Here is a 56606-nt window from a genome sequence, read left to right as displayed (position 1 = left end):
GAGTTTGTCGTTGGCTGACCACCGTTCCCGAGGAAGACGCACGAACATGACTAACGCAGTGAACCCCGATTCACCCATGCCGGACATCCGCCCCCGCACCCTGGCCGAGAAGGTCTGGGACAAACACCTGGTTGCCAAGGGCGAGAACGGCACCCCTGACCTCATTTACATCGACCTGCACCTCGTGCACGAGGTCACCAGCCCGCAGGCCTTCGACGGCCTGCGCCTGGCCGGGCGCCCGGTTCGCCGGCCCGATCTGACGATCGCGACCGAGGACCACAACACGCCGACCCTGGCGATCGACCGGCCCATCGCCGATCTCACCAGCCGCACCCAGATCGAGACCCTGCGCAAGAACTGCGCCGAGTTCGGCATCCGCCTGCACTCGCTGGGCGACATCGAACAGGGCATCGTGCACGTCGTCGGCCCGCAGCTGGGCCTGACCCAGCCGGGCATCACCGTCGTCTGCGGCGACTCGCACACCTCCACGCACGGGGCCTTCGGCGCCATGGCGCTGGGCATCGGCACCAGCGAGGTGGAGCACGTCATGGCCACCCAGACGCTGCCGCTCAAGCCGTTCAAGACCATGGCCATCACCGTCGACGGCACCCTGCGCCCCGGCGTCACCGCCAAGGACATCATCCTCGCCGTGATCGCCAGGATCGGCACCGGCGGCGGCCAGGGCTACGTGCTCGAATACCGTGGCAGCGCCATCCGTGCTCTCTCCATGGAGGGACGCATGACGATCTGCAACATGTCGATCGAGGCCGGCGCCCGTGCCGGCATGGTCGCGCCGGACGCCACGACCTACGCCTACCTCAAGGGCCGCGCCCACGCGCCAGACGGCGCCGACTGGGACGACGCCGTTGCGTACTGGGACACCCTGGCCACCGACGAGGGCGCCACCTTCGATGCCGAGGTCATCCTCGACGCCGACACCCTCGAACCGTTCGTGACCTGGGGCACCAACCCCGGCCAGGGCGTCTCGCTCAGCGACACCGTGCCCAACCCCGCCGAGATCGACGACGCCAACGAGCGCAGCGCCGCCGAACGCGCCCTCGAGTACATGGACCTGGCCGCCGGCACCGCCATGAAAGACATCCGCGTCGACACCGTGTTCCTCGGCTCCTGCACCAACAGCCGGGTCGAAGACCTGCGGGCCGCCGCCGAGATCATCAAGGGCAAGTCCATCGCCGACGGCGTGCGGATGCTCGTGGTGCCCGGGTCCGCCCGCGTGCGGATCGAAGCCGAGGCCGAGGGCCTGGACCAGATCTTCCTCGCCTTCGGCGCCGAATGGCGTTTCGCCGGCTGCTCGATGTGCCTGGGCATGAACCCGGACCAGCTGGCCCCGGGGGAGCGTTGCGCCTCCACCAGCAACCGCAACTTCGAGGGACGGCAGGGCAAGGGCGGACGCACCCACCTGGTCTCCCCGCTGGTGGCCGCGGCCACCGCCATCCGCGGCACCCTCTCGAGCCCATGGGACCTCGTCCAGGACGGCACGCTCGGCCATGACGCCGTTCCCGCCGTTTTCGTCCCCGCCAGCCTCTAGGAGCAGTCGTCATGCAGAAATTCACCACCGTCACCGGTGTCGCCGTTCCCATGCGCCGCTCGAACGTCGACACCGACCAGATCATCCCTGCCGTGTTCCTCAAGCGGGTCACCAAGACCGGATTCGAGGACGCCCTCTTCTACGGCTGGCGCCAGGATCCTGAGTTCATTCTCAACCAGGAACCGTACAAGAACCCCAAGGTCCTGGTCGTCGGCGCCGATTTCGGCACCGGATCATCCCGGGAACACGCCGTCTGGGCCCTCCGCGATTTCGGATTCGATGTCGTGCTGAGTCCCCGGTTCGGCGACATCTTCCGGGGCAACTCGGGCAAGCAAGGCCTGCTCGCAGGCCAGATCAGCGAGGAGGACGCCGAGACCCTCTGGCGCGTTCTCGAGGCCGAGCCCGGAATAGAACTGACAGTGGATCTGGTTGCATACACTGCCAGTGTCGGCGACCTCACAGTCTCATTCGAGGTCGACGAATACACTAGATGGCGACTGCTGGAAGGCCTTGACGACATCGGCCTGACCCTGCGCGACGAAGCGCGAATCGCAGAATTCGAATCCCACAGGGAGCCCTGGCGCCCCCGCACTCTCCCCGCAAGGCAGGTAAATTTGTGATCATCGTCGGCGACAACGCGCAGGTTCGCGAAAACATTCAGGACACAGCAGAGCGCGGAAACGCGCAGAGTCACGGAGCCAATGTGGGCCTGGTCGGCGACAAGATCACCATCCGCGGTGGCCGTCCCCTGGTCGGCCGCATCGAGGTCAAGGGTGCCAAGAACCTGGTCACCAAGGCCATGGTCGCCGCGCTGCTCGGCGAAACCCCGAGCATCCTGCGTGACGTGCCGAACATCAGCGACGTGCGCATCGTCCGCGGCCTTCTCGAGGCCCACGGTGTCAAGGTGACCGAGGGCGACGAACCCGGCAGCCTGATGCTCGACCCGGTGGACGTGGAGAGCGCGCACTACGCCGACATCGACGCCCACGCCGGTTCCTCCCGCATCCCGATCCTGTTCTGCGGCCCGCTGCTGCACCGCCTCGGTGAAGCCTTCATTCCCGACCTCGGCGGCTGCCGCATCGGCGACCGCCCCATCGACTACCACCTGGAGGTGCTGCGCAAGTTCGGCGCGGTCGTCGAGAAGCAGGAGAGCGGCATCCGCATGTCGGCGCCGAACGGCCTCAAGGGCACCAAGGTGGAGCTGCCGTACCCGAGCGTGGGCGCCACCGAGCAGGTGCTGCTGACCGCCGTGCGTGCCGAGGGCATCACCGAGCTCAAGAACGCGGCCATCGAGCCCGAGATCATGGATCTCATCAACATCCTGCAGAAGATGGGTGCCATCATCACGGTCGACACCGACCGGGTCATCCGCATCGAGGGTGTCGACAGCCTGCAGGGCTACCAGCACCGTGCCCTGTTCGACCGCAACGAGGCCGCCAGCTGGGCCGCCGCAGCGCTGGCCACCGATGGCGATATCTTCGTCGGCGGAGCCAAGCAGGCCGAGATGCTCACCTTCCTCAACGTCTTCCGCAAGGTCGGCGGCGCGTTCGACATCCACGACGACGGTATTCGCTTCTACCACCCGGGCGGCGACCTCAAGCCCGTCATCATCGAGACGGATGTCCACCCCGGCTTCATGACGGACTGGCAGCAGCCGCTCGTGATCGCGCTCACCCACGCCCACGGCGTGTCGATCGTGCACGAAACCGTCTACGAGCAGCGCTTCGGCTTCGTCGACGCCCTGGTCGAGATGGGCGCCACCATCCAGATCCACCGTGAATGCCTCGGCGGGCACCCGTGCCGCTTCGGTCAGCGCAACTTCAACCACTCCGCCGTCATCGCCGGCCCCACCAAGCTGGTCGGCGCCGACATCGAGGTTCCCGACCTGCGCGGTGGCTTCAGCCACCTCATCGCGGCCCTCACGGCCGAGGGAACCTCCACCGTGAGCAACGTTGGAATCATCAGCCGTGGGTACGAGAACTTCATCACCAAGCTGCGTCTGTTGGGGGCTGACTTCGATCTCGAAGGATAATGGCACTGTGCCAGATACAGACGTGCCAGATTCCACCGCGCCAGATTCCCCTTCTCCGTCGTCACCGGTGACGAGAACCGGCAGGGTGCGCTCCGAGAAGAGCAAGCCCTCGATCTTCTGGCTGCTTGCGGTGCTTGTCGTACCCGCGATGAACCTGGCCGCCCGCTACAAGATCACCGACGGCCACAAGTTCCCCCGTGAGGGCGCGTTCGTTTTCTCGCCCAACCACTACAGCGAGATCGACCCGATCGTGATGGGCATGGTCAGCTGGAAGCTCGGCCGGCTGCCGCGGTTCCTGGCCAAGGCGTCGCTGTTCAAGCTGCCCGTGGCCGGCTGGCTGTTGAAGAAGTCCGGCCAGATTCCGGTGCAGCGCGGCGGCTCGGTGCGCGGCAGCGAGCCCGTCAAGGCTGCCCGTTTGCTCGTCGAGCGCGGCCAGATGGTGGTCGTGTACCCGGAAGGGTCCCTCACCCGTGACCCGGGTATGTGGCCCATGCGGGGCAAGAGTGGCGCCGTGCGGATTGCCCTGGAGCAGGGCATCCCGATCGTGCCAGCGGCGCACTGGGGCACCCAGCAGCTCATGGAGCGGTACTCCAAGAAGCTGCACCTGTTCCCGCGCAAGACCATCCTGGTCAAGATCGGCGACCCGATCGATCTGGCCGAGTTCCGCGACCGCCCTCTCAACTCGGCGACGCTGAACGAGGCGACTGCCGTGGTGATGGACGCCATCACCGCCCTGCTCGAGGACCTTCGCAACGAGACCGCACCGGCCACGCGCTGGAACCCCTCTGAGCACGATCAGAAAGAGACCGGCCGTTTTGAAGCCTAGAGTTCAGCCAGGCACCCGCGTCGCCGTTCTCGGCGCCGGGAGCTGGGGCACCACGTTCGCGAAAATCCTCACCGACGGCGGAGCGGATGTGATGCTCTGGGCCCGCCGCCCCGAACTGGCGAGGGAGATCACCGAGGGCCGGCGCAACAGCGACTACCTGCCCGGCATCAACCTGCCCGTCGGCCTCCGAGCCACGTCCAGGCTCGATCTGGCCCTCGCCGGCGCCGAGCAGGTCTTCGTCTCGGTGCCCAGCCAGTCCCTGCGTGAGAACCTCATCCAGGCCGAGCCGTTCCTGGCGCCCAACGCCATCATCGTGTCGCTGATGAAGGGCGTCGAACGCTCTTCCGGGCTGCGGATGAGCGAGATCATCGAGCAGGTCCTGCCGATCGACCCGGCCCGCATCGCCGCGATCTCCGGGCCCAACCTGGCCCTGGAGATCGCCAAGGAGCAGCCCACCGCCGCCGTGGTCTCCTCGTCGAGCCTGGAGACCGCGCATGCCGTGGCCCTGCTGGCCACCACGAAGTACTTCAGGTCGTACGTGAACACCGATGTCATCGGCACCGAGTTCGGCGGCGTGCTGAAGAACCTCATCGCCGTGGCGATCGGCATCGTCGACGGTGTCGGCTACGGCGAGAACACCAAGGCGTCGATCATCACTCGCGGCCTCGTGGAGATGACCGACTTCGCCGTGGCCTACGGCGCCCAGCCGGAGACCCTCGCGGGCCTCGCGGGCCTCGGCGACCTCATCGCGACCTGCCAGTCGCCGCTCTCCCGCAACAACACCGCCGGCCGGCTGCTCGGCCAGGGCTACAGCTACAACGACGTCATCGCGCAGATGCAGCAGACTACCGAGGGGCTCGCATCCGTGAGCCCCATCCTCGAGTTGGCGCGTGCCAAGGGTGTCGACATGCCCATCGTCGAACAGGTACGCCAGGTGCTGGCGGGTACGCTGAAGCCGCGGGATATTGCGCCGCACCTCACGACTGACTCCGGCGCACCGCAGGGTGAAAGGACCATTGATGACGGACAAGCTCACGGTAGCGCTGCTGTTTGGGGGGCGTTCAAGCGAACATTCGATCAGCTGCGCCACAGCGGGCGGGGTACTGGCCGCAATTGACCGGGACCGCTACACCGTTATCCCGGTTGGCATCACCCGCGACGGCACCTTCGTTCTCGAAGATGACGACCCGACCAAGTTCGCGCTGACCGCAGCCGCCCTGCCCGAGGTCACCGACAACGGAACCCGGGTGCTCTGGCCCGACAGCGCGCGAAGCAGCGAACTCATCGTCGTCGACGACTCCGGCCGCCGGAGCCTCGGCTCGATCGACCTGGTGTTCCCGATCCTGCACGGACCATACGGCGAAGACGGCACCGTGCAGGGGATGCTCGAACTCGTGGACCTGCCGTTCGTCGGCTCGGGCGTGCTCGCGTCCGCGCTGGGAATGGACAAGCACTTCACCAAGACCGTCCTGCAGCAGGCCTCGCTGGCCGTGGCCCCCTGGCGCACCATCACCGCAGACGACTGGGCCGACGCGCCGGGGATGGCGTACGCCGCCCTGGAAGAACTGGGCCTGCCCGCCTTCGTCAAGCCGGCCAGGGCCGGCTCCAGCGTCGGTGTGAGCCGGGTCGCGAGCTCCGACCAGCTGGCCGAGGCGATGGCCGTGGCGCTGGCCGAAGACGACAAGGTGCTCATCGAGGCGGGCCTGGTGGGCCGCGAACTCGAGGTCGCCGTGCTGCAGGGGCGCCCCGGCGAACCGGCGCACGCCTCGGTTGCCGGGGAGGTCGTGGTCACCGGTCGCGACTTCTACGACTTCGCGGCCAAATATCTCGACGCCGCGGGCATCGAACTGCTCTGCCCCGCGGACCTCGCTCCGGCGGACCTGGCCGAGATGCAGCGCATCGCGGTGCGCGCGTTCGAGGCCATCGACGCCGGCGGCCTGGCCCGGGTGGACTTCTTCCTCACCGCCGACGGCTGGGTGATCAACGAGATCAACACCATGCCCGGCTTCACCCCTATCTCGATGTTCCCCAGCTGCTGGCTGGCCAGCGGGTACACCTACCCGCAGCTGATCGACGAGCTCATCGAGGTGGCCCTGGCCCGCGCTGCGCACCGACGCCGCCGCACCTCCGCCGTCGTCACCGAGTAGCGCAGGCGCCGGCATCACGTGCCGTGCAATGCCCCTTCAGGTGCTCTGAAGGGGCATTTGCCGTAAGTCGATGGATGCGTCCTCCGCGACGTGCCGCAAAGTGCCCCCTGGGTCGCTCTGAAGGGGGCGTTTGCCGTAAGTCGACGGGTGCGCCCTCCGCGACTTGCCGCAGGATTCCGCTTTCGCGGTGGCGAAGGGGGATTTTGCGGCAACTCGGTGAGGAGGGGGCGTCAGCTCTCAGGGCGCGGGGGTCTCGGCGGGGAGGGTCACGTCGTCGGCGCCGAGGCACTGCTTGGAGGCGGGAACGTTCGCGACGGCCGCGGCGAGGTCGACCAGCGTGGTCGATCCGCTGACCAGTCCGGAGTCGAGGTAGACCTCTGTGGCCGGCTCACGCCCGTAGGTGGTGTACCGGTACATGGGCGCCTCGCTGTCGTCCTCGATCCAGTCGATGCCGTTGATGCTCACGCAGGGCATTGTGGTGGGGCCGGGCACCTCGACGCCGCAGGTGAGCAACACCGCGCTGGGGTCGCCCCAGGCGCCGGTGCCCTGAGCGTTCGTCTCGCGTTCGGGCTGATCGGCCACGGTGGTCGGCAGGCGCACGATGATGTCGGCGCAGGCCGGGTTCTCCGCATCCGCTGCCGGCTGCATCGGAACCGCGGCGGCGCAGCCGGTGAGCACCACGGCGGCGGCCGCGAGCAGAAGCGCTGTCGCGGCGCGGCGGCCGGTGCTGTGGGGGAGCCGGCGCGGGAGGGTGAACTGGAGAGTCATCACATTCAGGTTACCGTTTGAAGCATGACGAATGCTTCCGACCAGACCCTGGCCGACCTCAGCGAGGGTGAAGTGCTCGCCCGCATCTTCCCGCGCCTGCCGCACGCCGACACCGAGCTGCTCGGACCGGGTGACGACGCCGCCGTGCTCGCCGCGGCCGACGGCCGGTTCGTCGTCACCTGCGACATGATGATCCAGGGCCCGGACTTTCGGCTGGCCTGGTCGACGCCGCACGACCTGGGCTGGAAGGCCGCCGCCACGAACCTGTCCGATGTCGCAGCGATGGGCGCCAGGCCCACTGCCCTCGTGGTGGCCATCGCCGCTCCGCCGTCAACGCCGATCTCGGTCATCCTCGGCATCGCCGACGGGTTGCGCGACGGCTGTGAGGCGCTGGCGCCGGGCTGCGGGGTCGTGGGCGGGGACCTGTCCGCGTCCGATGCCCTCACCCTCTCGATCACGGCCTTCGGCGATCTCGAGGGTCGCTCGCCCGTGCTGCGTTCGGGTGCCAGGCCGGGGGATGTCGTTGCCCACGCGGGACGTCTGGGCGAGGCCGGCATCGGCCTCGGGCTGCTGTTCCGTTTCGGTGTGGACGCCGACGGGGTGCCCAGTCGCGCGGCCGCCGACGCCCTCAAGCTGCGCGAGCCCCGGTTCGTCGAAGCGCAGCTCGCGCCGGTTCCGCCGATCCGGCTGGGCACTGTCGCGGCGGCCGCCGGAGCGACGGCCATGCTCGACGTGTCCGACGGCCTGGCCATCGATGCGGGCCGGCTCGCCAGGGCCAGCGGCGTCGGCGTCGATTTCGATTCAGCGGAGCTCGGTGATCAGCGGGAGCTGGCCCTGGGCGGGGGAGAGGACCACGGCCTGTTGGCCACCTTCCCGCCCGACGTGACGCTCCCCGCCGGATTCCGGCGCCTCGGCACCGTCACCGGCGAGTCGGGGATCGTGCTCGTTGACGGCGAGCCGCACACCCAGGGTGGCTGGGACCCGTACCGGGGCTGGGACGGCGCCACAACCTAGGTCGCCGCCCGAAGCGTCGGCCGCCTCAGGCGGGCTTGACCAGGGTGCGGGCGATCTCTCGGGCCCAGGCCTCGATTTCCGGCCAGTCCCGGAAGTCGCCTGCCGGGATCTTCTCTGCCGCGCCGGGGAATTTGCGGATCACCCGGTGACCCAGGCTCAGGGCCTCCGGATCGATGGCGCCGGAGAACACCCTGTGGCCGACCGGGCGCACGGTGTTGGTGAAGTCGGCGATCTCCGCCGGCTCGTCACGACCGTTCACGTCGCTTCCGTCGCTTCCGTCGGCAGCCCCGGTCGCCGGTCCGAGCGGGCCGCTGCTGAACAGCCAGACCCGGTGTTCGAGGAGGGTGGGCTGGTGGCGGCGCACGAAGGTCGTCGCATCCTTGAGCCAGCGGCCCATGTACACGGCGCTGCCCACCACGAAGGCGTCGAAACCCGCCACTTCCGCTGCGTGCGGGGGCTGCGCGGCGTCGTAGACGCGTGCGTCCAGGCCGGCGAGGCCGAGCTCGGCGCCGATTCGTTCGGCGATGCCCAGCGTGGCGCCGTACTGGCTGGCACAAACAACCGCTACACGCACGGGGTCGACCTTTCGGATGCGGTGGACGACGTTGCCCACGCACCTAACGTTAGGCGCAAAAACCCGTTCTGACCAGCCCTCTTCAGAGGTCCGGGCCGGCTACCCCGGCGTACCAGAGGGTGGTGTCGCCGTAGTTCTTGCGGCGTTCCAGCACAAGGCCCGGCCCCCAGGTGGGTTCCGGCGACCGGGACGAGCGTTCCACCACCACGAGGGCGTCGGGGTCGAGGAGCGGCGTCAGGGCGGCGAGGTTCGCCGCCAGTTCGGCGTCGGCGAGATCGTACGGCGGGTCGAGGAAGACCAGGTCGAAGCCGTCGGGGGTGCCGGCCAGGAAGGACTGCACGGCCTGGCTGGACACGGAGATCGAGAGGTTCGCGCCCTTCGGGGCGGCCTTCTGCACGGCGGCGGCGTTCCTGCGGCAGGTCTGACTGGCCGCGAAGCCGTTCTCGACGAGGGTGACCACCCGGGCGCCGCGGCTGGCGGCCTCGAGGCCGAGCGCGCCCGACCCGGCGTACAGGTCGAGCACCCTGTAGTCACGGATGGCGTCACGTGCGTCGAGTGCCGAGAACAGCGCTTCACGCACTTGGTCGCTGGTGGGCCTGGTGCCCTTGGCCGGCACGGTGAGGGTGAGGGAGCCGGCGAACCCGGCGACAATTCGCGTCATTTGCCTTCGAGCCTAGCCGCCACGCGCCATCCACAGTCTGCGTCGTCGACGCCCGGCGTCGGTGGGGACGTTTAGCATCGGAGTATGACCGGTTCGGATGCCGACGCCACCCCGCGCGACCCCTTCGACGACCCCGCCCCACTGGGGCTGGACTCCCCGCTGCGCCTCGTGCTGGCCGCGGGCCCGGCCACCGTGCTGGCCAAGGCCTTCGGCATGGCCACGGTGGGCGACCTGCTCAGTCACTACCCGCGGCGCTACGCCCGGCGCGGCGAGCTCACGACGCTGGCCGAACTGCCCCTCGACGAAGCCGTCACGGTGCTGGCCGAGGTGATCTCGGTGACTGTTCAGGATTACGGCCGCGCGCAGCCGGGCAAGAAGGCTTTGCACCGCACCAAGGTGGTGATCTCCGACGGCCACGGGATGCTCCCGCTCACCTTCTTCAACAAGCCGTGGCTGATCAAGACCCTGCGACCGGGTATGCGCGGGATGTTCTCCGGCAAGGTCACGGTCTTCAACAAGGCCCGCCAGCTCGCTCAGCCCGATTACCAGATCGTGCCCGGCAGTGACGAACCCATGGATGCCACGATCTCGCCGGCTGATGCGGCGGAGGCCCGGCTCTGGGGGCAGCGGCCCATCCCCATCTATCCGGCCACCGCGGCCATGACCAGCTGGCAGATCGCGAAGATCATCGTCGACGTGCTGGGGCAGCTCGGCCCCGTCGACGACCCGATCCCGGAACAGATGCGCCTGGAGCGGTCCCTGCTCAGGCACCGCGACGCGCTCACCCTCATCCACCGCCCCGTCACCGACGAGGAGTGGAACGCGGCCAGGACCACGCTGCGCTTCACCGAGGCCTTCGTGCTGCAGTGCGTGCTGGTGCAGCAGCACACCGAGCACCGGGCCCTGCGCACCCGGTCGCGGCAGCCGGTCCCCGGCGGCTACCTGGAACGGTTCGACGCGACGCTGCCCTTCGCCCTCACCGTCGACCAGGAGATCACCGGCGCCGAGATTCTGCGGGACATCGCCCTGACCGCCCCGATGAACCGGCTCGTGCAGGGCGAGGTCGGCTCCGGCAAAACCGTGGTCGCCCTGCGCGCCATGCTCGCGGTGGCCGATTCCGGCGGCCAGGCGGCGCTGTTGGCCCCCACCGAGGTGTTGGCCGGGCAACACCTGCGCTCGATCGCCCGCATCCTGGGCCCGGACCTCACCGCCGAAATGATGCCCACCCTGCTCACCGGCCAGCTCCCCGTCGCCGAGCGGCGCAAGGCCCTGCTGCGCACGGTGTCCGGCCAGGCGCGCATCGTGATCGGCACCCACGCCCTGCTCAGCGACACCGTCGGATTCTTCGACCTCGGCCTGGTCGTCATCGACGAGCAGCACCGCTTCGGCGTCGACCAGCGCGAGGCCCTGCGCCAGAAGGCGGAGCTGCCCCCGCACGTTCTGGTGCTCACGGCCACGCCCATTCCGCGCACCATCGCGATGACGGTGTTCGGCGACCTCGACGTGAGCACCATCGCCATGCTCCCGTCGGGGCGCCCGGGCATCGAGAGTTTTGTGGTGCCCCTCGACGAAAAACCGGCCTGGGTGGTGCGGGTCTGGCAGCGGGTGTCCGAGGAACTCGCGCTCGGCCGCCAGTGCTTCGTGGTGTGCCCGGCGATCGCACCGAAGAAGCTTGAGCAGGGCGACGAGATCGACTTCGACGCCACCCCGATGACCACCGTCGAGGAGCTCACCGCCGAACTCCACCGGCATCCGCTGCTGCGCAGCGCCCGGATCGAACCGCTGCACGGCGCCATGAGCGCCGACGAGAAAGACGCCACCATGCAGGCCTTCGCGGCCGGTGACATCCAGGTGCTCGTGGCCACCACCGTCATCGAGGTCGGCGTCGACGTGCCCAACGCCTCTGTGATGGTCGTGATGGATGCCCACCGCTTCGGCGTGTCCCAGCTGCACCAGTTGCGTGGCCGGGTGGGCCGCGGCGGCGTGCCCGGGCTGTGCCTGCTGGTGACGGCGGCGCCGGCGGGGTCTCCGGCGCGGGACCGCATCGAGGCCGTCGCGAACACCCTCGACGGTTTCGTCCTGGCGCAGGTCGACCTCGAGCAACGGCAGGAGGGCGATGTGCTCGGTCGATTCCAGTCCGGCGGCCAGTCGTCGCTGCGCCTGCTCCGCGTGGCGACCGACGGCGACATCATCGCGGACGCCAGGACCGCGGCCCGCGAACTCATCGGGGGCGACCCGGAGATCCGCACCATGCCGGCGTTGCGGGCGGCCGTGCGCCGACGTCTCGACGACTCGGAACGCGCCGCGCTCTCGAAAGGCTGAACGTGTCATCGCCGGTGTCTTAACGTCTGGGAAATCCGTCCGGACCGGGCAGCGGGCACTGCAAGCTGGCGCTAGGGTGAACCGTATGCGCAGGATCGCCGTCGTACCTGGTTCATTCGACCCCGTCACACTGGGGCATCTCGATGTGATCCACCGAGCGGCGGGACTGTACGACGAGCTGCACGTTCTCGTGGTGCACAACCCGGGCAAATCGGCGCTGCTGCCCATCACCCAGCGGGTGTCCCTCATCGAGCGGGCGATCATCGAGGCCGAACTGCCGGGCAACATCATCGTCAGCTCCTGGAGCATGGGCCTGCTCGTCGACTACTGCGTCGACGTGGGCGCCAGCGTGCTGGTCAAGGGCATCCGCTCTCAGATCGACGTGGCCTACGAGACCCCGATGGCCATCGTGAACCGCAACCTCGCGGGAGTGGAAACCATCTTCATGCTGCCGGACCCCGCGCACGCCCACGTGTCCAGCTCCCTGGTGCGTCAGGTCGCCGCCCTCGGCGGTGACATCGCCCCGTACGTGCCGCCCGCCGTCGCGGCCTTCCTGAATCGACCGCTCGCATGAACGCGTTTCCGGGACGCTGGGTCTCGGAGTCGGCCGTGGCCGGCACGTCGACGGTCGGCATGGCCTCCCGCAGCGCCATCGATGTGGACGGAGAAACCGACGTGGCTCTAGCCGACGTGCAGGGAGCCGCCCTCGCGATCATGCGCAACGTCGAGTCCGTCATCGACGGCAAGCACTCCGCGGTGCAGATCGCGCTCACGGTTTTGCTCGCCGAAGGGCATCTCCTCATCGAGGACGTGCCAGGGGTGGGCAAGACCATGCTCGCCAAGGCGCTGGCCAAGTCCGTGGACTGCAGCGTCAGCCGCATCCAGTTCACGCCCGACCTGCTGCCCTCGGATGTGACCGGGGTCTCGATCTACAACCAGGCCGAGCGGCGGTTCGAGTTCAAGCCCGGCGCCATCTTCGCGAACATCGTGATCGGTGACGAGATCAACCGGGCGAGTCCCAAGACCCAATCGGCGCTGCTCGAGTGCATGGAGGAACGCCAGGTCACCGTCGACGGCCACAGCTATCCGCTGGCCCGCCCGTTCGCCGTCGTCGCCACCCAGAACCCGATCGAGATGGAGGGCACCTACGCCCTCCCCGAGGCCCAGCGCGACAGGTTCATGGCGCGCATCTCGATGGGATACCCCGACCCGGCGTCCGAGCTGTCGATGCTCGATTCCCGGGACCTGACCAGCCCGCTGGCCCGGATCGACGCCGTGGTCACCGGCGCTCAACTGCGCGGCATGATGTCGGCCGCACGCAGCGTGTTCGCCTCGGGGGCGGTCAAGGAATACGCGGTCGCCGTGGTGCGGGCTACCCGTGACGACCGCGACCTGCGTTTGGGCGCGAGCCCACGGGCGACGCTGCAACTCATCAGGGCGGCGAAGGCGCAGGCGGCGCTGCACGGCAGGGAGTATGTGCTTCCCGACGACATCGACTCGCTCGCCGTCGCCGTGCTCGGCCACCGTTTGGTGCCCACCACCCGGGCACTGGGCCATCGATCCCAGGACAGCGCCCTGCTCATCGAGGAGACGGTCAGGCGAATCCTTGCGGCCACGCCCGTGCCGACGGGGTCGCAGGGCCGCCTGTAGCGGGCGGCACACATCGTAGTCATCATGGGATGCAAGCGCAGTTGGACGTGACGCAGATGAGCATGACCCGGATCGACCTGTCCAGGGCACGCGGCCGGGCCCGCCGTCGGGTGCGCCCCACCGTGCGCGGGGCCGTCTTCCTGGGCGCCGGGGCGGTGCTCTTCGCGCTCGCCTGGGCCTACGAAGAACGGGACCTCCTGTTCGTGGCCGGAGTGCTGCTCCTGGTTCCGACCCTGGCCCTCGGCTTCGTCCTGGTGCATCCGCTGCGCGTGTCCGTCACCCGCACGTTCAGACCCGGCACGGTGTCAGCGGGGTCCAGTGCCGCCGTGACGATCCAGATCCGCAATCTCGTCCCCACCCCCCTTCTCGGCCTGCGCTGGCGCGACACGGCTGTCAGGGGCGTCACCGTGCCACCGAGCCAGCCGCTGCGGGCCCTCGCTCCGGCACGCTCCGGGCGCTCAGGAGCCGCAGACACCGTGGTGGTGAGCTATCAGCTGCGACCCTCCCGGCGGGGTGTGTACCCGGTCGGCCCGCTGATGCTCGGCCGGACGGACCCCTTCGGACTCGCCTACAGCGAATGGCCCGTGGGCGCGCCGCACGATCTGACCGTGACGCCCAGGGTCACGTCGCTGCCGGGCAACGGTGTGTCGATCACCACGGGTGAGGGCTCCCGCCACGAACGCGTCCGGCACCTGAACAACGACTCCGATGAGTTGATCGCCCGGGAGTACCGGCCGGGAGACCCGATGCGCAGGGTCAACTGGCCGGCGACCGCCCGGCATGGCGAGATCATGGTGCGGCAGGAGGAGCAACGCAGCCATCCCGAAGCGCGCATCATCCTCGACACCACCCGCGGCGGGCGGGGCGCCGACCGCGGGCACGACGCCGAGTTCGAGCTGGCCATGGAGTTGGCCGCGTCGGTGGCCGTGCATCTGCTCGAGGGCGGGTTCAGGCTTGATGTGGTGGAGCTCGGCCCGTGCCAACTCATCCCCGTGCGGCCCCTGGCGGGGGACCCCCGGGTTCCGCACGATCCGGACGACGGGCGGCGAGGTGGCCTGCGCGGGGACGACCCGGCCTCGTTCACGGGGCCGGAAGGGGTGCTCGGACTGGTCGACGCACTGGCGATCGTGGTCCAACGCGATCGGGTTGCCCGCACCGCGAACGATGATGATGCGCTCCACCCCGGCCGCCGGCCGGCTGCGGCTCTGGGCCGCCAGGTTCCGTCCTTCGCGGTTCTCGTCGATGTCGGCCCCGCCGACACGAGAGACCTGGTGGCCATGCGCGGCCTCTGCCAGCCCGCCGTCGCGTTCGTGTTCGACACGATGAGCGCCGACTCGATCGAACGCCTGATCGAGGCCGGCTGGCAGTGCGTGCCGGTGGACGCCGCGACACCGGTCGCGGCGGCGTGGGCTCAGGCCGGCCAGGACAAGGCGGCAACACGATGACCAGGACTGACGTCGTGCGCTGGCCGCTCACCCTGGCGCTGCTGGTGCTGCTGATGACCGGATGCGCAGCCCTGGGCGTGGTGCTGGCGGGGTCGTCGTGGTGGTTGGTGCTGTTGATCGTGGCGAGCGTCGTGCTCGTCGGTTCGGCGGGGTTGCGTCGGGCGGGGGTGCACCGTGCGGTCGTGCCCCTGCTGTCAATGGGTGGGCTCATCGTGCTGCTCACGCTGTTCTTCGGCGGCGGCACCGGACTGCTCTGGCTGGTTCCCACCGGGGAAACAGTCACGCGATTCACCGACCTGGCCACCAGTGGTGTGCGCTCCATTCAGACGCAGGGCACTCCGGCCCAGGTGCTGGACGGCATCCTGTTCCTGCTGGCCGTGGGGGTGGGCCTGTTGGCCATCCTGATGGACGTTCTCGCGATCGGCCTGGGCCGGCCCGCGCTGGCCGGGATCCCGGCCCTGGTGCCCGTTGCGGTACCCGGTTTTGTGGTGTCCGCCGGTGCGGACTGGGTCGCCCTCGTTGCGACAGCCGCCGCCTATCTGCTCCTCCTGCGCATCGATGTGCACCTGCGGGGAATGCGGGTCAACCGGCAGGCGGGCGGGCGGGGAACGGGGATCACGGGTGCGACGGGGGCCGTGCGCGGCGCCATCGTCATCGGTGCCATCGGCATTGTCGGTTCCCTGGTCTTCAGCCTGTCGGCACCGGTGATCTCCGGCGGAGCCTTCGGCTCGGGGTCCAGCAGCGCGCTGTTCGGCTCCGGGGTCAGCCAGCTGATCGAGCTCGGCCAGGACCTGCGCAGACCCACGGCCGGTCCCGCGCTGCACTACCGCACGACGGCCATCGAGCAGCCGTACCTCGCGCTGCGCACCTACGATGACATCAAGGGCACCAGCTGGCTGCCCAGACCCATCGAGGTCGACGAAGACCTGACCGTCGACGCGATCGCGAGCCCGCCGGGGCTCTCCGAACGGGTGGCCAGGACCGAGGTCAGCACGCTCATCGAGATCGACGGGGTCCGCACCGACATGTTGCCGGTCCCGGTACCGGCCACGAGCGTGGACGGGCTCACCGGGGACTGGTACTGGTCCGAAGACACCCGGGACATCTCGAGCACCGACAGCACGACCAGCGGGCAGGACTACGTGGTGACATCCCTCGAACTGCAGCCCACCAGGGAACAGCTCCGAGAGTCCGGCGGCCGGTACCCCGTGGCGATCGAGCCGAGCCTGTTCCTGCCGATGGGAACGCCGGAGATCATCGGCGAAACCGCGCGAATCGTCAGCCAGGGCACCCCGTCGAACTACGACGCCGCCGTGGCCATCCAGGATTACCTGCGCGGAAGCGAGTTCAGGTACGACACCGAGGCGCCGGTCGAGGAGGGCTACGACGGCGGGGGAGCGGATGTCATCGCCACGTTCCTCGAGGTCAAGAGCGGATATTGTGTGCACTTCGCCTCGGCGATGGCCCTGATGTCCCGCAGCCTGGGCATCCCGGCCCGGCTCGCACTGGGGTATCTCCCCGGCACCCGCACGAATACAGTCGTCGACGGCCTGAACCAGTACAACGTGGACTCGCACGATCTGCACACCTGGCCCGAGCTCTACTTCGTCGGGGTCGGTTGGGTGCCGTTCGAACCGACACCGGGTCGGGGTTCGGTCCCTGACTACGCCGCGCCCGAGAGCTCCACGGCGTCCGGTGCGCCGGAAGCGGGCGAGGCTCCGTCGGTTGTGCCGCAGCCCAACGACAACCCTGGACTCCAGAGCGGTCCCGCGGACAGCCTGGCGGCCGAAGAGGATGAACTGCCAGGAACCCTCGCCAGGATCGGGCTGGTGGCGTTGGGCGTTCTGCTTCTCCTGCTCGCCCCCGGCGCTTTTCGCCTGGCCCGGCGGCGGCGGCGGCGGCGGCTCCTGGCGGCGAATCGGGCCGGCGCGGTGCTCGCCTGGCGCGAGCTGACCGACACCGCGGTGGATCACGGGCTGGAGGTCTATGACACCCTTACCGCGCGGGAGCTGGCCGACAGCATCCGGGACAGGCCCGGTGTCGGCGACACTCCCCGGGTGCGGGAGGCGCTCGAGCGGCTGCTGGTTGCCACGGAACAGACCCACTACGCACGCCGGGAGGGTGCGGTGGTGGACCGGGGCGCCGGGCTCCTGAACGATCTCGATGTCGTCATGCACGCCCTGCGGCACGGTTCCCGGGCCGTTCAACGGGCCAGGGCGCTGGTCTTCCCGGCATCGCTGACCTCGACGGCGCTGCGCCGGATGGGCCTGGCCGCCGGCACTCCCGGGGGCGCGTAGAATTTTCTCTTGTGATCAAGTTCAAGAAGACCCCGTACAAGGTTGACGTCCGCGACGTCATCAACCGCCCGGGAACGATGTACGAGCGCAACATCGACATCGTCGTACCCGACGACCTCGGTGAAGCGCTCGTTGCCGTGAAAGCCGGCTCCACCCTCGAGGCCGATCTGCGTCTGGAATGCATCCACGAGGGCATCCTGGTGACCGCCGATGTCACCGGAAAAGCCGCCGGAGAGTGCGGAAGATGCCTGATTGACATCGAATTGCCTGTCCGAGTTCATTTTGTGGAGCTTTTCGCGTACGATCTAGACGAAGCTTATGAGTGTGCGGTTCAAGATGACCACGTGGATCTTGAACCACTAATCAGGGATGCAGTGGTGTTGTCACTGCCGTTCCAGCCGGTTTGCCGGCGGGATTGCCCGGGTCTCGACCCAGAGACCGGGGAACGGCGTGCCACTTCCCCTGAACTCGAACCGAGTGACGTGCAGGATCCCCGCTGGTCCGCACTATTGGAATTCCAAGCTTCCGAAAGCATCAGCATGGATGACGACATCCAGGCTGTACCGGATAGAGAAGAGAAGTAGTCATGGCAGTCCCGAAGCGCAAGCAATCACGCTCCAACACCCGCTCACGCCGTTCCTGCTGGAAGGCCGAAGCCCCCACCCTGGTGAAGACCATGGAAAACGGCAAGGTCGTCTACAGCCTCCCGCACCGCGCGAAGGTCGTCACGGACGCCGCCGGCACCGCACTCTTCATGGAGTACAAGGGCCGTAAGGTCGCTGACGTTTAGTCAGAGCTTCAACCAAGGGGTGGTGCGCAACCGTGTCAGGTTCTGACGCAAATCCCGGAACAGATACTCCTGCAGCGGTCTCTGCTGCAGGAGTTTCTGCTGCCCGGGCACAGGCGGGGTCGCCGGAGAATCCGATGGTGGCCCTGCAGGAGATCCTCGGCGTGCAGGTCGACGCCGGTCTTCTCGAACTCGCGTTGACGCACCGCTCGTTCGCGTACGAGAACGGTGGCCTGCCCACGAACGAACGCCTGGAATTTCTGGGCGACTCGATTCTGGGCCAGGCGGTGACCGTGATGCTGTACCGCGACTACCCGCTGCTGCCTGAGGGTGACCTCGCCAAGCGCCGGGCCAGCCTGGTGTCCACGGCCGCCCTGTCCGAAGTCGCCCGCGGTATCGGGCTGGGCCGTTTTGTGCGCCTCGGACGTGGGGAGACCCTCACCGGTGGCCGCGACAAGTCGTCGATCCTGGCGGACACCGTCGAGGCCCTCATCGGCGCCGTCTACCTCGACACCGGCGTGGACGCCGCGACGCGTTTCGTGATGCGGCTGTTGCAGCCCATGCTGGCGGACCCGGGCCACTTCGGTATCTCGATGGACCCCAAGACCAGCCTGCAGGAGGCCGCCGCCCGGCTGGGAGCCGGAGTCCCGGTGTACACCGTCGCCGAGAGCGGACCGGACCACTCGAAGGTCTTCATCGCCACGGTGAACGTCGGCACCGCTGTGACGGCCACTGGCGAGGGAACCAGCAAGAAGCACGCCGAGATGGCCGCGGCCCTCGAGGCGTGGACCCGCCTGCGGGCCCTGCGCCGCTGAACCGTGCCTGAGCTTCCCGAGGTCGAGGTCGTTCGGGCGGGTCTGGAACCCGCGGTGTCCGGAGCCCTCGTGACGGGCGTCGAGATCTTCGACGAACGGTCCCTGCGTCGCCACGACAGGTCGCTCGGTGACTTCGAGGCGCTCGTGACCGGCACCCGGATCGAGGCCGCCGTGCGACGGGGCAAGTTCCTCTGGTTCCCCCTGGCGGTAGCACCGGGGGAGGCACCCGGTTCGGGCGCGCGCCGGGCCATCGTCGCTCACCTCGGGATGAGCGGACAGGTGCTGTTGCGCACCCCGGGCGAGACCCCGGAAAAGCTGCTGCGCATCCGCCTGACCCTGCAGCACCCCGAGCACGGCGAACTGGCCCTGCACTTCGTGGACCAGCGCATCTTCGGCAGCATGGCCGTCGACAGGATGCAGGCCACCGACGACGGCCGGTCGGCCGGGTACGCCGGGCCCGGCATGGCCCCAGGCCGGCCGGCTGCGGGCACGGCGGATGCGCTCCCGGACTGGTCTGGCCTCATCCCCAGCCAGGTGGCGCACATCGGCCGGGACCCGCTCGACCCGGCGTTCTCCGCCCCGGCCTTCTACACCGCGCTGGCCCGCACCAGGTCGGGCATCAAACGGGTGCTGCTCGACCAGCAGGTGGTCAGCGGGATCGGCAACATCTATGCCGACGAGGCCCTCTTCGACGCCCGGGTGCACTTCGACCAGCCGGCGGCGTCGCTGTCCGCGGCGAGCGCCCGTCGCCTCCTCACCGCCGTTCGTGCGATTCTGTTGCGGGCGCTGGCCGAGGGCGGCACCAGCTTCGACGCCCAGTACGTGAACGTCAACGGCCAGTCCGGCTACTTCGCGCACAGCCTCAATGCCTACGGTCAACACGGGAAGCCCTGCCCCCGCTGCGGCACCGACCTCGTGCGCGTCAAATTCATGAACCGCTCGTCGCACTACTGTCCGCGCTGTCAGCGGCTGCGCTGACCTTCCGCCAGGCACCCTCGTAGCCCATCGGCACGAAGCCGAGGGCCTCGTTCACGTCGAGCATGTAGCGGTTCTCCTCGGCGTTGAAGGTGGTCACCGCCGGGTGCCGGGGATACTCGCTGGCCAGGCTCTGCAGATTGGCCAGCTTCATGAGCATGCCGAGCCGGTGTCCGCGGTGCTCCCGAAGCACCAGCGTGTCCTCCTGCGTCACGGCGCGGCTGGGGTCGCTGGGCACCGACAGCTCCGTGAAACCGGCCAGGCGACCGCTGGGCAGGTGCAGGGCAGCGGTCACCAGCGCCCGGCCCGGGCCTGACTCGTACGCGTCCTGTTCGCTGCGCAGCCGTTCCACGCTCCAGATGTCCTCGGGCTCCTCCAGACCCGCCGTCGGGGCATCCGTCGACATACGGGTGTACAGCAGGGCGATGTCCTCGAGCCAGCGGTCCGGGGTGCGCCCGGTCCAGGACAACACAGTGTAATCCTCGCCGGCCCGGGCCGCCGCGGTGGCGAGCTGCCGGGTGAGAGAGGCCGGATCCACCGGCAGCTGCAGTCGGCTACCGCGTTCCACCTGCTCGAGCCGGTACCCCCTGTGCAGCAGAAAACGCACCTCGGGGTTGGCCAGGGGCACCGAGCCGAAACCCGTGGGCGCGGCGAGGCGTTCGCCGGGGCTGGGCGGTGAGACGGCATAGACCACCCTGCTGCTGCGGTGCTCGGTGGCGGCCAGGGTCTCCAGGACATCCGATAGCGCGGTGCCGATGCCCCGGCCCCGCCATTCGGGCAGGACCTCGACCGTGAACCAGGCGAACTCCGACGACGGGTCCGCTTGCGTTTCGTAGGCGGCGCGGCCCACGATCGCCCCAGCGACGCGCGCCACGAACATCCGCCGAGGGGAATGCTCGGGGGTGAGGTAGCCCGGGAGCAGCTCCTCGGCCGACTGGGCCAGCTCACCGGTGCCGTACGCGTGCGCCTCCACCCGGTTGCGCACGTCGACGGCGGCGACGAACTCCGGCCAGCCCGGCCCGCCGGGCGCCGCCGGAATGCTCAATTCATCGATGCCGAACGACCGACTCTCCATGTCCGCTGAGCCTAGACCCGGCGCCGCGGAAGCGACAGACGCCCGGAGGATCTCGGGGCGGGCCGATCCCAGTAAACGAGCGGTGGTCCGGTACCGTGGACTGAGCCAAGACACTGATGCGGGAAGGACGGCCGGGTTGTACCTGAAGAGCCTCACCCTCAAGGGTTTCAAGTCGTTCGCGCAGTCGACGACGTTCGCGTTCGAACCCGGGGTCACCTGCGTCGTGGGTCCCAACGGCTCCGGTAAGTCCAACGTTGTCGACGCCCTCGCCTGGGTAATGGGCGAGCAGGGCGTGAAGACGCTCCGCGGCGGCAAGATGGAGGACGTCATCTTCGCCGGCACCTCCACCAGGGGGCCGCTCGGCCGCGCCGAGGTGATCCTGTCGATCGACAACAGCGACGGGGCGTTGCCCATCGAGTACGCCGAGGTGACCATCGCGCGCACCCTGTTCCGCAACGGAGGCAGTGAGTACGCCATCAACGGCCGCACCTGCCGGCTGCTCGACGTGCAGGAACTGCTCAGCGACTCCGGTCTCGGCCGGGAGATGCACGTCATCGTCGGTCAGGGCCAGCTGGATGCCGTGCTGCGCGCCAGCCCGGAGGAACGCCGCGGGTTCATCGAGGAGGCCGCGGGAATCCTCAAACACCGTCGCCGCAAGGAAAAGACCGTGCGCAAGCTCGAGGCGATGCAGACCAACCTCACCAGGCTCAGCGACCTCGCCGCGGAGGTCCGCCGGCAACTCAAGCCGCTCGGCCAGCAGGCCCAGGTGGCCAGGCAGGCCCAGCAGATCGCCGCCACCGTGCGGGACGCGCGGGCGCGGCTGCTCGCGGACGACGTGATCGTGCTGCGCACCGCCCTGGACGCCCACGGCCGCACCGAAAGCGAACGGCACTCCGAACGCCTGGTGATCCAGGAGCAGCTCGACCACAACCAGGTGCGGGTTCGCCGGCTGGAGGACGCACAGGTCGGCGACGCCGTCGACACCGCCCGGCGCACCGCGTTCGCTCTCGAATCCGCCCAGGAACGACTGCGCGGGCTGTACACCCTCGCCAACCAACGGCTCGCCCTGCTGGGCGCTCAGGCCGAACCCGCCGAACGGGCGTCGAGCGTGACCCCGCAGCGCGTCGAGGATGCCGCGGCGGAGGTGGACCGCCTACGGGCGGGCATCACCACGGCCGAGGACGCCTGGGCCAGGGCGCGCACCACTGCGGCCTCGGTGCGGCGTGACCTGGACGCCGTCGACGAGGAGATCGCTGCGCAGTCCGCCCTCGTCTCGCGCCATGACCTCCAGGTGTCCCAGCTCGCCGGCGAGTTCGACACCGCGGCGTCCCGACTGGCCGCCGTGCGCGGGGAGGTGCTGCGCCAGCAGGGCGCCCTCGACTCCGCCCGCGACCGACTCGCCGCATCCCGGCAGCAGCTGGCCGACCTCGACGAGGACGCCGACGACGCAGCGACTGATGTCGACCTCGACGAGGTCGTGGAACTCGCCCAGGCCGAGGTGTCGCAGGCCGAGACCGAGATCGAACGGCTCCGCGAGCTCCTGCACGGCCAGGAACGGGAGCGGGATGCGCTGGCGGCCCGCACGGGCGCCCTCACCCTGGCGCTCGGCCAGAAGGACGGCTCCTCGGCCCTTCTCGAGGCGAACCTGGCCGGCATCCGCGGTCTGGTCGCCGAGGCCATGAGCGTGCAGCCCGGCTTCGAGCGCGCCATCGCGGCGGCGCTCGGCTCCCTCGCCGATGCCGTGGCCGCCGACGACCGGGATGCCGCCGTCGCCGCGGTCGGGCACGCGGACGCGCTGCACCTGGGCCGGGTGGAACTGGTGCTCGCCGGGGCCGAGGACGGCGGACCCGACGGGCCGGTTGCGGCGGTGGACCTCTCCGGCCTGCCCGGCGTCGTCGCCGCGCACACCGTCGTCGACGCGCCGCCCGGGGTGCTCGGGCTTCTCGAGCGCACCCTGATCGTGGACGATCTGACCGCCGCCGTCGCCGCATCCGATGCCCTGGCCGCATCCGGGCCGGACTCGGAAGTCACCATCATCACCCGCGCCGGGGATGTGCTCACCGCCCACGCGCTGCGCGGCGGGTCCGGCGCCGCCCCCAGCAAGCTGGAACTCGTCACCGAACGTGACGCGGCCGAACACCGACTGGCCGAGGTGACGAGCCTGATCACGACCGTCTCCGGTGACCTCGGCGAACAGCGCACCCTCCTGGCCGGCGCGAGGGACCAGGCGAGGTCGGCCCAGGCCAGGCTCAGCGAGCACAGCACCCGGGAGGCCGCCCGCGCCGACCGGCGCAACCGCCTCACCGTGCAGGTCGACGCCGCGACCGCGGATTTCGACAGGCTGTCGGCCGCGGCCGATCTCGCCTCCGCCGGTGTCGCCGATGCCGAGAGCGCCGCCACCAGGGCCGCCGCGGCCCTGGACACCAAACGTTCCGCGCCGCGGCCCATCCTCGACGTCACCGCCCGCGACACGCTGTACGCCGAGCTCGAGCGTGCCAGGGAAACCGAGATCGAGTCGCGTCTGCAGGTGGACACCGCCAGGGAGCGCCTGCGCGGCGGCCAGGCCCGGGTTCTCTCCCTGACCCGGCAACTCGAATCAGACCGGGCCGAGGCCGATGCCGCCGCCCGCCGGGCCGTTCTCCGCCGCCGCCAGGTGGATGCCGCCTCCGCCGTCGCCGACGCGCTGCCCCCGGTGCTCGCCTCGGTGGACGGCGCCGTGGTCCAGGCGCGTCAGCGGCTGGCCGTCGCGGAGGCGGAACGGACCAGCCAGAACGACGAGCTCAGCACACTGCGCCGCACCGAGAGCGAGCTGCGCAGCCGGTTGCAGGCCATCACGGAAAACGTGCACGGGCTCGAACTGGCCATCTACGAGAAGAAACTGCAGCTGTCGGCGCTGCTCGAGCGCGCAGCCAGCGAACTGGGCCTGGTGGAAGACGTCCTCGTCGACGAATACGGCCCGGACCAGCCGGTGCCCGCCGACGGCGACGGCGACGCCTCATCGGCCACGCCGTACGACCGGGAGGAACAGCGGGCGCGCCTGGCGGCCGCCGAGCGCAAGTATGCCCGACTGGGGCGGATCAACCCCCTCGCGCTCGAGGAATTCGCGGCCCTGGAACAACGCCACCTGTTCCTCACCGAGCAGCTCACCGACCTCACCACCACCCGGGCCGATCTGATGACCATCATCGAGGACATCGACGTGAAGATGGGGACCATATTCGCCAGCGCCTTCGAGGACACCCAGGCGGCCTTCGCCGAGGTGTTCCCGGTGCTGTTCCCCGGCGGAAGCGGCAGCATCCAGCTCACCGACCCCGCGGACATGCTCACCACCGGGATCGAGGTGTCGGTGAAGCCCGCCGGTAAGAAGATCGAGCGGCTCTCGCTGCTCTCCGGCGGCGAACGGTCGCTGGCGGCTGTGGCCCTGCTCATCGCGATCTTCAAGGCCCGGCCCAGCCCGTTCTACATCATGGACGAGGTCGAGGCCGCGCTGGACGACGCGAACCTGGGTCGGCTGCTGACCATCTTCGAGGATCTGCGGGCCACCAGCCAGCTCATCGTCATCACCCACCAGAAGCGCACCATGGAGATCGCGGATGCGCTCTACGGCGTCTCGATGCGGCAGGACGGGGTGTCGGCGGTGGTCGGCCAGCGCATCGTGCGCGAGGCGGAACAGGCCTCCTGAGCGACCGCCGGCACGGTGCTGCGCGGCCCAGCTCGGCTCGGTACGGCTAGGCCGGCAGCGGCCGGTTGCTGCGGAAAAGGTTTTCCGGATCGACCCGTGCCTTGATCCCGGCCAGGCGGTGCAGGTCCTCCGGCGTGAACGCCAGGCCCAGATCCTGGCCGGCCGCGAGCATCGTCGGCACGATGCGGGGAACACCCACGGCATGCACGGTGTCCTCCAGCGGTTGGAACACCAGATGGCGGTCGGCGGCGTCCGGACCGGGTGCGCCCGGCGGCAGGATCGCCGCCGCGAAGAGCATGAAGCCGGCGTCGAGGTGGCCGACGACACCGTCGGCGCCGACCATCGGGTCGCCGATCAACCCGCCCAGCGGCCGCAGCTGCAGCAGGGACAGGCCGGCGTAGCTCGCGGTGTGGAAGGCCTCGACGAGGCTCGCGATGGTGGCGGTGTCAAGGTCACCGACGGTCCTGGACCAGTCCAGCGTCGCCGAGGGCTCCTGCGGTTCGCCCGACACCTCGCCCAGTTGGCCGATCGAGAACGGCCGGCACAGGTTGGCGATGACAGGGGCGATCGACAGCAACGGTGCGAGCAGGGCGCTGCCGGCCTCTGGCGACCCCACGAAAACCGCATCGACCTGGGTGAAACTACGGCCGCGGAGGAGTTCGGGCACCTGCTCCACGTCGGGCAGGTTGATCAGGCCCAGGAACAGGCTCAGCTCCGGCGGAGCGTCCAGCAGGATGTCCGCCGCGGCTCCGAAGACCACCTCGGCCGATTCGGCGGGAAACAGGATCTTGCCACCGAAGAGGTCGGGCGCCGGGTACAGGTCGATCTCCAGGGCGGTCACCACGCCGAAGAGTCCGCCGGCGCCCCGCAGGCCCCAGAGCAGATCGGGGTCGCTGTCCTTGGTGACGCGGCGCAGCACCCCGGTGGCGTCGATCAGCTCGACGGCGCGAATCGAGTGCGCGGCCAGGCCCTTCCACCGGCTGAACCAGGAATGCCCGCCGGAGAGCAGGTACCCCGTGACACTGACGTCGGGGTTGGTGCCGGCCAGGGCAATCAGGCCGGTGCCGTCGAGATGGTTGAGCAGAGTTCCCCACGGCACGCCGGCGCCGACGCGCGCGAACCGGGCGACGACATTCACGGTGACCTCGTCGAATCCGCTGGTGCGCACGAGGATCTGGCCGGCGAGGTCGGCCGCGGCGCCGTGCCCCCGTGGCTGCACAGTCACTCCCAGGCCGGCCTCCCTGGCGGCGATGATCACCTGCCTGAGGTCCCGCACCGAGCGAGGCCGCACGACGGCGCTGGGCTGCTGGTCGACGGCGAGGTTCCACGGGGTGCGGGCGTCGTCCCAGCCTGGATCGCCGGGCAGCACCAGGGCGCCCTCGAGAACTCGGTTGAGGGCGACGAGGGCCGGATGCGTGCCAGGCGCCGGCGGCTGCTCCGGCGGTTGCAGGGGCGGTGGCGTGGTGCTCATGGGCGTCCTTTCGACGGGCGCAGGCCGACCCGCGCGGCGACTACCGTGACGATACCCAGCACCGCGGCGACCCGCCACCCCGGTGCGGTGTCGGGGCCGGTGGGCGGGTCAGTGCGCGGTGCTGACCCCCAGCAGGTCCTGGCTGATGATCGCGGCCGTGCGGGCGCCGGCGCCGGCCGCCACGATCAGCTGCTGCGGTCCGGGCGCCGCGACGTCCCCGGCTGCGTAGAGCCCCGGCACGCTGGTGCGCCCGTTGCGGTCGGTGAGCAGCTGGGCGTGCGCGTCGCCGGCCACATCCAGCCCGGCCAGGAACTCCACGGCGGGGTGCCAGAGCGGCCGCACGAACCCGCCGGTGACCGGGATCCGGTCGCCGCCATCCACCCGCACCGCGGCGAGCAACCCGCGGTCGCCCTCGAGTTCGGTGATCCGGCGCCGTTCGACGGTGATGCCGCGCTCGCGCAGGGTGCGCTCCTGGGCGGCGGAGACGGCGCCGGAGTCGTCGGTGAAGCCCGCGCCGTTGGTGAACACCGTCAGCGTGTGGGTCCACTGGGACACCAGGAGCGCCCGGGCGGCCAGATCGTCGGTCTCGCCGATCAGGGCCAGGGGTTGATCATTCAGCTCGTAGCCGTCGCAGGCGGCGCAGCTGAACAGGCTCATGCCGTAGAACCCGCGGATGTTGGGAACATCGGGGAGGGTCTCGCGCAGCCCGGTGGCCACGAGCACCGCACGGCTGTGCACGGTTCGGCCGGCAGCGGTCGGGCTCCCGAGCGTGACGGTGAACGGGTGCGAACCGTCCTCCTCGTTCAGCTCGCGGGCCCGCTGGACCGAGCGCACCGAGGTGCGCCGCAGGATCCGGGTACCCGGGTAGCCCTCGACCTCTTCCCTGGCGAGGCGGCGCAGCTCGTGCGGGGGGACTCCGTCCCTGGTGAGGAACCCGTGCGAGATCATGGTCGCCGCGTTCCGGGGCCGGTCGCTGTCGATGACGAGCACGGTGAGGCGGGCCCGGCTCAGGTTCAGCGCCGCCGACAGTCCGGCCGGGCCCGCGCCGATCACGACGCAGTCATAGTGCTGCCGGTCGTCAGGCACCGGATGCGCCCTGGCGTGGCAGCGCGGAGATGACCGGGTGGTCGAAGGTGAGCACACCGGTTTTCGCGGCGCCGCCGGGGGAGCCGAGCTCGACGAAGAAGTCCACATTGGCCCGGTAGTAGTCGGCCCAGGCCTCGGGCAGGTCGTCTTCGTAGTAGATGGCCTCCACCGGGCAGACGGGTTCGCAGGCGCCGCAGTCGACGCACTCGTCCGGGTGGATGTACAGGGAACGTTCGCCCTCGTAGATGCAGTCCACGGGGCACTCGTCGACGCAGGCGCGATCCTTCACGTCCACGCAGGGCAGCGCGATGACATAGGTCACGAGGGCACCAGTGTCTGCTCGGCTGCGATCGTAACCTGCTCGTCGCGGGGCACGACCTTGACCCGTCCCCGGGTCACCTCCGACGTGTCGGCGTCGCCCAGCGCCCGTTCGTGGGCGTCCAGGGCCAGCCAGCCGGGCCAGGTGGTGTAGCGGATGCCGCGCTCGCCGAGCAGGCGCAGGACGGCGTCCTCGGCAGGGTCGGCCGGTTCCGGCAGCAGGGCGAGGTCCTCGACCAGGTGGGTGATCGTCTCCAGGGCGTCGCCCTTGGTGTGGCCGATCAGCCCGACCGGGCCGCGCTTGATCCAGCCCGTGGCGTAGAGCCCGGGCAGAGGCGTGCCGTGCTCGTCGATGACGCGGCCCTCGTCGCTGTTGATGACGCCGCGCGCATCGTCGAAGGGCACATCGGGCAGCGCGCTGCCGCGGTAACCGACCGCGCGGTAGACGGCCTGCAGCGGGTAGTCGATGATCTCCCCGGTGCCGCGCACGCCCCCGTCGCCGGTCGGTGCGGTGCGTTCGAAGCGCATCCCCTCGACCCTGTCGGTGCCGTAGACCTCCACAGGGCTGTGCTGGAAGTGCAGGTGCAGCCGCCGGGACGCGCCGGTGGGCTCGCGGGTGAGCCAGCCGTTGAGGGTGCGGCTCATGACCTTGACCTGGTTGGTGGACGCGGCCAGGCGGGCCTCGGAGTCGGCGTCCCTGGGGAAGTCCTCGTCGTAGACGATCACGTCCACGTCGGGGATGTCGCCGAGTTCGCGCAGCTCGATCGGGGTGAATTTCACCTGGCCGGGACCGCGCCGGCCGAAGACGTGTACGTCGGTGACCGGCGAGCCGGCCAGGCCGGCGTGCACGTTGGCCGGGATGTCGGTGCTGAGCAGGTCGGCGGGGTGCTTGGCCAGCATCCGCGCCACGTCCAGGGCCACGTTGCCGTTGCCGATCACCGCGATGTCGGTGGCGTCGAGGGGCCAGTCGCGCGGCACATCCGGATGCCCGTCGAACCAGGAGACGAAGTCGGCCGCTCCGTAGGAGCCGGGCAGGCTGATGCCGGGAATCGGCAGCTCAGCATCGCGGATCGCTCCGGTGGCGAAGATGACCGCGTGGTAGTGCCGGCGCAGGTCGGCCAGGCTGAGGTCGGTGCCGTAGCCCACGTTGCCCAGGAACCGGATGTTGCCGGCGTCGAGCATCTCGTGCAGGGAGTTGACGATGCCCTTGATGCGGGGGTGGTCGGGGGCCACGCCGTAGCGGATCAGGCCGTAGGGGGCCGGCAGGGAGTCGAAGAGGTCGATGCCGACCTTGCCGCCGGTCGCCCGCACGGCCGTGCTGAGGATGTTGCCGGCGTAGATGCCGGCGGGGCCGGCGCCGATAATGGCGACGCGCAGTGGCTGGGGCTCGCGCTGTAGCGGGGGCGCTGAGGACGTCCGGGTCATGAGTGGGCCTTTCAAAAGGGCGGAATCGAAGGTGCGTGAAGAACCGGTGTTGACGGGTAAATCCCCGGGGCGCTGTGGTGCCTACCGGCGCGCGCCGGGCGTGAGCCCGCGGCGTCGCAGGAGCCGGCGTTCGAGCGGGGCGAAGGCGGTCAGTTCCACCAGGATGCCGACCGCGAGGATGACCAGGATGGTCGCGAGCACCGCGGAAAGGTCGGCGAGTTCCCGGCTCTGCTGCAGCATCGAGCCGAGGCCGAAACCGATCGACCCGCCCATCGCGATGATCTCGGCCGCCATCAGGGATCGCCAGGAGAAGGCCCAGCCCTGCTTGAGGCCGGACAGGTAGCCGGGCAGCGCGGCTGGGAGCACGACCAGAGTGGCGAGTTCGATGCGGGAGGCGCCGAGCACTGTGCCGACCCTGCGTAACTGCGGCGGAACCTGGTCGATGCCGGAGACGAGCCCGTTCGCGATCGACGGGACGGCGCCCATCAGCACCACGAAGTAGACCGTGGCGTCGGTCAGGCCGAACCAGATGATCGCGGCGGGCACCCAGGCCACAGACGGGAGCACCTGCAGGCCGGACAGGAGTGGCCCGAGGGCGCGGCGGAGCAGCCGCCACTCGGCCAGCAGCAGCCCGAGCGGGGTGCCGATCGCGACGGCGATGAGGAAGCCGGCGCCGCCGCGCGCCAGGCTGGTGAGCACAGCCTCTTGCAGCCGGCCGGCGTTCCACAGCTCGGCGAGCGATCCGGCCACGTTCAACGGGCCGGGCGCCAGGTCGGGCCGGGGCTGGGCGATCACGGTGTAGAACTGCCAGGCCACCACCAGCGCCACCACCAGAAGGACCGGTGGCAGCACGCCGTCGAGAATCCGGCGCCAGGGCCCCTTCTCGGTCAAGGGCACGGTCTGGAGGGCGTCCAGACCCGATTCGAGGCGGCGGAGCTCGTCGTGGGCGCCGCCGCTGCGGGGCACGGCGGAGGAAGCGGGTTGTGCGGTATCAGGCAGCATTGCGGCGGATCTCCTCTCGCAGCTGGTCGGTGATCTCGATGGCCAGGCGGGATACCTCGGGGGATTCGATCCGCCGGGGCCCGGTGTCGTCGATGCGCCATTCGTTGCTGATGCGACCGGGGCGGGAGGACATGAGCACCACGCGCTGGCCGAGCCGGGCGGCCTCACGCACGTTGTGCGTGACGAAGATGATGGTGCGGCCGGTCTCCCGCCAGACCCGTTCCAGCTCCTCGTGCAGCAGGTCCCTGGTGATGGCGTCGAGGGCCGCGAACGGTTCGTCCATCAGCAGTACCTTGCGGTCCTGGGCGAGGGCCCTGGCCAGTGCGACTCGCTGGCGCATTCCGCCGGAGAGCTCGTGCGGGCGTTTGTGCGCGGCATCGGCGAGATTGACGAGGTCGAGCAGCTCCAGGGCCTGGGCCCGACGACCGGAACGCGGCACTCCCCGGAGCTTGAGGGCGAGTTCGACGTTGCGTCCGGCGGTCAGCCACGGGAAGAGTGCGGACTCCTGGAACATCACGGCCGCGCTGCCGCTGGTGACGGTGACGGTGCCCTCGCTGGGGTGTTCGAGCCCGGCGATGATGTTGAGCAGGGTGGACTTGCCGCAGCCGGAGGCGCCGAGTAGGCAGAGGAATTCTCCGGGTGCCACGGTGAGGTTGATGTTGTCCAGGACGACCGGGCCGGTCGGTCCGAACCGTTTGCCGAGAGAGTCGATACGGATTGCCGGTTTCACACCGGGAGGCAGCGTTTCGGGGGCGGGGGGTGCCTCGGTGGAGGTCTGCACGGTTACTCCGTTCCCAGTCCGGCATCGGAGACCGATGGTGCGCCGGCCTCCGTGAGGACCCTGTTCAGCGGGGCCAGGTCGAAGAGCCCGTCCAGGTTCCCGGTCTTGGCGGTTCCGGCGTCAACGCCGGCCTTCAGCAGCACCGGGAAGGTCTCCGCGAGCGGGTCGGTCGTGAACGTCACGGCGGTGAGGGCGCGGGCGAGCACCGCGTCGGGCAGCGGCTTGCCGGTGTCTGCTGTGAGGACGCGGTTGATCGCGGCGGCAGCCTGATCCGGGTTTTCGGTCAGCCAGTCCACCGATGCCGTGTGACCGGCGACGAGTGCCTCAACGGCCTCCGGGTGAGCGGCCAGGTAGTCGGCGCTCACCAGCAACACCGTCGTCGGGAACGCACCGTCCGTCCAGAGTGATGCCTCGTCGACGAGGACCGTAGCGTCGGCCTCGAGTACGAACCGGGAGACCCAGGGTTCGGGGAGCCAGGCGCCATCGATCTTGCCGCTCTGGAACAGGGCCAGTGCCTGGGCGTTCTCGGTCGGGGCGATGTTCACGTCGCCGCCGCCGGAGGTGCTTGTCGCGTAGCCCTGCTCGCCGAGCCAGGAGCGCAGCGCGACATCCTGCGTGTTGCCCAGCTGCGGTGTGGCGATCGTGGTTCCGGCCAGGTCGCTTGCGTCGGTGATGCCGGGGCGCACGACGAGCGCGGCCCCGCCGCTGGTGGCGCCGGCCACGATCCGGACCGATTGGCCGGCGCTCTTGACGAAGCTGTTGATCGCGGGGTTCGGGCCCAGGTAGGCGGCGTCGATGGCTCCGGCGCTGAGGGCTTCGATGGCGGCGGGACCCGCATTGAAGACCTGGGTGGTCAGGGCGGTGTCGCCGAGGGCGTCCTCGAACAGACCCTGGTCGAGGCCGACCAGGGCGGGTGCGTGCGTGACGTTGTCGAAATACCCCAATCGCAGTTCGGTCGCCGGTTCGCCCGGTGCCGCGGCGGTGCCGGCTGCGGCGCAGCCGGTCAGCAGGCCGGGAATCATGATGAGCGCGAGCAGGCTGAGGGTACGACGGCCGGTACGGCCGCTCATGAGATCCCACCCGCCCCGGTGACGATGCCGGCGGCGAGGGTCGCGCCATCCTGCGGCTGGATCACCAAGAACGCGCCGGCCCGACGGTTCGCGGCGTAGGTTTCGACGGGCAGTGCGGCTGCCAGTCGGACGGTGACCTGTCCGATGTCGTTGATCTGCAGATCATCAGCCATTTCGAGCTCCAGGGTATTGAGGTTGAGGCGACCGGTGATGGTTCCGATGATGGCCTGAACGGTGTGGGTGCCGAACTTGACCAGCACCCGGGCGCCGGGCTGCAGGGCCCGGGGGTCCAGCCAGAACAGGGCGGCGTCCAGCTCCTTCACGGGTTCCGGCATGGTGCCGGCCGCACCGATCACGGCGCCGCGGGCGATGTCGAGGTCGTCGCGCAGCCGCAGGGCGACCGATTGAGGTGCGACGGCTTGGTCGAGGGAGGCGCCGGCGAAGTCGATGCCGGTCACGACGGTGCTGGCGCCGCCGGGGGTCACCGTGACGGTGTCGCCCACCCGCACGGTGCCCGAGGCGACCTGGCCGGCGTATGCCCGGTAGTCGCGGTACGCCGCGGCGTCCTCCGGCGCGACGGCGACGGCGCCCTGGGGTCGCAGTACGAGTTGCACCGGCAGTCTGAACGACTCCACGTTCGTGGCGACCGCGTCCGCGGCGGGCAGGGTCTCCAGGAGCTCGAGCAGGCTCGGCCCGTCGTACCAGGGAGTGTTCGGGGACCTCTCGACGACGTTGTCGCCGACGAGGGCCGAGACGGGGATGATGTGCACCGCGTTCAGGCCCAGCTCATCGGTGACCCGGCGCACGTCGGCGGCGACGGCGCCGAACGCGGCCTCGTTGTAGTCCTGCAGGTCGATTTTGTTCACCGCGATGACGATGTGGGGAACCCGCAGCAGTTTCACGACGGACAGGTGCCTGCGGGTCTGTTCGAGCACGCCCTTGCGCGCGTCGATGAGCATGATGACGGCATCCGCGGTGGTGGCGCCGGTGACCATGTTGCGGGTGTACTGAACGTGTCCGGGGCAGTCGGCCAGGATGAATGAGCGCTTGTCGGTGGCGAAGTAGCGGTAGGCGACGTCGATGGTGATGCCCTGCTCGCGTTCGGCTCGCAGGCCGTCGGTGAGCAGCGCGAAGTCGATGCCGCCGGCCGCCCCGCCGAAGCCGCGCTCGGTGGAGGTGCGGGTGACGGTGTCGAGCTGGTCGGCGAGGATCGCCTTCGAATCGTGCAGCAGCCGGCCGACCAGGGTGGACTTGCCGTCGTCGACGGACCCGGCGGTCGCGAACCTGAAGAGGGTGCCCTCTGAGCGGTCGGCGTGCCCGCTGACCGGGCGCTCCAGCAGGAGGTCAGCCGGCTGTGCCTGTGAGGGCTGTGCCTGTACGAGCTGTGCCTGAGTCATTAGAAATACCCGTCCTTCTTGCGATCTTCCATGGCTGCTTCGGAGATGCGATCGTCGGCGCGGGTCGCGCCTCGTTCGGTGATGGTGCTCACGGCGATTTCGCGTACGACGTCCTGCACGGATGCGGCGTCGGAGTCGACGGCGCCGGTGCAGCTCATGTCGCCAACGGTGCGGTACCGGACCGTGCGGGAGACGACGGTCTCGCTGGCCAGCGGGGCGCTGACCGGTCCTACGGCGCGCCACATGCCGTCGCGGCGGTAGACCTCGCGCTCGTGTGCGTAGTACAGCGGGGGAAGGGCGATGCCCTCGCGTTCGATGTAGCGCCAGACGTTGAGCTCGGTCCAGTTGCTGATCGGGAACGCGCGCACGTGCTGGCCCACGGTGTGGCGGCCGTTGTACAGGTTCCAGAGTTCCGGGCGCTGGTTGCGCGGGTCCCACTGGCCGAACTCGTCGCGCAGGGACAGGATGCGCTCCTTCGCGCGGGCCTTGTCCTCGTCGCGGCGGGCACCGCCGAAGACGGCGTCGTGTCGGCCCGCGGTGATCGCGTCGAGCAGGGGCAGGGTCTGCAGGGGGTTGCGGGTGCCGTCGGCGCGTTCGGTCAGGCGGCCGTCGTCGATGTAGTCCTGCACGCTGGCGACCTCGAGGCGGAGGCCCAGTCTGGCCACGGTCTCGTCGCGGAATTCGAGGACCTCGGGAAAGTTGTGCCCGGTGTCCACGTGCAGCAGCGGGAACGGAACCTTGCCCGGCCAGAACGCCTTCGCGGCCAGGTGCAGCACCACCACGGAGTCCTTGCCGCCGGAGAACAGCAGCACCGGGCGTTCGAACTCGGCGACCACCTCACGGATGATGTGGATCGCCTCGCTCTCGAGCACGTCGAGCTGGCTCAACGAGGCACTGCCGGACCCGGCGCTGTCGGATCGGGCGATGGTGGGGGCGGGGAGAGCGTTCACAGGTGGAGTCCGCATTCTGTCTTCGCCAGGCTGGCCCAGCGTCCGGATCGGGGGTCGTCGCCCTCGGCGACGGGTTTGGTGCACGGCGCGCAGCCGATGGAGGGGTAGCCCTGGGCCATCAGCGGATTGACCGGCACATTGTGCGTGCCGGCGTAGTCGAGGATGTCCTCGAAGCTCCAGGCGGCGAGCGGGTTGACCTTGACGAGGCCGTTGCGTTCGTCCCACACGATCAGGGGCGTGTTCGCCCGGGTGGGCGCCTCGTCGCGGCGCACGCCGGTGAACCAGACCTCGTAACCATCGAGCACCCGGTGCAGGGGCTCGACCTTGCGCAGCGCGCAGCAGAGGTTCGGGTCCCTGGCGAACAGCTCGGCGCCGTGGGCGGCGTCCTGCTCGGCCACCGTGCGCTCGGGCAGCACGTCGACGATGCGCACCGGCAGCAGCCTGGCCACGTCGTCACGGGTGGAATGGGTCTCGGCGAAGTGGTAGCCGGTGTCGAGGAAGAGCACGTCCACGCCGGGCAGTTGCCGGGACACGGCGTGGGGGAGTACCGCGTCGGCCATCGAGCAGGCGACCGCGGCAGCATCCGTGCTGAAATTGCGGGCGACCCAGGCGATGACCTCGTCGGCGGATGCTTCGCCCAGCAGGGCAGCGCCGGACTCGGCCAGGGCGCGCAGCTCGTCGGGGGAGCGGCGGGTGCTCGTGGGAGTGTCGATGGTGCTCATTGCAGTGCCTCCTCGTCGGCGCGGTGGGCCCAGACGGCGAAGGTCTCCGTGTCGCTCCTGTCGGCGAGGAAGCGGAGCACGATGCGCTCCACATAGTCCGCGAGGTCGTCGGCGGTCACCTTGAGGCCACGCACGGTGCGACCCAGGCCGGCCTCATCCCGGCCGACGGACGCCAAGCCCCCGCCGAGGTGCACCTGGAATCCCGGGACCTGGCCGCCGTTGCCGTCGGCCAGGAGCTGGCCCTTGAGGCCGATGTCGGCGGTCTGGATGCGGGCGCAGGAGTTGGGGCAGCCGTTCACGTGCAGGCTGATCGGCTGCGGCACATCGATGCCGGCCAGGCGCTTCTCGAGTTCGAGCACGGCGTCGGTCGCGGCCTGTTTGGTCTCGACGATGGCGAGCTTGCAGAACTCGATCCCGGTGCAGGCGATGGTCGTGCGGCGGAACAGGCTGGGGCGGGCGGCCAGGCCGAGCGCATCGAGCGCGGTGATGAGCGGCTCGACATCCTCCTCGCTGATGTCCAACAGCACGAGCTTCTGGTGCGGCGTCGTGCGCAGCCGCCCGGAGCCGTGCTGCTCGAGCAGGTCGGCGAGTTTCGTGAGCATCGTGCCGGAGACCCGGCCGACGAACGGGGTGACACCGATGTAGAACCGGCCGTCGACCTGCTTGTGCACGCCGATGTGGTCGCCCTGCTGGGTCGGCGTCGGGGCGGGTGGGCCGTCGGGCAACGCCTCGAACAGGTACTCGTCCTCGAGGACCTGGCGGAACTTGGCCGGCCCCCAGTCCGCGAGCAGGAACTTCAGCCTGGCCTTGTTGCGCAGCCGCCGGTAGCCGTAGTCGCGGAAGATGGAGGCGACACCGAGCCAGACGTCGGCGACCTTCTCGGGAGACACGAAGGCGCCCAGGCGCTCGCCGAGTCGGGGGTTGGCCGAGAGGCCGCCGCCGACCCAGAGGTCGTAACCGAGGCCCAGCTCCGGATGCCGCAGGGCGACGAAGCCGACGTCATTGATCTCGTGCACAACATCCTGGCTCGGGTGCCCGGTCAGGGCGGTCTTGAACTTGCGGGGCAGGTTCGCGAGTTCGGGAACCCCGATGTACCGGGCCGTGATGTCGGCGATGGCGTCCGTCGGGTCGAGCAGTTCGTCGACGGCGATGCCGGCGACGGGGGAGCCGAGCACGACGCGCGGCACATCGCCGCAAGCTTCGGTGGTCTGCAGGCCGACGGCCTCGAGGCGGCGCCAGATCTCGGGAACGTCCTCCACGCGGATCCAGTGCAGCTGGATGTTCTGCCGGTCGGTGAGGTCGGCGGTGTCCCGGCCGAATTCCTCGGAGATCTCACCGATGACCCGCAGCTGGCCGGTGGTGAGCTGGCCGCCGTCGATGCGCACCCGCAACATGAAGTAGGAGTCTTCGAGTTCGTGGGGTTCGAGGGTCGCGGTTTTGCCGCCGTCGATGCCGGGCTTGCGTTGCGTGTAGAGGCCCCACCAGCGGAACCGGCCGTGCAGGTCGGTGCCCTCGATGGAGTCGAACCCGTCGCGGGAATAGATCTTCTCGATCCGCTCGCGCACGTTCAGCCCGTTGTCCACCTGCTTCCAGGCTTCATTGCCGTTGAGCGGTTCGGTGCCGTCGACCTTCCACTGTCCGTTCGGCCGGGACGCCGGACGCGGAGGACGACCGGCGCGCATCGTCACGGACGGGGTCTGTGTTGTCTGGCTCTCTGGCACTGTGAGGTCCTCCTCCTTGAACGCGAACGCTGCTCGGGCAGGCTGCGCGGCGTGCTGGGAAATCTATCGAGCCTGCGCCGCAAAGTCATGGCTCGGCGTCACAGCCGGTCACGCTCCGTAGCGGGGCGTCACGAAAGGAGCGTCCGACGCCCGGAGCGAATATGGTGTCGCGGTGGGCACTGGTGCCCGGCGTAGACGGCGCGGTCGGCAGCCGAGCCATAGGCTAGGGGCATGGCAGAACGCACCCCGTGGTCCCTCTCCGGCGCATTGCGCGGAGTGTTCGCGAAGAAGACAATCGACGCCGATACCTGGGATGACCTCGAGGACTCGTTGATCCAGGCCGACTTCGGCCCCGACATCACCGATGCCATCGTGGCCGAACTCCGCACCAAGGTGTCCAGGTACAACACCACGGATCCCAAGGACCTGCACCGGATGCTCCGCGAGGGCATCGAGGAGCGCCTGGCGAAGCTCGACTCCACGCTGAACCTCAGCGCCCGGCCTGCCGTGGTGCTCGTGGTCGGTGTCAACGGGGTGGGGAAGACCACCACCATCGGCAAATTTGCCAAGTTCCTGCGCGTGCACGACCGCAGCGTCCTGATCGGAGCCGCCGACACCTTCCGTGCCGCCGCGGTGGAGCAACTCGCCACCTGGGCGGAGCGTGCCGGCGCGGACATCGTGAAGCCGCAGGCCCAGGGCCAGGACCCGGCATCCGTGGCCTTTCAGACCGTCGAACGTGCCGTCAGCACGGGTACCGAGATCGTGATCATCGACACCGCCGGCCGGCTGCAGACCAAGGGCGGGCTGATGGATGAGCTCACCAAGATCCGCCGGGTCATCGAGAAGCAGACCCCGATTTCCGAGGTGCTCCTCGTGCTCGACGCCACGACGGGTCAGAACGGTCTCGCCCAGGCCGAGGCTTTCATCGAGCACGCCGGGGTGACCGGCCTGGTGCTCACCAAACTCGACGGATCCGCCAAGGGCGGTTTCGTCCTGGCCGTTCAGGAAAAAACAGGAATCCCCATCAAACTCGTCGGGCAGGGTGAGGGAATCAACGACCTCACCGGTTTCACCCCGCACGTTTTCGCACAAAAACTCGTCGGATAGGACGCCCTCATGACCATCGAACACGATTTCTTCGGAATCCTCGGCAGCGACGACGACAGCGGTGAGGTGTACTGGTCCGATACCGCCGAGCTGGGCGACCAGAACGTCGAAATCGACGTGAGCTCACCCGACGAAGACTCGGTGTCGGTCGAGGCCCTCGACATCGTCGCGGCCATGATCAACGCCCTGGAGGACCTCGATTCGCAGGCTCGGGAGTCGCTCGTGGCCGACCTGAGCGCCGAGGTCTCGGTGACCAGCCAGTTCATCGTCGCGCAGTTCGAGGAGCTCGACGCCGAGGTTCTCGAAGACGCCCTCATCTGGGACTCAGGGGACAAGCAGATCGACTACCTGCGCTCCATCCAGCTGCAGCGCATCGGTTTCCACCCGCACCACATCGGCAATGACCAGCACTTCGCGGTGCTCGACTACTCGATCAGCCCGCACGAAACCGATGCTCTGCTCGTCGTCACCCTCGACGTGCACGGCGACACCATCGTGATCGCCGCCGACAGCTGATCTCCGCCCCACGACGACGAAGCCCCCGGAGTGATCCGGGGGCTTCGTTAGTTCTCTGGTGCGGATCAGCCCAGGTGCATGGCCGACCCGGTGCCCAGCAGGTCCTCCGGCTTCGGGCGCACCATGAAGAACGCGACCGGCGCGGCCACGAACACCCCGACGGCTGCCCAGAAGAACGCTGCCTGATAACCGTCGACGAAGGCCTGCAGCTGGGCGACGGGGGTGCCGTCACCGCCGGCCAGGGAGGCCGCGACGGCCGAGGTGTACAGCACCGTGAACACCGCGGAGCCGATAGATCCACCGATCTGCTGCACGGCGGTGACGGCGGCACTGGCTGCTCCGGCGTCGTGGGCGTCGATTCCGGCCAGCGCCACGTTCTGCAGCGGCACGAAGATCATCGCCAGGCCCAGGCCCATCAGGATCAGGCCGGGCAGCACCTCGACGACGTAGCTGCCGCCGACGGTGATCCGCGACAGGTAGAGCAGGCCTGCGGCGACGACGACAGGTCCGACGGTCATCGGCAGGCGCACGCCCACCTGGGGCAGGAACTTCGACAGCACCGCGGCGCCCACGATGATCATCGCGGTCATCGGCAGGGAGGCCAGGCCGGACTCCAGCGGTGAGAAGCCCAGCACGATCTGCAGGTGGAAGGTGAGGAAGAGCAGCCCGCCCAGGAGCGCGGCTCCAGTGAGCAGACCGGTGATGAATGCACCACCGCGAACCTTGTCGGCCAGGATCCGGATCGGCAGCAACGGGTGGTTGGAGCGGCCCTCGACGAGCACAAAGAGGGCCAGGAGCACGACGCCCAGCGGGATGAAGACGAGCACCTGCCAGGAGGACCAGCCGTTTTCGGCCTGTGCGAAGCCGAAGACCAGCGAACCGAGGCCGAGGGCCACGAGAATCGCGCCGGGTACGTCGTACCGGGTGTTGCCGTGGGCCTTGCTCTCCTTGATGATCGGGATGGCGGCGATGATGGCGATGATCGCGATCGGCACGTTCACGAGCAGGCACCAGCGCCAGCTGGCGTACTCGGTGAGCACGCCGCCGAGCACCAGGCCCACCGCGGCGCCACCGCCGGCGATGGCACCGTAGACCGAGAAGGCCTTGATGCGGTCCTTGCCGCCGGGGAAGTTCACGGTCAGCAGCGCCAGTGAGGCGGGGGCGAGCAGAGCGGCGAACAGGCCCTGCAGGCCGCGGGCGGCGAGGAGCTCCCAGGTGCTCTGCGCCATGCCACCGAGCGTGGAGGCGATGGCGAAGCCGGCCATGCCCACGATGAAGGAGCGCTTGCGTCCCCAGAAGTCGGCGATCCGGCCGCCGAGCAGCAGCAGTGCGCCGAAGACCAGCGCGTAGAGGGTGACGACCCAGGTGCGGTCACCGTCGCTCATGCCGAGGTCGGACTGGGCGTGGGGGAGGGCGATGTTGACGATGGTGCCGTCGAGCACGACGGTCAGCTGGGCGAGGGCCACGATGGCCAGCAGCCACCACCGGCGGGGGTGGTGAGCCTGGGCTTCGGGGGAGGAGGAGGCGGGTGAGGAGGGGGTGGAAACCGGGGAAACGCCGGTCGCGCTCGATTGTGACATGCCGAGAACTATACCAAACGAACTAGTTCGTTTTGGTACACTGGGCCTATGGACACGTGCTCATGAACACCCTCGATTCCCCGTCCGGGCTGCCGCCGAAGGAGCTGGAACCCACCCGTCAACGCATCCTCGAGGCCGCCAGGGCGGAATTCGCCGCCCACGGGCTCGCCGGCGCCCGCATCGACCGGATCGCCCGCACCGCCTCGGCCAGCAAGGAACGCCTCTACGCCTACTACCGCCACAAGGCGGAACTCTTCAGCGCGGTCCTGGAACTGAACCTGATCGAGTTCGCGCGTGCGGTGGCGCAGGACGCCGGGGCGTCCCTGCCCGAGTTCGCCGGCGCCCTCTACGACCACTCGGTCGCCCATCCGGAATACCTGCGGATGATCGACTGGGCCAACCTGGAGGGCCGGGACGTGATCAACCCGCCGTTGGCCCTCATCGAGGACTTCCACGCCGAGCGGGTCCGCGGAGTCATCGCGCTGCAGGCGGACGGAAGCGTCGACGCCTCCTGGGACCCCGACCACCTCAACGCCCTGGTCTTCGGGATCGTCTCGTGCTGGATCCACGAGCCCGCGGCCGCCCTGGCCGCCGACCGGGCGCCGGATGCCGACACCATCGCCGCGCGGCGGGCCAGTGTGGTGCGCGCCGTCGAACGATTGATCGGTTAAACTAAGACCACAATGGCTACTTTTGGAAACCTCTCAGATCGCCTCGCCGAGACGTTTAAAAATCTCCGCACCAAGGGCAAGCTCAGCGCCGCGGATGTCGACGGCACAGTTCGCGAGATCCGGCGCGCCCTCCTCGACGCCGACGTGGCGCTCGAAGTGGTCAAGGACTTCACCGGCAAGGTGCGCGAACGCGCCCTCGGCGACGAGGTCAGCAAGGCGCTGAATCCGGCCCAGCAGGTCGTGCAGATCGTCAACGAGGAGCTCATCCAGATTCTCGGTGGCCAGCAGCGCCGCCTCGAGTTCGCGAAGAAGCCGCCGACCATCATCATGCTCGCCGGCCTCCAGGGCGCGGGTAAGACCACCCTGGCCGGCAAGCTGGCCAAGTGGCTGGCGAAGGATGGCCACACGCCGATCCTCGTCGCCGCCGACCTGCAGCGCCCCAACGCCGTCACCCAGCTCGAGGTCGTCGGCGCCCAGGCGGGCGTGCCCGTCTATGCCCCCGAGCCCGGCAACGGCGTCGGCAACCCGGTCAAGGTCGCCCGCGACGGGGTCAAGTTCGCCCAGCAGAAGCTGCATGACGTGGTCATCGTCGACACCGCCGGACGTCTCGGCGTCGACGCCGAGATGATGAAGCAGGCCGCGGACATCCGCAAGGCCATCGACCCCGACGAGGTGCTCTTCGTCATCGACGCGATGATCGGCCAGGACGCCGTGGCGACAGCCCGTGCGTTCCAGGACGGCGTCGACTTCACCGGTGTCGTGCTGTCCAAGCTCGACGGTGACGCCCGCGGTGGCGCGGCCCTGTCGGTGGCGTCGATCACCGGCCGACCGATCATGTTCGCGTCAACGGGTGAGGGCCTGGACGACTTCGAACCGTTCCACCCCGACCGCATGGCCAGCCGCATCCTCGACCTCGGTGACATCCTCACCCTGATCGAGCAGGCGCAGGGTGCGTTCGACGAGGACGAAGCCCGCAAGATGGCGGAGAAGTTCTCCACCGACAGCTTCACCCTCGACGACTTCCTCGGCCAGATGCAGCAACTGCGCAACATGGGTTCGATCAAGAAGATGATGGGCATGCTGCCCGGCGCCGGCGCCATGAAGCAGCAGCTGGAGAACTTCGACGAGCGCGAGATCGTGCGCACCGAGGCCATCATCCAGTCGATGACCAAGGCCGAGCGGGTCACGCCCAAGCTCCTCAACGGGTCACGGCGCCTGCGCATCGCGCGCGGCTCCGGATCGAGCGTGACCGAGGTCAACCAGCTCGTGCAGCGGTTCGAACAGGCCGCGAAGATGATGAAGACCGTCGCCAAGGGCGGCATGCCCAACATCCCCGGCATGGGTCCGATCCCCGGCGGCATGGGCGGCAAGCGGCCTCAGGTGCAGCAGAAGAAGAAGGGCTCGAAGTCGGGCAACCCGGCCAAGCGCGCCGCGGAGAACGCGGCCATCGCCTCCGGTGAGAAGGTCGGCGGGGCGCCAGCCGTCGGCGGCTCAGGGTTCGGTCTGGGCGGCGGCGCCAAGGCCGGGGCCGACGGGCCGTCGGCAGAGGAAATGGCGGCGCTGCAGAAGATGCTCGGCCGCTAGAGCGCCTCATCGCGCCCGGTCGGTGTAGCCGAAACGGGCGTGGCCGGGGATTAGGATTTTCCAATGACCTCTCCCCAGCCCCGCCCGGTGCGCCTCGGCGTGCAGATCGCCCCTCAGCACGCCGACTACACGTCGATTCGCAACACCGTCTCAGCCGTCGAAGCCCTCGGCGTGGACATCGTCTTCAACTGGGATCACTTCTTCCCGCTCTCCGGTGACCCCGAGGGCCTGCACTTCGAGTCCTGGACCCTCCTCGCGGCATGGGCCGAGCAGACCAGCGTGATCGAAATGGGCGCGCTGGTGAACTGCAACAGCTACCGGAACGCCGACCTGCAAGCCGACATGGCCCGCACCATCGACCACATCAGCGGCGGCCGCTTCATCTTCGGCACCGGCTCCGGCTGGTTCGAACGGGACTATGACGAGTACGGCTACGACTTCGGGACCGCCGGCAGCCGGTTGGACGCCCTCGCCGCTGACCTGCCCCGCATCGAGGCCCGCTGGGCCAAGCTGAACCCCGCGCCGGTGCGCGACATCCCGGTGCTCATCGGCGGCGGCGGCGAGAAGAAGACGCTGCGCATCGTGGCGCAGCACGCCGACATCTGGCACTCGTTTTCCACCCCGGATGTCCTCACCCACAAGCTCGGCGTTCTGGGCACCTGGTGCGACACCGTGGGCCGGGACATCAACGAGATCGAGATCTCCACGGAGCTGCGCGGAAAGACCACCGAGGAGGCCGACGAGCTGTATGCACTCGGCACCACTCTGTTCACCCTCGGAATCTCCGGCCCCGCCTACGACCTCGCCCCGGCAGAAGACTGGATCGCCTGGCGCGACGCGAAAAACGCCTAGCCCCCATCCGCGAACCGTGAGAAAAGCCCCAAAACTCGAGACTTTTAGGTGCTTAACTCACAGTTCGCGGGACTAGTGGGCCAGGCCCTCGCGGAGCTCGCGGCTGAGGGCGGCCACCACCGCGGGCAGGTTGCCGTTGTGCGTGGCCGCCACGGCCAGCTGACGCTGGTAGCTGGCACCGTGGTCGAGGATCAGGTTCAGCTGCTGTAGCTCCGTCAGGCAGCCCAGGCGCGTGGCGGTGGGGGAGAGCAGGTCGACGAGGCGGCGCACCTCGTCGGTCACCATCCGCTCGGTGCCCGTGGAGTCCACGATGATCTCGGCAGCGAGCCCGTACCGGGCCGCTCGCCATTTGTTCTCGCGCACGAACCACGGCTGCATGGTGGGCACCGGGCGACCGGCGTCGATCTCCGTCGACATCCACTCGACGAGGCACTGGATGAACGCGGCGATCGCGCCGAGTTCTTCGACAGTGGACACCCCGTCGCAGGCCCGGACCTCGATGGTTCCCCAACGCGGGGAGGGGCGGATGTCCCAGCGCACCTCGGTGGCGTCCTCGATGATCCCGGTCACGGTGAGGTCGTTGACGTACTCTTCCCACCCCGCCCAGTCGTCGAGGCGCCACGGCAGGCCGGCCGTCGGAAGCTGCTGGAACATCTGGGCGCGGTTGGAGGCGTAGCCCGTGTTGACGCCGGCCCAGAACGGGCTGGACGCGCTCAGCGCCTGCAGGTGCGGCACGAAGCTGAGCAGGCCGTTGAGGATCGGGATGACCTTGTCGCGGTCCTCGATGCCCACGTGCACGTGGATGCCCCAGATCATCATGTTGCGACCCCACCACTGGGTGCGGTCGATGAGCTTGTGGTACCGCTTCTTGTCGGTGACCTCCTGGTCGAACCACTGCCCGAACGGATGCGAGCCCGAACAGATCGGGTCAACGCCCAGCGGGTCGGTGATGGCACGCACCTCGGAAACCTGCCCGGCGACGTCGGCGACGGCGCCGGCCACGGTGTGGTGCACCCCGGAGACGAGCTCAACGGTATTCAGGAGCAGTTCCCCGGTGATGTGCGGGTGCGGGGAGCCATCCGGCCCGCGAAGGGCGTCGAGGACCTCGTCGGCGATCGACACGAGGTCTCCGGTCGCCCGGTCGACCAGGGCGAGTTCCCACTCGATGCCGACCGTCGACCGCTCGGAGCGAGCGAAGTCGATTCCCACTCTGTCCATTGTCACGGTGGTGCCCTTCGCGCTCGAGGCCCCGATACGAGGCGATGTGGCACAATCCTGACAGCTAAACGGCGCCGCCGCGGTCCGCCGCGCTACACGGGGTCACGGAGCGGGCCGGATTGCTCGGAGCAACTCGACGCTCGATTATCACAAAGTGCTCGATGTCTGACACAATGATTAGTCGAGTTCCGTTGTGCCCGACCCTCTAATCCGGTGCAACACGAACCTTATTGAGCTTGTGCCGAGTGTGCCCCCACGCTCACGGCTGTCAGTTCGCCAAACATCTAAATCACAGGAGAATTGTGGCTGTCAAAATCCGTCTGAAGCGCATGGGCAAGATCCGTGCACCGTACTACCGCATCGTTGTCGCCGACTCGCGCACCAAGCGCGACGGTCGCGTCATCGAAGAGATCGGCATCTACCACCCCACGCAGGAGCCTTCGGTCATCGAGGTCAAGTCCGAGCGTGCCCAGTACTGGCTCTCCGTCGGCGCCCAGCCGACCGAGCAGGTTGCGGCACTCCTCAAGCTGACCGGCGACTGGGGCATCTTCAAGGGTGACAAGAACGCCGTCTCCACCGTCAAGATCAAGGAGCCGAAGGCTGCCTTCGTCGCTGACGAGAAGAAGAAGCCGGTTCTGAAGCCCAAGGCCGAGAAGCCCGCGGCCAAGGTTGAAACCGAAGAAGTTGCCGCCGAGGCAACCGAAGAGGACAAGGCGTAATTTTGCTCGCTCCCGCGCTTGAGCACCTCGTCAAGGGAATCGTTGATCACCCGGACGACGTGCACGTTGTAGCCCAGAACTCACCCCGTGGCGAGGTGCTCGAGGTTCGTGTGAACCCCGAGGACCTCGGCCGGGTGATCGGCCGCGCCGGTCGCACCGCGAAGGCGTTGCGCACTCTCGTGGCCGCTCTGGCCGACGGCAAGCGCGTGCGGGTCGACGTTGTCGACACGGATAACTGAGCGGGTAGTGACTAGCCCCTCATGAGTGACGACAGCATGACCCCGGCCACCCAATTGCGGGTGGGGCGCCTGACCAAGGCCCATGGCCTCAAAGGCGCCATCAAGCTGGAGCTGTTCACGGACGACCCGGGACGACGTTTCGTCCCGGGCGCCGTGTTCACCCTCCAGGTGCCGACCAGCTCACCCTGGCACGGCAAGACCATCGAACTCGTCGAGCTGCGCTGGTACAACCAGCACGCCGTCGGATTCTTCAAGGGTGTCCCCGACCGTGAGGCCGCCGAGACCCTGGCCAAGGCGATCCTCTGGATCGACCAGGACTCGGCCGAGCAGACCGACGAAGAAGACGCCTGGTACGACCACCAGCTGGTGGGACTCGCCGTCGTGCGCGACGGGGTGCAGATCGGCACGCTGACGCGCCTCGAGCACCTGCCGGCCCAAGACCTCCTGATCGTGAAGACCGCCGCCGGCGAGGTGATGATCCCGTTCGTCAAGGCGATCGTGCCCTCGGTCGACGTCAAGGCCGGCGTCATCACGATCACTCCGCCCCCCGGCCTGCTCGAAGAGCTGCCTGATGAACCCGACACCGACGACGCGACGCCCGACGACGCGGCGCCGGCAACGGATGCGGATGCGGAACCCGACTCAGACGAACCGGCAGCGACGCCGACTCCTGACGGTCAGGGCGCATAGACGCGACCTGACCCAGTTCACGGGGAGAGGCGCGCCGCGCCACACCTACTTCACGTTCGTTGATATCGCGGCCGTTGAAGTGGAGTACCGTCGCATGTCTTACGTTAAACCTGATCACCTGGTCGATCAGCTCATTCATTCCGGGGTTGTCAAGACCAACCTCACCGCACGTCAGATGTTCGTGCGCGGCACGCTCTCCGGAGCGATCCTCGGAGCCGCCACGACCCTGGCGCTGACCGCGGCGGCCCAGACCGGGCTGCCCATCGTCGGCGCCCTCGTCTTCCCCGTCGGCTTCGTCGTGATCCTGATGCTCGGCCTCGAGCTGGTGACGGGCAGCTTCGCGCTCATCCCGCTGGCAATCCTCGAGGGCCGCACCACCATCGCCAAGGGTCTGAAGAACTTCGCCATCGTGATCCCGGCGCACATCTTCGGCGCCGGCCTCTACGCCGTGCTGTACGTGGCCGTCATCACCTACCTCGGCACCAACACCACCGACCCGATGATCCAGGCCATCATCAACATGGCCGAGCACAAGGTGCTGCCGTACGCGGCGATCGGTGCCGGCGGCGTCCTGGTCGCCATCATCAAGGCCATGCTGTGCAACTGGATGGTCGCGTTGGGCACCGTGATGTTCTACACGTCCACGTCGGCCTCCGGCAAGATCCTGGGCATGTGGCTGCCCGTGCTCACCTTCTTCGGCCTCGGCCTCGAGCACGCCGTCGTGAACATGTTCGTCATCCCGGCGGGCATGCTGCTCGGCGCCGACATCAGCTTCGGCGACTGGTGGGGCTGGAACACCGGCCCGGTCCTGATCGGCAACTTCCTGGGCGCCGTGCTCTTCACCGCCCTGCCGCTGTACTTCTCGCACCGCACCAAGGTCAACCGCGCGGCGGCGCTCCCGGCCGACGACGAGACCACGAGCGCGCCGGAACTCGTCGCCACCCACTCGTAGACTTGCCCCTATGCGCATCGACATCATCAGTATTTTTCCGGAGTTCTTCGGTGTGCTGGACATCTCCCTCCTCGGCCGCGCCCGGCAGGCCGGCCTGATCGACCTCGACGTGCACAACCTGCGCGACTTCACCCACGACCGGCACAACACCGTCGACGACACCCCCTACGGCGGCGGCGCCGGCATGGTGATGAAGCCCGAACCCTGGGGTGAAGCGCTGGACAGCATCCTGCCGGCGATCGGTGACGCGGATGCCGGCACGCCGGAGCCCGCCGGCGGCCCGGTGCTGATCTTCCCCTCGCCCGCCGGGGAGCAGTTCACCCAGGCGATGGCCCGCGAACTCGCCAACGAGCCGCACCTGGTCTTCGGCTGCGGACGCTACGAGGGCATCGACCAGCGCGTGGTCGATCACTTCGCCGCCCGGGGCCGGGTCCGCCTGGTGAGTCTGGGCGACTACGTGCTCAACGGGGGAGAGGTGGCCGTGATGGCCATGATCGAGGCCATCGGCCGGCTCATCCCCGGGGTGGTGGGCAACCCGGAGAGCCTGGTCGAGGAATCGCACGAGGACGGCCTGCTGGAGTACCCCAGCTACACCAAGCCCGCCAGTTGGCGGGGCCTGGAGGTGCCGCCGGTGCTGCTCAGCGGCAACCACGGCGCCATCGCCACGTGGCGTCGGCAGCAGCAGATCGAGCGCACCCGGTTGGTGCGCCCCGACCTCCTGCCCGCCGAGGACGACGCCGACCTTCAGCCTCCAGCGAACTCCAAGGCTCGGCGGGCGGCTCGCGGGTAATCTGGGGACTGTGATTCTCCGCAGGGTCTTCTACTACTGGCAGTTCGTGGCCGTCGGCGCGCTTCCGCTCTGGCTGATGGTCGCCGCGTCGATTTTCGGCTCCTCGGCCTGGGAGGTTCTCGGCGCCGCCTTCGGTGCCGTCGCCATCGGTGTCGGCCTTCTCGTGGTGAGCCTGCTCTTCCTGGCCCGCAAAGAGGTGCGCGCGGACAAGGCGCTGTCCTGGGCGGATGTGGGCGTGCTGTCCCTCTGGCATGTTCTGATCGTGCTGATGGGCGTGTACTCGGTGACGGCGCCGTGGCTGTCGGTGCTGGTGGTCCTCGTGGGCCTGGGCGCCTTCTGGTTCGCGCTCTGGGAACTCTTCGACGCCGCCCGCAAGCGGGTCCGCGAGGCCATGGTCTACATCGACGAAACCGCCAGGTTCGGCACGGTCCCCGGTGGGCCGAGTCCGTTCCCGCCGATGACCGACCGGTCGGGTGTTCGCGCGGACGGGGCCCGGCAGGATCCGGCGCATCCGACGCCCACCGACCCATCGGTGATCATCATCCGGGAGAAGCCGACCGACCTGTAAAAGGTGCCGTCGGCCGAGGGTTTGGCGCGTGGCGGGTTTAGTGGCAGAATTAGCGTTTGTGCCGCGGCATGTCTCTGCCACAGGGGAGCTGCACTCATATCGGCACGCACACACTCAATTGGTCGCCACCAACTCACCTTCGGTGAGCGGGCGGGGCGCCACTGAAACGTCCTCGACCTGTGGCGGGTACAGAGAGCGAATAACATGCATATTCTCGACCAGGTGGACGCGGCATCGCTGCGTTCAGACATCCCGGAGTTCCGGGCCGGCGACACCGTCAAGGTACACGTCAACATCGTTGAAGGCGCGCGCTCGCGTGTCCAGGTCTACCAGGGCGTCGTCATCGGCCGTTCGGGCGAAGGCGTCCGCGAGACGTTCTGCGTCCGTAAGGTCAGCTTCCAGGTCGGCGTCGAGCGTACCTTCCCGGTGCACTCCCCGGTGATCGACCACATTGAGGTCGTCGTCCGCGGTGACGTGCGTCGCGCGAAGCTGTACTACCTGCGCGGTCTCCGTGGCAAGAAGGCCAAGATCAAGGAAAAGCGCGACTAAAACAGCGCCTGCCGCGAAACGCCAGGGCAATAGCCTGAGCGAATTCGCAGCCGCTGGATTTCCCCCTGAGCTCCTCCCCGCTAAACTGGGCGAGGAGCTCAGGCGGTTAAATGACAGACAACACTCTGCCCTCGCGATCGCATCGCCTGGAACCAGATTCACCGCGCAAGAAGCGCGGCGTCGCGATATTCATTCGCGACCTTCTCATCATCTTCGTGGTGGCATTGCTCATCTCGTTCCTGATCAAGACGTTTCTCGTGCGCTCGTTCTACATCCCGTCGGGGTCGATGGAGAGCACCCTGCTGGTCGATGACCGCATCATCGTCAACCAGCTCGAACCTGCCCTGGTGCCCGTCTCCCGCGGTGACGTCATCGTCTTCCGCGATCCGGGCGGATGGCTGCCGGAGCAGCCGCCCATCGAGCAGAACCCGATCGTCGCGGCCCTGGACTGGACGATGTCGGTGGTGGGCCTGTCCGCACCGGACAGCAACGATCACCTGATCAAACGCATCATCGGCCTGCCCGGTGATCACGTGGTCTGCTGCAACACGCTGGGCCAGATGAGCGTGAACGACATTCCGCTCACCGAACCGTACGCCCTGCTGCCCGCCGGCCAGTCGAGTGTGTCGAAGGACGCGTTCGACGTCGTCGTTCCGGCGGATTCGCTGTGGGTGATGGGCGACAACCGCTATGACTCCCTCGACTCCCGCTACCACCCCAACACTCCGGGCAAGGGATTCGTGCCGATGGACAACGTCGTCGGCCGCGCCCTGGTGATCAGCTGGCCGCTGGAACGCTGGAGCTGGCTGGACGACTACCCCGAGGTGTTCCGCGGCGTCGAGGACGCCGACAAATGACTCATCCGCAGCTGACGAGGACCCTCCAGTGATGATGGCCGTCGTCGAGCCCACCCTCGACGTGGAGCTGGCGATGCTCGCTGCCGGCGCCAGCTGTGTGATCGGCTGCGACGAGGTCGGCCGCGGCGCCCTGGCGGGCCCCGTCGCCGTGGGCCTCGCGGTAGTGACGGCCGACGTCGGTGCCTTCCCGGTGGGACTGCGCGACTCCAAGCTCCTGAGCGAACCGCGCCGGGAGCTGCTCGCCCCGCTCGCCGCGGCCTGGGTGCGCCACAGCGCGGTCGGGTTGGCGTCTCCGCAGGAGGTGGACACCGTCGGCATCATCGCAGCGCTCGGCCTGGCCGGCAAGCGGGCGCTCGCCCAGCTGCATGCCGGCGGCGTGGACATCGTCGGCGGCGTGGTGCTGCTTGACGGCAACGATGACTGGCTCAACAAAGCCCTCAGCACCCCGCTGTCCGTCGTGACCCGCATCAAGGCCGACCAGGACTGCGCGTCGGTCTCCGCCGCATCCGTGATCGCGAAGGTGCACCGCGACAGGCTGATGATCGCGGCCGACCTCGCCACTCCCGGCTACGGCTGGACGGGCAACAAGGGGTACGGCAGCGCCCAACATATGACCGCCATCGGTGCCCTGGGAGCCAGCGAACAGCACCGGCTGAGCTGGCTCAAGATTCCGGCCTGAGAACTGCGCGTAAGATTGTCTCACCATGGAAGAAGATGAGTTCGAGGACTACGACCGCGAGGTCGAGTTGGCCCTATACCGCGAGTATCGAGACGTTGTGGGGCAGTTCCAGTACGTCGTCGAAACCGAGCGCCGCTTTTACCTCGCAAACGAGGTTGAACTCGTGCGTCGTGACACCGAACACGACTTCTATTTCGAGTTGACCATGAAGGATGTCTGGGTCTGGGATGTCTACAGGTCCGACCGGTTTGTGAAGTCGGTGCGGGTGCTGACGTTCAAGGACGTCAACGTGGAGGAGCTGGCGTCGAAGGAGTTCGAACTGCCCAAGGAACTCGCGCTCGACGAGTAGCCGGCCCGGCCCGCCGCCCGGCTGCTAGCGTGTGCGGATGACAGCTCGCACCGACCCGTCCCGCGCCGTTCCGTCTCGCGCCGACGCCCTGGCCAGGGTGGCCGCGGCCCTGGACCTGGCCCCGCTCATCGACGGCCACAACGACTGGGCCTGGGAGTGCCGCGAGAACCGGGACTACTCGGTCGAGGGCCTGGACGGCGCCCTGGACACCGACACCGACATCGACCGGCTCCGCGCCGGCCGGGTGGGCGGTCAATTCTGGTCGGTGTACGTCGAGGACACCCTCGGCGGAGCCGACGCCGTGCAGGGCACCCTGGAACAGGTCGATTGGGTGTACCGGCTCGCCGCCCGGTATCCGCAGACCTTCGTGATCGCCACGAGTGCGGCCGAGGTGGAGGCCGCCCGTGCCAGCGGCCGCATCGCCTCGCTGCTGGGCGCCGAGGGTGCCCACTCGCTCAACGATTCCCCCGCCGTGCTGCGGATGCTGGCCAGGCTCGGCGTGCGCTACCTCACCCTCACCCACGTGCACAATACGAGCTGGGCCGACTCCGGCACCGACGAACCCTTGCACAACGGCCTCAGCCCGCGCGGCGTCGAGTACATCCGGGAGCTCAACCGGCTGGGCATGCTCGTCGACCTCTCGCACGTCTCTCCGGCGACGGCGCACGCGGCCCTCGACGTCACCAGCGCCCCGGTGATCTTCAGCCACAGCTGCTGCTCCGCCGTCACGGCCGACCCGCGTAACGTGCCCGACGACGTGCTCGAGCGCCTGGCCGACAACGACGGCGTGCTGATGGTCACCTTCGTGCCGCAGTTCGTCTCGGCAGCGTACGCCGAGTGGTTCGGCGGCGACCGGAGCGCCCCCGCACCCCGGGTCACCGTGGCGCAGGTGGCCGATCACGTCGAACACGCGCGTGACGTCGCCGGCATCCGCCACATCGGCTTGGGCGGCGACTTCGACGGCACCGACGAGTTCCCCGAACAGCTCGAGGGTGTGGACGGCTACCCGGCCCTGCTGCTCGAACTGGCCCGGCGCGGCTGGAGCGCCGCCGAGCTGGCCGCACTTGCCGGCGCCAACGTGCTGCGGGTGCTGCGGGCCACGGATGCCGCCTTCGCCGGTGACGACGTGGAGCACACCCGGCTGACCCGCTGACCGGCCTGGGACACTCCCAGGGGATTGCATCCAATCCGTGATCATTGGACGCTCCACGGTTGTGACGCTCCGGCGTAGCATTTGTCCAAGGATTTCTACTCAAGGAGTGGATCGCAATGAAGCGTTCCGTCGCACTCATCCTCAGCGCGTTGATGGGTGCGGTATTTCTCACGTCCGGCAGCACCGCCGCGACGGCCGCCCCCTACTGCGGCATCACCTGGGGCTCGCTGCCCGAAAGCCAGAGCACGATGTCCGCCGACGCGACGGTCACAGCTGTTCGCTCGGGGGAGCATCCCTGCTTCGACCGTTTTGTGGTCGACGTGCGCGGCGACATCCGGGGGTTCGATGTTCAGTACGTGCCGGAGGTCGTTCAGGACGGATCGGGCATTCCCGTGCCTCTCCGAGGCGCCGCCGACCTGCGGGTCATCGCGTTCGTTCACCGGTACGACGCCAATGGCGTGGTGACATACGCTCCGGGCGGGGCCAGCGAAGCGCTCAACGTCGCTGGCTACGAGACCTTCCGCCAGGTCGCCTTCGCCGGCGGCTTCGAAGGGCAGAGCACCTTCGGGCTCGGCGTTCGGGCGCGGCTGCCGTTCCGTACGTTCATCCTCGACGGCCCGGGTGACACCAGCCGGCTCGTGGTCGACGTCGCACATCGGTGGTGACCGTTTCGCGCCAGACCCGCTGCGCCTGCGGCTGGTTCCCGCCTAGCGGGTGCGCGGCTCGCAGATGACCACGGGGATGTCCCGGCTGGTCTTCTGCTGGTAGCCGGCGTAGCCCGAATAGGCGCGCACGATCGCGGGCCAGAGCGCCGCCTTCTCGGCCGCGGTGGCTGTGCGGGCCCGCATCGGGCGGGTGACCCCGTTCTCGGTGAGTTCCACGTCGGGGTGGGCGACCAGGTTGAGGTACCACAACGGGTTGCGGTCGTCGCCGCCCTTCGACGCGATCAGCACCACCCGGTCGGGCTCGTGGATCGGGGCGGTGAGCATCGTGGAGCGTCGCTCCCCGGTCTTCCGCCCGAGTGTGTGCAGTTCCACCACGGGCATCGGCCCGATCTGCCAGCCGAGCCGGCCGCGGGAGAGCGCCAGCAACGACCGGTGCACGGCGTTCATGGCTCGCATCGACAGGTCGGTCAGGCGGTCGGAGATCATGGCATCAGCCTATGGTCACGCCGGATCCACTCGCGGTTGACACCCGGACGGGGGCTGGGTACCGTCCCCTGCGACAGTGCTCTATCCCCGCAATCCCACGTGAAGTAAGGAGTTTCCATGTCCGACGAATCCGTTTTCCTCTACCTCGGTGTGTACCCCAACGCGGCAACGGCCGAGTCCGACCTCGAGGTTGTGCGCGAGCTGCACTCCACCAAGGTGATCGGAACCTACGACGCCGCCGTCGCCACCAAGGAGGCCGACGGGTCGGTGCAGGTTCACCGCAAGACCAGCAAGCACGCCGGCTGGACCGGCGTGGCCGCCGGCGCCATTGTCGGCCTGTTGTTCCCGCCGGCGATCATCGGCAGCGCCATCGTCGGCGGAGCGGCCGGCAGCGTTGTCGGTCACTTCTGGCGCAGCCTGGACCGTGGTGACATCAAAGAACTCGGCGAGATGCTCGATTCCGGCGAGGCCGCGCTGATCGTCGTGGGCAAGGACCGGCTCGACGAGGAATTCCGCAAGGCGGGCCTTGTGGCGCAGAAGCACCTCCAGAAGGAACTCAAGGTCGACGCGAAGGAGCTCGACAAAGAGCTCGCGCAGGCCTCCAAGGAGATGCAGGCGGAGGAACGCTCCGACACCGTCTAGATCAGGGCCAGCCGGCCCCCGAGAGCCCGCTCCTCCACAGGGAGCGGGCTCTCTTCGTGTGCACAGGTGCGAGACCGCCTCGATGGGTCCGCTGCAGGCCCGCGCATGCTGGTCGCGGAGGTGCTCGTGGCACGCAAAGACGATTTGGGCCGGCGCGGCGAAGACTGCGCCGCGGAGTACCTGGCGCGGGCGGGTTACACGGTGGTGGAGCGCAATTGGCGGTGCGGGCAGGGGGAGATCGACCTGATCGTCGCCAAGGACGGCGACATCGTGTTCGTTGAGGTGAAGACCCGCTCCGGGACCGGCTACGGGCATCCGTTCGAGGCCATCACGGTGGCCAAGCTGGCCCGGCTGCGCCGGTTGGCGGGGGCCTGGTGCGCGCAATTCGAACCGCGGGCGCGTCACATCCGTATCGACGCCATCGCCGTGATCGCCCGCCCGGGCCAGCCACCGGTCGTCGAACACCTCGAGGGGGTGTTCTGATGGGCCTGGCCCGCACCCACTCCGTCGCACTCATCGGCCTCGCCGGGTCGCTCGTCGAGGTCGAGGCCGACATCTCCAGCCAATTGCCGGGGATGCGGCTGATCGGGCTGCCGGATGCCGCCCTGGCCGAGGCCGCCGAACGGGTGCGTGCCGCGGCCAAGAATTCCGGCTGTGCGCTGAACGGTCACCGGCTCACCGTGAACCTCTCGCCCGCCGCCCTGCGCAAGCACGGGTCCGGCTTCGACCTCGCCATCGCGGTGGCCTGCCTGGCCGCCGACGGGGTGGTGCCGGCCGCGTCGGTGGGTGCTGTCGTGCACATCGGTGAGCTCGCCCTGGACGGGCGGTTGCGGCCCACGCCCGGCATGCTGCCAGCGGTGATCGCCGCGGCCCGGCTCGGCCACCGCACGGTGATGGTTCCAGCCGGCAACGCCGACGAGGCGGCCCTGGTTCCGGGGATCCGGGTGGTCGGGGTGGCCTCGCTCCGGGACGCGCTGATCTGGCACGGCGCCAGGTTGGACCCCCAGGAGGTGGAGGTGCTGTGTGCTCCCGCCGAGGACGACCCGGCCGACGAAAGCCTCGACCTGCTCGACGTGGTCGGCAACGACGAGGCCATCCTGGCCCTGCAGGTGGCTGCGGCCGGCGGACACCACCTCTTCATGCTCGGGCCGCCCGGCGCGGGCAAGACCATGCTCGCGGCCCGGCTGCCGGGGCTGCTGCCCGACCTGGGCCCGGCCGCGTCGCTGGAGGTGAGCTCTCTGCGGTCGCTGAGCGGGCGTCCGGTGGGGCGTTCGTTGATCACCAGGCCCCCGCTGGAGTCGCCGCACCACACCATCACGGCAGCCGCGATGGTCGGCGGCGGCAGCGGGCAGATCCGGCCGGGTGCAGCGGCGCGGGCGTCCCACGGGGTGCTCTTCCTGGACGAGGCGCCGGAGTTCGCCGGCGCGGTGCTCGATGCCCTCCGGCAGCCCCTGGAATCCGGCCGGATCAGCATTCACCGGGCGAACGCGATCGCCCATTTCCCCGCCAGATTCCAGCTGGTGCTGGCCGCGAACCCCTGCCCGTGCGGCCAGTACGGCGCCGGCGACCAGGAATGCACCTGTCCGCCGAACGCCCGGCGCCGTTATCTCGCGCGAATCTCCGGCCCGCTGTTGGACCGCATCGACATCCAGCTCACTGTCACCCGGGTGACCGCCGCGCAGTTGCGCATCTCAGCCGACGCCGGCCGGTTGTCCAGCGCCGTGGCCCGCCACAGGGTTCTGGCCGCGCGGGAAACCGCGGCGGAGCGGCTGGCCGGCACACCTTGGACGTTGAACTCGCAAGTGTCAGGGCCCTGGCTGCGCAGCACCGAGAGGCGGTTGGGCGCCCCGGTGACGGCGATGCTCGACCGGGCCCTCGAGAGGGGCGGGATCACCATGCGCGGCTATGACCGGATACTGCGGGTGGCATGGTCGGTGGCTGATCTGGCCGGAGTGGCCAGGCCCGGGCCAGACGAAGTGGGGCAGGCACTGTACCTGCGGAAGGGAATGGCGTCATGACACTGTTCGGTCTCGACGAAGCGGTGGTGGCTTCGCTCACCGCGGGCGTTCGCCCGGCAGGCACGGCCTCAGCGGCTGACGCGCGGCCAGCGGACGCCGGCGAGGTGTTTGCCCGGGCGGCCTGGAGCACCATCGCCGAACCCGGCGACGGTGTGGCGGGCGCCGTGGTGGGTCTCCTCGGCGCGGCCACGGCGCTGCGATCCGTGGTCGAGTCGTGGCCGCCGGACCGGTTGGCCGGCACGCTCACGGCCACCGTCGACGAGAACGAGGCGGGTGACTCTGCCGGGCTGCGACCCGAGCTGGAGCAGGCCCTCGCCCGGTGGCGCCCCCGCCTGTCGTCGACGGAGGTGATCCGGTCGCTCGAGCAGGCCCGGCGCACGAGGACTGCCCTGCTCCTGCCCGGCGACCCGCTCTGGCCCGACGGGGTCGGCGACCTGGGCCGGCATGCCCCGCTCGCCTTGTGGTGGCGGGGCCAACCTGATGCCCTGGTGGCGCTCCGCCACTCGATCGCCCTGGTCGGTGCTCGCGCCGCGACAGGGTACGGCGAACATGTGGCCCTGGAGGCTGCAGCAGGGCTGGTCGACCGGGGACTGGCCATCGTGTCCGGGGCGGCCTATGGGATCGACGGTATGGCGCATCGATCGGCGCTGGCCAGCAACGGAACGACCGTCGCGTTCCTGGCCGGGGGAGTGGACCGTTTCTACCCCAGCGGACACGACGCCCTCCTCACCCGTATCGTCGAGGCAGGTGCTGTTTTGTCCGAGCTGCCCTGTGGGGCGCCGCCCACCAAGTGGCGGTTCCTGCAACGCAACCGGCTGATTGCGGCCTCGAGCGCGGCCACGGTGGTGCTCGAAGCGGGCTGGCGTTCCGGATCGTTGAACACGGCCGGGCACGCGGCAGCGCTCGGCCGCCCGTTGGGCGCCGTGCCCGGCCCGGTCACGTCGCCCACTTCGGCTGGTTGTCACCGCCTCCTGAGGGACTACGACGCCATCTGCGTCACCAACGCCGCAGAGATGGCCGAACTCATCGGCGTGGGCGTCGACCTGGAACTGGACCTGTCCGGTGCGGACGGCCGGGAGGGCGAGGCGGGTCCACGGGAACGCACGAGCGACCAGGTGCGGGTGTTCGATGCGCTCAGCGTGCGGGCGCCTCGCGTTGCT

56 protein-coding genes (1 of these 56 cut by a window edge) are annotated in these 56606 nt (G+C 69.0%); 38 read left to right on the top strand and 18 right to left on the bottom strand.

The window, feature by feature from the left end:
- Positions 1-46: 46 nt before the first annotated feature.
- The 6 genes from leuC to CXY76_RS17550 all read left to right on the top strand — a co-directional run bounded on the left by leuC (position 47) and on the right by CXY76_RS17550 (position 6554).
- Complete coding sequence (gene leuC, locus CXY76_RS17575) at positions 47-1549, top strand: 3-isopropylmalate dehydratase large subunit (RefSeq protein ID WP_233199984.1); 1503 nt, start codon at positions 47-49, stop codon at positions 1547-1549.
- Between the two features lie 11 nt (positions 1550-1560).
- The gene (leuD, locus tag CXY76_RS17570; protein WP_104166779.1) at positions 1561-2169 is read left to right on the top strand and encodes a 3-isopropylmalate dehydratase small subunit; all 609 of its coding nucleotides are present in this window, start codon (positions 1561-1563) and stop codon (positions 2167-2169) included.
- 83 nt (positions 2170-2252) lie between these two features.
- Positions 2253-3581, top strand: coding sequence for a UDP-N-acetylglucosamine 1-carboxyvinyltransferase (murA, locus tag CXY76_RS17565; RefSeq protein WP_104167394.1), 1329 nt, complete (start codon positions 2253-2255; stop codon positions 3579-3581).
- A gap of 67 nt (positions 3582-3648) precedes the next feature.
- Positions 3649-4407, top strand: coding sequence for a 1-acyl-sn-glycerol-3-phosphate acyltransferase (locus tag CXY76_RS17560; protein WP_233199982.1), 759 nt, complete (start codon positions 3649-3651; stop codon positions 4405-4407).
- A complete protein-coding gene (locus tag CXY76_RS17555) occupies positions 4397-5524 on the top strand; it encodes an NAD(P)H-dependent glycerol-3-phosphate dehydrogenase (RefSeq protein ID WP_104166777.1) in 1128 nt (375 codons plus the stop codon). The genes CXY76_RS17560 and CXY76_RS17555 overlap by 11 nt, the downstream gene beginning before the upstream one ends.
- Positions 5427-6554 carry a D-alanine--D-alanine ligase family protein gene (locus CXY76_RS17550; protein ID WP_104166775.1) on the top strand — a complete coding sequence of 376 codons (1128 nt, stop codon included), beginning with the start codon at positions 5427-5429 and terminating at the stop codon, positions 6552-6554. The genes CXY76_RS17555 and CXY76_RS17550 overlap by 98 nt, the downstream gene beginning before the upstream one ends.
- 237 nt (positions 6555-6791) lie before the next feature.
- Here the strand turns inward: CXY76_RS17550 and CXY76_RS17545 are convergent, their stop codons facing one another.
- Complete coding sequence (locus tag CXY76_RS17545) at positions 6792-7322, bottom strand: DUF3515 domain-containing protein (protein ID WP_104166773.1); 531 nt, start codon at positions 7320-7322, stop codon at positions 6792-6794.
- 24 nt (positions 7323-7346) lie between these two features.
- On the opposite strand from CXY76_RS17545, the gene thiL reads away from it, so the two are divergent.
- Positions 7347-8336 carry a thiamine-phosphate kinase gene (thiL, locus tag CXY76_RS17540; protein WP_104166771.1) on the top strand — a complete coding sequence of 330 codons (990 nt, stop codon included), beginning with the start codon at positions 7347-7349 and terminating at the stop codon, positions 8334-8336.
- Between the two features lie 25 nt (positions 8337-8361).
- On the opposite strand, the gene CXY76_RS17535 is transcribed toward thiL, so the two are convergent.
- Positions 8362-8949, bottom strand: coding sequence for a flavodoxin domain-containing protein (locus tag CXY76_RS17535; protein WP_199190350.1), 588 nt, complete (start codon positions 8947-8949; stop codon positions 8362-8364).
- Between the two features lie 43 nt (positions 8950-8992).
- Positions 8993-9571 carry a 16S rRNA (guanine(966)-N(2))-methyltransferase RsmD gene (gene rsmD / locus CXY76_RS17530; RefSeq protein WP_104166769.1) on the bottom strand — a complete coding sequence of 193 codons (579 nt, stop codon included), beginning with the start codon at positions 9569-9571 and terminating at the stop codon, positions 8993-8995.
- Positions 9572-9655: 84 nt separating this feature from the next.
- On the opposite strand from rsmD, the gene CXY76_RS17525 reads away from it, so the two are divergent.
- From CXY76_RS17525 to mutM, 9 genes are all read left to right on the top strand, one after another.
- Entirely contained in the window at positions 9656-11893 is a 2238-nt protein-coding gene (locus CXY76_RS17525; RefSeq protein ID WP_104166767.1) for an ATP-dependent DNA helicase RecG, read from the top strand.
- Between the two features lie 85 nt (positions 11894-11978).
- Positions 11979-12467 (top strand): pantetheine-phosphate adenylyltransferase, encoded by a 489-nt coding sequence (gene coaD / locus CXY76_RS17520; RefSeq protein WP_104166765.1) that lies wholly within the window; start codon positions 11979-11981, stop codon positions 12465-12467.
- Between the two features lie 140 nt (positions 12468-12607).
- Positions 12608-13543: a MoxR family ATPase gene (locus CXY76_RS17515; RefSeq protein ID WP_233200072.1), complete on the top strand. Its 936-nt coding sequence runs from the start codon at positions 12608-12610 to the stop codon at positions 13541-13543.
- Positions 13544-13572: 29 nt separating this feature from the next.
- Positions 13573-14988, top strand: coding sequence for a DUF58 domain-containing protein (locus tag CXY76_RS17510; protein WP_104166761.1), 1416 nt, complete (start codon positions 13573-13575; stop codon positions 14986-14988).
- Complete coding sequence (locus CXY76_RS17505) at positions 14985-17285, top strand: DUF3488 and transglutaminase-like domain-containing protein (protein WP_104166759.1); 2301 nt, start codon at positions 14985-14987, stop codon at positions 17283-17285. The genes CXY76_RS17510 and CXY76_RS17505 overlap by 4 nt, the downstream gene beginning before the upstream one ends.
- Before the next feature lie 11 nt (positions 17286-17296).
- Positions 17297-17869: a DUF177 domain-containing protein gene (locus CXY76_RS17500; protein ID WP_369826175.1), complete on the top strand. Its 573-nt coding sequence runs from the start codon at positions 17297-17299 to the stop codon at positions 17867-17869.
- Between the two features lie 2 nt (positions 17870-17871).
- Entirely contained in the window at positions 17872-18075 is a 204-nt protein-coding gene (gene rpmF / locus CXY76_RS17495) for a 50S ribosomal protein L32 (RefSeq protein WP_066596228.1), read from the top strand.
- Between the two features lie 134 nt (positions 18076-18209).
- On the top strand, positions 18210-18887 hold the full coding sequence (rnc, locus tag CXY76_RS17490; protein WP_104166757.1) for a ribonuclease III: 678 nt from the start codon (positions 18210-18212) through the stop codon (positions 18885-18887).
- 3 nt (positions 18888-18890) lie between these two features.
- A complete protein-coding gene (gene mutM, locus CXY76_RS17485; protein WP_104166755.1) occupies positions 18891-19865 on the top strand; it encodes a bifunctional DNA-formamidopyrimidine glycosylase/DNA-(apurinic or apyrimidinic site) lyase in 975 nt (324 codons plus the stop codon).
- Here mutM and CXY76_RS17480 read toward each other — a convergent pair.
- Positions 19816-20937 (bottom strand): GNAT family N-acetyltransferase, encoded by a 1122-nt coding sequence (locus CXY76_RS17480; protein WP_104166753.1) that lies wholly within the window; start codon positions 20935-20937, stop codon positions 19816-19818. The two genes, mutM and CXY76_RS17480, sit on opposite strands and share 50 nt — an antisense overlap.
- A gap of 136 nt (positions 20938-21073) precedes the next feature.
- Between CXY76_RS17480 and smc the strand changes: the two genes are divergently transcribed.
- Positions 21074-24619: a chromosome segregation protein SMC gene (gene smc, locus CXY76_RS17475; protein ID WP_104166751.1), complete on the top strand. Its 3546-nt coding sequence runs from the start codon at positions 21074-21076 to the stop codon at positions 24617-24619.
- A gap of 46 nt (positions 24620-24665) precedes the next feature.
- On the opposite strand, the gene CXY76_RS17470 is transcribed toward smc, so the two are convergent.
- The 11 genes from CXY76_RS17470 to CXY76_RS17420 form a co-directional block, all read right to left on the bottom strand.
- Entirely contained in the window at positions 24666-26090 is a 1425-nt protein-coding gene (locus CXY76_RS17470) for an FAD-binding oxidoreductase (RefSeq protein WP_104166749.1), read from the bottom strand.
- A gap of 108 nt (positions 26091-26198) precedes the next feature.
- A complete protein-coding gene (locus CXY76_RS17465) occupies positions 26199-27176 on the bottom strand; it encodes an NAD(P)/FAD-dependent oxidoreductase (protein WP_233199980.1) in 978 nt (325 codons plus the stop codon).
- Positions 27169-27498: a ferredoxin gene (gene fdxA / locus CXY76_RS17460; protein WP_104166745.1), complete on the bottom strand. Its 330-nt coding sequence runs from the start codon at positions 27496-27498 to the stop codon at positions 27169-27171. The genes CXY76_RS17465 and fdxA overlap by 8 nt, the downstream gene beginning before the upstream one ends.
- Complete coding sequence (locus tag CXY76_RS17455; protein WP_104166743.1) at positions 27495-28919, bottom strand: FAD-dependent oxidoreductase; 1425 nt, start codon at positions 28917-28919, stop codon at positions 27495-27497. The genes fdxA and CXY76_RS17455 overlap by 4 nt, the downstream gene beginning before the upstream one ends.
- An 81-nt stretch (positions 28920-29000) precedes the next feature.
- Positions 29001-29921, bottom strand: a complete 921-nt coding sequence (locus CXY76_RS17450) for an ABC transporter permease (RefSeq protein ID WP_104166741.1) — start codon at positions 29919-29921, stop codon at positions 29001-29003.
- Positions 29911-30639, bottom strand: coding sequence for an ABC transporter ATP-binding protein (locus tag CXY76_RS17445; protein ID WP_369826188.1), 729 nt, complete (start codon positions 30637-30639; stop codon positions 29911-29913). Before CXY76_RS17445 ends, CXY76_RS17450 begins: the two co-directional genes overlap by 11 nt.
- Before the next feature lie 65 nt (positions 30640-30704).
- Positions 30705-31772 (bottom strand): ABC transporter substrate-binding protein, encoded by a 1068-nt coding sequence (locus CXY76_RS17440; RefSeq protein WP_104166737.1) that lies wholly within the window; start codon positions 31770-31772, stop codon positions 30705-30707.
- Complete coding sequence (locus CXY76_RS17435) at positions 31769-33169, bottom strand: sulfate adenylyltransferase subunit 1 (protein WP_104166735.1); 1401 nt, start codon at positions 33167-33169, stop codon at positions 31769-31771. Before CXY76_RS17435 ends, CXY76_RS17440 begins: the two co-directional genes overlap by 4 nt.
- The gene (gene cysD / locus CXY76_RS17430) at positions 33169-34134 is read right to left on the bottom strand and encodes a sulfate adenylyltransferase subunit CysD (protein WP_104166733.1); all 966 of its coding nucleotides are present in this window, start codon (positions 34132-34134) and stop codon (positions 33169-33171) included. Before cysD ends, CXY76_RS17435 begins: the two co-directional genes overlap by 1 nt.
- Entirely contained in the window at positions 34116-34841 is a 726-nt protein-coding gene (locus tag CXY76_RS17425; RefSeq protein ID WP_104166731.1) for a phosphoadenylyl-sulfate reductase, read from the bottom strand. The genes cysD and CXY76_RS17425 overlap by 19 nt, the downstream gene beginning before the upstream one ends.
- Complete coding sequence (locus CXY76_RS17420) at positions 34838-36523, bottom strand: nitrite/sulfite reductase (RefSeq protein WP_104166729.1); 1686 nt, start codon at positions 36521-36523, stop codon at positions 34838-34840. Before CXY76_RS17420 ends, CXY76_RS17425 begins: the two co-directional genes overlap by 4 nt.
- A gap of 270 nt (positions 36524-36793) precedes the next feature.
- Between CXY76_RS17420 and ftsY the strand changes: the two genes are divergently transcribed.
- Both ftsY and CXY76_RS17410 read left to right on the top strand, forming a co-directional pair.
- On the top strand, positions 36794-37669 hold the full coding sequence (ftsY, locus tag CXY76_RS17415) for a signal recognition particle-docking protein FtsY (RefSeq protein ID WP_104166727.1): 876 nt from the start codon (positions 36794-36796) through the stop codon (positions 37667-37669).
- Between the two features lie 9 nt (positions 37670-37678).
- A complete protein-coding gene (locus tag CXY76_RS17410) occupies positions 37679-38185 on the top strand; it encodes a DUF2004 domain-containing protein (protein ID WP_104166725.1) in 507 nt (168 codons plus the stop codon).
- 65 nt (positions 38186-38250) lie between these two features.
- Here the strand turns inward: CXY76_RS17410 and CXY76_RS17405 are convergent, their stop codons facing one another.
- Positions 38251-39765 (bottom strand): MFS transporter, encoded by a 1515-nt coding sequence (locus CXY76_RS17405; protein ID WP_104166723.1) that lies wholly within the window; start codon positions 39763-39765, stop codon positions 38251-38253.
- A 62-nt stretch (positions 39766-39827) separates the two neighbouring features.
- On the opposite strand from CXY76_RS17405, the gene CXY76_RS17400 reads away from it, so the two are divergent.
- The 3 genes from CXY76_RS17400 to CXY76_RS17390 all read left to right on the top strand — a co-directional run bounded on the left by CXY76_RS17400 (position 39828) and on the right by CXY76_RS17390 (position 42872).
- Positions 39828-40436: a TetR family transcriptional regulator gene (locus CXY76_RS17400; RefSeq protein WP_104167386.1), complete on the top strand. Its 609-nt coding sequence runs from the start codon at positions 39828-39830 to the stop codon at positions 40434-40436.
- A 12-nt stretch (positions 40437-40448) separates the two neighbouring features.
- Positions 40449-42020: a signal recognition particle protein gene (gene ffh / locus CXY76_RS17395; RefSeq protein WP_104166721.1), complete on the top strand. Its 1572-nt coding sequence runs from the start codon at positions 40449-40451 to the stop codon at positions 42018-42020.
- A 63-nt stretch (positions 42021-42083) separates the two neighbouring features.
- Complete coding sequence (locus CXY76_RS17390; protein ID WP_104166719.1) at positions 42084-42872, top strand: LLM class F420-dependent oxidoreductase; 789 nt, start codon at positions 42084-42086, stop codon at positions 42870-42872.
- Positions 42873-42944: 72 nt separating this feature from the next.
- Here CXY76_RS17390 and CXY76_RS17385 read toward each other — a convergent pair whose 3' ends face one another.
- Positions 42945-44081, bottom strand: a complete 1137-nt coding sequence (locus CXY76_RS17385; RefSeq protein WP_104166717.1) for a glutamate--cysteine ligase — start codon at positions 44079-44081, stop codon at positions 42945-42947.
- A 311-nt stretch (positions 44082-44392) separates the two neighbouring features.
- On the opposite strand from CXY76_RS17385, the gene rpsP reads away from it, so the two are divergent.
- The 12 genes from rpsP to CXY76_RS17325 all read left to right on the top strand — a co-directional run bounded on the left by rpsP (position 44393) and on the right by CXY76_RS17325 (position 52300).
- Positions 44393-44809 carry a 30S ribosomal protein S16 gene (gene rpsP, locus CXY76_RS17380; protein ID WP_104166715.1) on the top strand — a complete coding sequence of 139 codons (417 nt, stop codon included), beginning with the start codon at positions 44393-44395 and terminating at the stop codon, positions 44807-44809.
- A gap of 2 nt (positions 44810-44811) precedes the next feature.
- Complete coding sequence (locus CXY76_RS17375) at positions 44812-45048, top strand: RNA-binding protein (RefSeq protein ID WP_088456475.1); 237 nt, start codon at positions 44812-44814, stop codon at positions 45046-45048.
- A 21-nt stretch (positions 45049-45069) separates the two neighbouring features.
- Complete coding sequence (gene rimM, locus CXY76_RS17370; protein ID WP_199190349.1) at positions 45070-45738, top strand: ribosome maturation factor RimM; 669 nt, start codon at positions 45070-45072, stop codon at positions 45736-45738.
- A gap of 94 nt (positions 45739-45832) precedes the next feature.
- Positions 45833-46690 carry a formate/nitrite transporter family protein gene (locus tag CXY76_RS17365; RefSeq protein ID WP_104166713.1) on the top strand — a complete coding sequence of 286 codons (858 nt, stop codon included), beginning with the start codon at positions 45833-45835 and terminating at the stop codon, positions 46688-46690.
- 10 nt (positions 46691-46700) lie between these two features.
- The gene (trmD, locus tag CXY76_RS17360; RefSeq protein ID WP_104166711.1) at positions 46701-47480 is read left to right on the top strand and encodes a tRNA (guanosine(37)-N1)-methyltransferase TrmD; all 780 of its coding nucleotides are present in this window, start codon (positions 46701-46703) and stop codon (positions 47478-47480) included.
- Between the two features lie 10 nt (positions 47481-47490).
- Positions 47491-48048, top strand: coding sequence for an MFS transporter (locus CXY76_RS17355; RefSeq protein WP_104166709.1), 558 nt, complete (start codon positions 47491-47493; stop codon positions 48046-48048).
- 204 nt (positions 48049-48252) lie between these two features.
- Complete coding sequence (rplS, locus tag CXY76_RS17350) at positions 48253-48597, top strand: 50S ribosomal protein L19 (RefSeq protein WP_088456470.1); 345 nt, start codon at positions 48253-48255, stop codon at positions 48595-48597.
- 110 nt (positions 48598-48707) lie between these two features.
- Positions 48708-49454 carry a signal peptidase I gene (gene lepB / locus CXY76_RS17345; protein ID WP_104166707.1) on the top strand — a complete coding sequence of 249 codons (747 nt, stop codon included), beginning with the start codon at positions 48708-48710 and terminating at the stop codon, positions 49452-49454.
- A gap of 34 nt (positions 49455-49488) precedes the next feature.
- Positions 49489-50133, top strand: coding sequence for a ribonuclease HII (locus CXY76_RS17340; protein ID WP_104167381.1), 645 nt, complete (start codon positions 49489-49491; stop codon positions 50131-50133).
- Between the two features lie 25 nt (positions 50134-50158).
- Positions 50159-50482, top strand: a complete 324-nt coding sequence (locus CXY76_RS17335; protein ID WP_066596196.1) for a DUF2469 family protein — start codon at positions 50159-50161, stop codon at positions 50480-50482.
- 37 nt (positions 50483-50519) lie between these two features.
- Complete coding sequence (locus tag CXY76_RS17330) at positions 50520-51635, top strand: dipeptidase (protein ID WP_104167379.1); 1116 nt, start codon at positions 50520-50522, stop codon at positions 51633-51635.
- 116 nt (positions 51636-51751) lie between these two features.
- The gene (locus CXY76_RS17325; protein WP_104166705.1) at positions 51752-52300 is read left to right on the top strand and encodes a hypothetical protein; all 549 of its coding nucleotides are present in this window, start codon (positions 51752-51754) and stop codon (positions 52298-52300) included.
- Positions 52301-52342: 42 nt separating this feature from the next.
- On the opposite strand, the gene CXY76_RS17320 is transcribed toward CXY76_RS17325, so the two are convergent.
- Positions 52343-52786 (bottom strand): nitroreductase/quinone reductase family protein, encoded by a 444-nt coding sequence (locus CXY76_RS17320; RefSeq protein WP_104166703.1) that lies wholly within the window; start codon positions 52784-52786, stop codon positions 52343-52345.
- 117 nt (positions 52787-52903) lie between these two features.
- Between CXY76_RS17320 and CXY76_RS17315 the strand changes: the two genes are divergently transcribed.
- The 4 genes from CXY76_RS17315 to dprA all read left to right on the top strand — a co-directional run.
- Positions 52904-53428, top strand: coding sequence for a DUF1269 domain-containing protein (locus CXY76_RS17315; RefSeq protein WP_104166701.1), 525 nt, complete (start codon positions 52904-52906; stop codon positions 53426-53428).
- Between the two features lie 126 nt (positions 53429-53554).
- A complete protein-coding gene (locus CXY76_RS17310; protein WP_104167377.1) occupies positions 53555-53911 on the top strand; it encodes a YraN family protein in 357 nt (118 codons plus the stop codon).
- A complete protein-coding gene (locus CXY76_RS17305) occupies positions 53911-55446 on the top strand; it encodes a YifB family Mg chelatase-like AAA ATPase (RefSeq protein WP_104166699.1) in 1536 nt (511 codons plus the stop codon). Before CXY76_RS17310 ends, CXY76_RS17305 begins: the two co-directional genes overlap by 1 nt.
- Positions 55443-56606: the 5' portion of a DNA-processing protein DprA gene (dprA, locus tag CXY76_RS17300; protein WP_104166697.1), read on the top strand. It continues 117 nt past the right edge of the window; only the first 1164 of its 1281 coding nucleotides appear in the window; it begins with the start codon at positions 55443-55445; its stop codon lies off the right edge, out of view. Before CXY76_RS17305 ends, dprA begins: the two co-directional genes overlap by 4 nt.

Source organism: Cryobacterium sp. N22, assembly GCF_002929555.1.
Taxonomy (GTDB): Bacteria; Actinomycetota; Actinomycetes; order Actinomycetales; family Microbacteriaceae; genus Cryobacterium.
Note: the sequence above shows the minus strand (reverse complement) of the source record. Positions and strands in the feature narration are given on the sequence as shown.

Bases quoted from the DNA above. Each gene is read 5' to 3' on its own strand.
- CXY76_RS17470 (WP_104166749.1), bottom strand. From the start codon at position 26,090: ATGAGCACCACGCCACCGCCCCTGCAACCGCCGGAGCAGCCGCCGGCG.
- coaD (WP_104166765.1), top strand. From the start codon at position 11,979: ATGCGCAGGATCGCCGTCGTACCTGGTTCATTCGACCCCGTCACACTG.
- rsmD (WP_104166769.1), bottom strand. From the start codon at position 9,571: ATGACGCGAATTGTCGCCGGGTTCGCCGGCTCCCTCACCCTCACCGTG.
- CXY76_RS17335 (WP_066596196.1), top strand. From the start codon at position 50,159: ATGGAAGAAGATGAGTTCGAGGACTACGACCGCGAGGTCGAGTTGGCC.
- rimM (WP_199190349.1), top strand. From the start codon at position 45,070: ATGAGTGACGACAGCATGACCCCGGCCACCCAATTGCGGGTGGGGCGC.
- CXY76_RS17305 (WP_104166699.1), top strand. From the start codon at position 53,911: ATGGGCCTGGCCCGCACCCACTCCGTCGCACTCATCGGCCTCGCCGGG.
- CXY76_RS17525 (WP_104166767.1), top strand. From the start codon at position 9,656: ATGACCGGTTCGGATGCCGACGCCACCCCGCGCGACCCCTTCGACGAC.
- CXY76_RS17515 (WP_233200072.1), top strand. From the start codon at position 12,608: ATGCGCAACGTCGAGTCCGTCATCGACGGCAAGCACTCCGCGGTGCAG.
- CXY76_RS17550 (WP_104166775.1), top strand. From the start codon at position 5,427: ATGACGGACAAGCTCACGGTAGCGCTGCTGTTTGGGGGGCGTTCAAGC.
- CXY76_RS17365 (WP_104166713.1), top strand. From the start codon at position 45,833: ATGTCTTACGTTAAACCTGATCACCTGGTCGATCAGCTCATTCATTCC.
- cysD (WP_104166733.1), bottom strand. From the start codon at position 34,134: ATGCGGACTCCACCTGTGAACGCTCTCCCCGCCCCCACCATCGCCCGA.
- rnc (WP_104166757.1), top strand. From the start codon at position 18,210: ATGGTGGCCCTGCAGGAGATCCTCGGCGTGCAGGTCGACGCCGGTCTT.
- CXY76_RS17425 (WP_104166731.1), bottom strand. From the start codon at position 34,841: ATGAGCACCATCGACACTCCCACGAGCACCCGCCGCTCCCCCGACGAG.
- thiL (WP_104166771.1), top strand. From the start codon at position 7,347: ATGACGAATGCTTCCGACCAGACCCTGGCCGACCTCAGCGAGGGTGAA.
- leuC (WP_233199984.1), top strand. From the start codon at position 47: ATGACTAACGCAGTGAACCCCGATTCACCCATGCCGGACATCCGCCCC.
- CXY76_RS17410 (WP_104166725.1), top strand. From the start codon at position 37,679: ATGACCATCGAACACGATTTCTTCGGAATCCTCGGCAGCGACGACGAC.
- CXY76_RS17405 (WP_104166723.1), bottom strand. From the start codon at position 39,765: ATGTCACAATCGAGCGCGACCGGCGTTTCCCCGGTTTCCACCCCCTCC.
- leuD (WP_104166779.1), top strand. From the start codon at position 1,561: ATGCAGAAATTCACCACCGTCACCGGTGTCGCCGTTCCCATGCGCCGC.
- CXY76_RS17400 (WP_104167386.1), top strand. From the start codon at position 39,828: ATGAACACCCTCGATTCCCCGTCCGGGCTGCCGCCGAAGGAGCTGGAA.
- CXY76_RS17480 (WP_104166753.1), bottom strand. From the start codon at position 20,937: ATGGAGAGTCGGTCGTTCGGCATCGATGAATTGAGCATTCCGGCGGCG.
- trmD (WP_104166711.1), top strand. From the start codon at position 46,701: ATGCGCATCGACATCATCAGTATTTTTCCGGAGTTCTTCGGTGTGCTG.
- CXY76_RS17450 (WP_104166741.1), bottom strand. From the start codon at position 29,921: ATGCTGCCTGATACCGCACAACCCGCTTCCTCCGCCGTGCCCCGCAGC.
- CXY76_RS17420 (WP_104166729.1), bottom strand. From the start codon at position 36,523: ATGCGCGCCGGTCGTCCTCCGCGTCCGGCGTCCCGGCCGAACGGACAG.
- CXY76_RS17340 (WP_104167381.1), top strand. From the start codon at position 49,489: ATGGCCGTCGTCGAGCCCACCCTCGACGTGGAGCTGGCGATGCTCGCT.
- CXY76_RS17435 (WP_104166735.1), bottom strand. From the start codon at position 33,169: ATGACTCAGGCACAGCTCGTACAGGCACAGCCCTCACAGGCACAGCCG.
- lepB (WP_104166707.1), top strand. From the start codon at position 48,708: ATGACAGACAACACTCTGCCCTCGCGATCGCATCGCCTGGAACCAGAT.
- CXY76_RS17330 (WP_104167379.1), top strand. From the start codon at position 50,520: ATGACAGCTCGCACCGACCCGTCCCGCGCCGTTCCGTCTCGCGCCGAC.
- rpmF (WP_066596228.1), top strand. From the start codon at position 17,872: ATGGCAGTCCCGAAGCGCAAGCAATCACGCTCCAACACCCGCTCACGC.
- CXY76_RS17545 (WP_104166773.1), bottom strand. From the start codon at position 7,322: ATGACTCTCCAGTTCACCCTCCCGCGCCGGCTCCCCCACAGCACCGGC.
- CXY76_RS17510 (WP_104166761.1), top strand. From the start codon at position 13,573: ATGCAAGCGCAGTTGGACGTGACGCAGATGAGCATGACCCGGATCGAC.
- CXY76_RS17320 (WP_104166703.1), bottom strand. From the start codon at position 52,786: ATGATCTCCGACCGCCTGACCGACCTGTCGATGCGAGCCATGAACGCC.
- CXY76_RS17390 (WP_104166719.1), top strand. From the start codon at position 42,084: ATGACCTCTCCCCAGCCCCGCCCGGTGCGCCTCGGCGTGCAGATCGCC.
- ftsY (WP_104166727.1), top strand. From the start codon at position 36,794: ATGGCAGAACGCACCCCGTGGTCCCTCTCCGGCGCATTGCGCGGAGTG.
- ffh (WP_104166721.1), top strand. From the start codon at position 40,449: ATGGCTACTTTTGGAAACCTCTCAGATCGCCTCGCCGAGACGTTTAAA.
- CXY76_RS17440 (WP_104166737.1), bottom strand. From the start codon at position 31,772: ATGAGCGGCCGTACCGGCCGTCGTACCCTCAGCCTGCTCGCGCTCATC.
- rplS (WP_088456470.1), top strand. From the start codon at position 48,253: ATGCATATTCTCGACCAGGTGGACGCGGCATCGCTGCGTTCAGACATC.
- CXY76_RS17455 (WP_104166743.1), bottom strand. From the start codon at position 28,919: ATGACCCGGACGTCCTCAGCGCCCCCGCTACAGCGCGAGCCCCAGCCA.
- CXY76_RS17505 (WP_104166759.1), top strand. From the start codon at position 14,985: ATGACCAGGACTGACGTCGTGCGCTGGCCGCTCACCCTGGCGCTGCTG.
- CXY76_RS17315 (WP_104166701.1), top strand. From the start codon at position 52,904: ATGTCCGACGAATCCGTTTTCCTCTACCTCGGTGTGTACCCCAACGCG.
- CXY76_RS17325 (WP_104166705.1), top strand. From the start codon at position 51,752: ATGAAGCGTTCCGTCGCACTCATCCTCAGCGCGTTGATGGGTGCGGTA.